Below are 56420 nucleotides of genomic sequence, written 5' to 3' on the forward strand. Positions count from 1 at the left end.
GACGGCGGCCGCAACCACGTGTGGGTGGTGCGCCCCTGCCACACCCAGGCCAGCCCCGCTGTAGAGCTGTTTGCCGTGACGCCCAACGGCTGCGAGCCCACCGGCATGACCTTCTCACCCGACGAGAAATTCATGTTTATCTCCATGCAAAACCCCGCCTCCACCAACACGCTGGCTACCACGGATGCCGCCGGCCAATCGGTAGTTTTCAACAAGTCTTCGGCCCTGGTTATCAGCCGCAAAGGTATTCTGGGCACCACGCTGGCCACGGAGAAAGCCAAGACCGAGCTGGCCCGCGCCGACGTGTACCCCAACCCCACCGCCGGCACTGAGCTGACCGTGGAGCTGACCAGCACCAGCCGCGAAGCCGCCACCCTGCAGGTCTTCAACACCCTCGGGGCCCGCGTACTGGAGCAAACAACGGTACTGACCCAGGGCCAGAACCGCCTGAAAGTGCCCGTGAGCAAGCTGCGTAGCGGCCACTATACGCTGGTTATCAAAACGGCTACCACTTCCACTACCCGGCCGTTTATCAAGCAATAGTCCGTGCGCTTACGCCACTGTATCCTTGTTCTATTAGGTGTTGCCCTGCAGGCTCTGCGGGGCAACACTTGTTTGGCCCAGGCCGCGCCGTGCGCCACGCCGGCGGCCTTTACCCTGACCGAAGCCCTGGGCCGCCCGGCCTGCGTGCGGGAGCTGAACCTGCGCGGCCAGGCCCTGGAGCAGCTGCCCGCCAGCGTGGCCACCCTGCCCCGCCTGCACCGCCTCTACGCCCACGAAAACCACCTGCGCCACCTGCCCGACGCCCTCACCCGGCTCGACAGCCTGCGGGTGCTGTTCGTGAACAAGAACGGCCTGCTCGACCTGCCGCCCGCGCTGGGCAACCTGCACCGGCTGCAGCAGCTCCAAATCGACCAGAATGCCCTCAGTGAGCTGCCGCCCAGCATCGGGGGCCTCGACAGCCTGCGGTTTCTGCTGGCCGCCTGGAACAACTTCACCTCGTTTCCCGAGCAGCTGGGCGAATTAAGTGAGCTGGAATACTTCGACGGCTCGCACAACCAGCTCCTGTTTTTGCCGACGTCATTAGGCGGGCTGCGCAACCTGCGCTACGTGTACCTGAATGACAACAAGCTGGAGCGCCTGCCCGACCAGCTCGGGGCTCTGAGCAAGCTGCAGGAGTTGAATCTGGCCAACAACGAGCTGGAAGCCCTGCCCGCCAGCCTGGGCCGCTGCCAGGCTCTGGCCGTGCTGATTCTTTCCGGCAACCAGCTTAAGGAGCTGCCCCGCAGCATGGGCCGGCTGCGCAACCTGGAAATGCTCATTCTCAACGACAACCAGCTTACCGGTCTGCCCCGCTCCCTGCGCCGCCTGCCCAAGCTCAAAACCATCATCGTCCGGGGCAACGCCTTCACGCCCGAGGCCAGCCGCCGCTTGCAGGCCAGCCTGCCCCAAACCAAGATCTACTTTCAATGAACCGTCGGTTTATGCGCCTACGCCCCCTGGGCCGGCCCGTGCTGCTGTTGCTGACCGGGCTGCTGTTCTCGTTTGCGGTGCTCCACAAAACACCCACCGAGCAGGTCCGGGACTATTATGCCAGCCACCTGCGCCAGCTGCACACGAGTCTCACCGAGTTTCAGCAGCGGGCTTACCAGGCTGATACCACCGAACTGCGCCGGCGGTTTGCGGCCTGCCGCACCGAGTACAAGCACCTGGAATTCGCGGTGGAATACTACTATCCGCACGCGGCCCAGCGCCTCAACGGGGCCAACCTGCCCGAAACCGAAGCCGGGGAGCCGGGCGAGGTAATTCCGGCTACGGGCTTTCAGGTGCTGGAAGAATACGTGTACGACGCCCCCACCGACCGCGCCACCCGGGACCTGATCCACCAGGAAACCGACAACTTGCTCTACCAGGTGCGCCACCTCGAGCAGCAGCTGCCCATGCTGGCCTTCTCCGAGGCCGAGCTGTTTGATGCTCTGCGCCTGAACCTCTACCGGTTGGCCGCCAAGGGCCTTTCCGGCTTCGATTCGCCGGTGGCCCACGCCTCCCTGCCCGAAGCCGCTGCCACCCTGCAGGCCACTGAGCAGCTCTTGGCATTGCTGCAGGCGCCGGCCCCCGTGCGCACCCAGCTAGCCCGCAGCCGGGCTGCCGTGCTGGCTCCCGGCGTCACGTTCGAGAGCTTCGACCGGGCCCGGTTTTTCGTCCGATATTTCAACCCGACCCTGGCCGCCCTGCAGCAAGCCCAGCAGCAGCTCGGAGTGCCGTACGTGGGTGCGCGCCGGGCCGTACGGCCCCAGTCTGTTTCCTTTTTCGCCGCTGCTGCCTTTGAGCCCGCCTTTTTTGCTCCTGCTGATGCCGCCGCGCCCACCCCGGCCGTGCTGGCCTTGGGCGAGGCCTTGTTTCAAGAGCCGCTGCTGTCGGGCCGCTCGGGGCGCTCCTGCGCCAGCTGCCACGTGCCCGGCCGCGCCTATACGGATGGACTGCGCGTGAACCGCGCTCTGCAACCCGGCACCGAGCTGGCCCGCAACACCCCAACCTTGCTCAATGCGGCCCTCCAGCCCGAGCAGTTCGCCGACGGCCGGGTGCGTTTTCTGGAGGATCAGGTGCACGCGGTGGTGTCCAACAAGGCCGAAATGGGTGGGCAGCTTAGTCAGGCCCCGGCGCTGTTGCGGAAGAAAAAGGGCTACAACCAGCTCTTTGCCCGGGCCTTTGCTCAAGAGCCGCAGCCCGTTACCGAGCGTAACATTCGCCGGGCGGTGGCAGCTTACGTGCGCAGCCTGGTGGGCCTCAACAGCCGCTTCGACCAGTACATGCGCGGCGACACCGCCGTGCTTACGGCGCAGGAAGTACTGGGCTTCAACCTGTTTGTGGGCAAGGCCCAGTGCGGCACCTGCCACTACACGCCTCTGTTCAACGGCAGCGTGCCCCCACTCTACGACAAAGCCGAAAGCGAAGTGCTGGGCGTGCCCGCTACCCCCGACCCGGCCCACCCCACCCCGGACGCCGACCAGGGCAAGTTCGGACTCTACGGCATTGCGCACCAGCGCCAGTCCTTCAAAACCCCGACCGTGCGCAACGCCGCCCAAACCGCACCCTACATGCACAACGGCGTGTACCAAACTCTGGAGCAGGTGCTCGACTTCTACAACCGCGGCGGCGGCGCGGGCCTGGGCCTGGCCGTGCCCACCCAAACGCTGGGCGCCGACCCGCTCAACCTGAGTGACGCCGAACAGCAGGCCATTATTGCTTTCATCCGGGCGCTGGACGACAGGCCGGCTGCGGCTTACTAGCCGCTCAGTACCATACAGACAAAGCCCCGCCGCAGCCCAAATGAGGATGCGGCGGGGCTTTTCTTTTTTGAGGAGCAACGGTTACTTTTCCAGCTGCTCGGCGCGCTCGGCCAGCTTTTCCCACTGGTCGTTAGTACGGTTCAACTCCTTTTTCACCTGCTCAAACTTCATGGTGGCGTCTTTCAGCTGGGCGGCATTGTTGTAGATATTGGGGTCGGCCAGCTGCTTTTCGTAGAGGCCCAGCTCCTTTTCCAGGGTCGTGATTTTGCCTTCCACTTCCTTCAACTCCTTGTTCACCTTTTTCAGCTCGTGCTGGTTGGCTTCACGCTCGGAGCTGGAGACTACCTTCTTTTCCTCCTTCACCGGCTTGGGCGCGGAAGGCGACGCCAGACCGGCTTTCTTGGCGGCCTTTTCGCGGTCTTCCTGCCACTGCTCGTACTCGGCGTAGGTGCCGGGGTACTCCTTCAGCTGATAGTCCTCGATGTACCAGATCTTGTTGGCCACGTTTTCCACGAAGAACCGGTCGTGGCTAATCACGATGTAGGTACCCTGGTACTGGTCGAGGGCCTGAATCAGGATGTTCACCGACTGCATGTCCAGGTGGTTGGTCGGTTCGTCGAGCAGCAGGAAGTTGGCCTCCGAAATCAGGGTCTTGGCCAGGGCCACGCGGCTTTTCTCACCCCCTGACAGCACCTTGATTTTCTTGTAGACCTCGTCGCCGGTGAACAGGAAGGAACCCAGCACCGAGCGCAATTCCATTTCGGAGCGCTTCGAGCCGGCCTCTACCATCTCCTGCAGAATCTCGTTGTCGATGCGCAGGCTTTCGAGCTGGTGCTGGGCGTAGAACGACATGATGACGTTGTGGCCCAGCTGGTGGTTGCCGGTGGTGGGCGCTTCCTGGCCCGCCACGAGGCGCATCAGCGTTGATTTGCCCTTGCCGTTGGCCCCGATGAGGGCAATTTTGTCGCCCCGCTCGATGTGGACGTGGGTGTCGCGGAAAATGATTTTCTCGCCGTACTTCTTGCCCACGTGCTCCATGCGCAGAATGTGGCGGCCGGGCGTCACGGTGAAGTTGAACTTGATGTTCACCTTCGCGTCGTCGGCGGCCACGTCCTCGATGCGCTCCAGCTTATCCAGGGCCTTGACGCGGCTCTGGGCCTGCTTGGCTTTCGAGGCTTTGGCCTTAAAACGCTCGATAAACCGCTCGGCCTGCTTGATCTGGGCCTGCTGGTTTTCGAAAGCGCCCTTCTGAATGGCGTTGCGCTCCTCTTTTTCTTCGAGATAGAACGAGTAGTTGCCGGCGTAGGGCACCAGCTTGCCGCCGGTTACTTCCACGGTGGTATTGGTGGTGCGGTCCAGGAATTCCCGGTCGTGACTCACGATAATAACCGCACCTTCGTAGCCGGCCAGGTAGTTCTCAATCCACTTGATGGAGGGCAAGTCCAAGTGGTTGGTAGGTTCGTCGAGCAGCAGCAACGAAGGTTGCTGGAGCAGGATTTTGGCCAGCATCACGCGCATGCGCCAGCCACCCGAAAACAGCTTCAGAGGGCGCTGCAGCTCCTCGGTGGTGAAGCCCAGGCCTTCCAGGATTTCCTCGGCACGGGCCTGCATCGTGTAGCCGCCCAGCGACTCGAACCGGTCCTGCAAAGCGGCCAGCTTGTCGACCAGGTCGTCGGTGTAGTTGGTTTCGAACTCCAGCAGCACCTCATCGATTTTTTTCTGAATCTCCAGGGCCTCGGCAAAGGCCTGCATGGCCACAATCAGGATGGGCTCGTGGGAGTCGTAGCTGAGCAAATCCTGGTTCAGGAAACCCAGGCTCACGTCCTTGCTCATGGAGATGCTGCCCCCGTCGGGCTTGTACTCGCCCACCAGAATGCGCAGCAGCGTGGATTTACCCCGGCCATTGAGGCCGATGAGGCCAATCTTATCCTTGGGCTTGATATGGAGGCTGGCCTTGTCGTAGAGGGTACGCGAGCCGAAATGGAAATCGAGGTCAGTAATGGAAATCATCCTACTTTGCGGGCTATGAAGCCGCAAAGGTACGGGTTTGGGAGGATGGTATAGCAACCTGCTCTGTTCTGACAACTCTCCGATATCATCTCAACCTCAATCCCGACTGACTATGGGCTGGAAAGCTTCACTCGTCATAATAAATAGGACAATTGAAATGACGGTTCCCGAACTGATTAAAAAGCTAGGCGGAAGTCAAGTAACATATACACTGGCATCTACTTTAGAGAAAGCCATATATCCAGAAGAAAACAAACTTTACGTAGGCTTCTATCAGGGAAATACTATAATCTGTGATGCAGATTTACCTCTTATATTTTATGACGAAGGGTTATCTGAAGTCGAGAAAAATTTCATAAAAATCTTTCCTGAAGCAGAAATCGCAGCACTAAGCCTTGATAGTTTTGACAATTTTTACGGTTACGCTTTACTTGAGAAAGGTAAAAAGACACGCGTAAAGGTCGGTGACTGCCAGGTTTCGCTCAGACTAGAGGTAGGCAAACCACTACCAGAAGAGCGAGAAATATACGAAAACTCTATTTTTCGCGATGATAAAACTAGGCTATTCAGAATTGGAGATGATATAGGAACCAAATATACTGAGGACGCGGTAGGCGAAGAATTTGTCTTTGAAATTGCAAAACGTTTTTTGGGCGACCGGCTTGATTCAAGAGAATTGGATAAGTTGTTTTTTGAAGTCCCGTTCCAATGCTACGTCAAGTAATATAGAATCACTTATTACTACCCACAAACTGGAACCTCTACGCTACCAGCAGCTCAACAACGATTGGAACGCCGACCCGAATGCTCCGCAGCCAAGCCTGACAGTTACAGGACAAACGTTACACCTTGAATTCTATCTGAATTCCTTCCAGTTCGGGCAATTTCAAGAAGGGAAGCGGGCTTATTTGACTTTTCAGAATTGTTACAAATTTTCTTTTGACACGTTAAACGATGAAGGATATTACAATGGGCAGCACCGCTACGACTATCAGAAATTGCCCTGGGGAGAATTTATGAACTATTCACTAACTGGCAAACGGATTTTCCGCACGATGTGGTGTTTATCAGTCCAGACTTCCATTTACCTTAATTTCGTTATTTCCTCTTCTTTATGAGGTATTCTATATTAGAATATGTCGCAGAAATTGGCATTTTCAATTTATTAAATAGGTCTGAATCCATGAAGGCACAAGCTTCTGGGCGCTACTATATCGTATGAGCTTACAATCAGTTACCATAAGTGACCAAGTCGATTGGCTGGCAATACCAACACCTGGCCCTGACTCGTCTCTGAAGGAATACTTACCGCGTGGTTTTGCCGCCTATCTCAAAATTCTGACGCCTTTGGGCATTGATCGGCGCATTCCGCTGAACAACTATTCTTTCTCGAGCCGGTCAATTGACGCCTTAAACAACCGGGTAAACTTCTGGAACACCTACCGGATTGTCGGTGGCCGCCCCGCCCCTGAGAATCTGGAGCCAATCAGCTACCGGGAATTAGCCGCCAGCCTTGGAGTTGCTTACGATGCTTCCTTTGATGCCGCCGCTATCAGCCGCCAGTATAACGGCTACTGGCCGCCAAACCTAGGGGGCAGTGACACTTTAGAAGCCGCTTTCAGTCAGAAACTGGTAGCCGCACTGGGGGCTGCCACGCCAACCTATTTTTACGGTTCGCTGGATGATGGCAACTACCACTTTACTGCCGACAACGACCTAACGGACTGGCTTGAGTTGGGCGTAGCGGCAGATTTAGGCCCTGTTTTTCAGCGTGACCGGGACTATCCCAGCTACGCATTTGCCGCCGACCACTCATGGTGCCTGCGGCATCCGGAAGATGCCGGCTGGTTGTTGCTGGGCTGCTCAACACAATTGCGGGAAAGCTTGCACACTTGTGCTGCTTTAGAGCTTTTTGACCTCACATAATTTACAAGCATCGACTCGCTTGTATCAGCTGAATGCCAACGCTTCATCCACAAAACATTCAACAAAACCTATTTAGCCGCGAAACTTTCTGCTACGTAGAAATCCGTATTGCATTCTACGTACTTCCCACAATATGTCTTTTTCCCGGTCTTCTCTTATTCCTCATAATGATGAGGACCGGCTCCTGGCACTCAGCCGCTACCGAGTAGCGGGCACGGCCCCCGAGCACCTATTCGACGGAATAGCCGCTCTCACGGCCAAGCTTTTTGGGGCGCCCATTGCTCTGGTTTCGCTGGTGGCGGAAGATAGCGTCTGGTTTAAAGCCCACTTCGGCCTGCCCGACGCGACGCGGGTAAACCGCGCCCAAAGCCTGTGCTCGGTGGCCATTCTGCACGACGAGGCCACCATCTTCGAAAACCTGCGCCAGCAGCCCTGCACCCTGATTGAGTCCGACGTGCTGGAGCAGCTGAACCTGGCATTCTACGCCAGCCAGCCCCTGCAAACCACCGACGGCTTCAACATCGGGGCCCTCTGTGTCATCGACCACCAGGCCCGTACGTTCACGCCCGATGAGCAGAAACTTCTCAAGCAGCTGGCTATTAGCGTAATGCTCTTCCTGGAATTACGCCGGGAGGGCATCACGCTGCCCGTGCCCGGTGCGCCTGCCCACCTGACCGTCCCGGCCCTGTTGCACAGCCTCACCCTACTGGCCGAAATCGGCAGCAGCGGGGCCGCCATTGATATCGATGGCAATCCGGTGGGCACCCCGGCTATTCATCAGGAGGCCGGGCACATTATGCTGCTCATCAACCGCCGGCTTCAAGAGGTACTGGCCGCGTAGCTACTACCCTACTGTACACTCTCATCATCTGGTAGCCGCCAACGCTACCAAGGGTTCAGCCCACAAACGGCGACCGGAACTCCGGCGCCACGCGCTTTTTCGACGTCTGCTCATACGCGTAGGCCAACGTCAGCAAGGGCCCTTCCTGGTAGGCACCGCCCACAAACGACAAGCCCACCGGCAGGCCGTGCGCCTGTCCCATCGGGACGGTAATGTGGGGGTAGCCAGCCATTGCCGCCGGCGAGGAAAAGCCCGGACCTTTCCAGGAGTCCCCGTTGATCAGGTCGAGGCAGGGCGCCGGGCCGTTGGTAACGGCCACGATACCGTCGAGGCGGTTGTCATGCAGTGCCGCGTCGAGGGCCTGACGGGCTCCCTGGTGCGACTTTTTCAGGGCCGCCTGGTACTTGGTGCTGCTCAGGCCGTCGGTTTTGTCGGCGGCTTCCAGAATTTCCTGCTGGAAGAAAGGCATGGCCTTCGCCTTGTTCTGGGCATTAAAGCGCATAACGTCGGCCACGGTTTTCACCGGCGCGCCGGCCGTGCTCAGGTACTTGTTCACCCCGTCCTTGAATTCGTAAAGCAGCACGTCATATTCGGCCTCGCCCAGCGGGTCGGTGTGCTTTTCCAGCTCAATTTCCACGATGGTGGCGCCCTGGCTTTTGAGCAGCTCCACGGCCGCCAGCAGCAGCGGCACTGCATCGGAGCTGCCCTTCAGGTGGTTTTTCTCGACGCCCAGGCGCTTGCCTTTCAGTCCGTCGGGCTTAAGAAACGCAGTATAATCCGGGGCGGCTTTGCCGGTGCTTTCCCGGGTTACGGCGTCGGCGGCATCTACGCCGGCCAGGGCCCCCAGCAGCAGGGCCGCGTCGCGCACGGTGCGGGCCATGGGGCCGGCCGTGTCCTGGGTGGCCGAAATCGGGATGATGCCCGCCCGGCTCAGCAGCCCCACCGTCGGCTTGATGCCTACGATGCCCGAGCACGAGGCCGGCGACACCACCGAGCCGTCGGTTTCGGTGCCGATGGCTACGGCGCACAGGTTGGCGGCCACGGCCACACCCGAGCCCGAGCTGGAGCCGCTGGGCGTGCGGTCCAGAATGTAGGCGTTGCGGGTCTGGCCGCCGCGGCTGCTCCAGCCGCTGGTAGAGCGGGTAGAGCGGAAATTGGCCCACTCGCTCAGGTTGGTTTTGCCCAACAGCACGGCCCCGGCGGCCCGCAGCCGCTGCACGATAAAGGCGTCCTGCTGCGCCTTGTGCCCGGCCAGGGCCAGAGAGCCGGCGGTAGTTTGCATCCGGTCGGCCGTGTCGATGTTGTCTTTGATGAGCACCGGAATGCCGTGCAGGGGGCCGCGCACCTTGCCGCTTTTTCGCTCCTTGTCCAGTGCATCGGCCAAACTCAGCGCGTCGGGGTTCACCTCAATCACCGAGTTGAGCTTGGGCCCGTTCTTGTCGATGGCCTCGATGCGCTGCAGGTAAAGCTCCGTCAGGCTGCGGGCCGTGTGCTGGCCGCTGGTCATCTTCTGCTGCAGCTCAGTTATGGTCGCCTCCTGTAGCTCGAAGGTATCGGTAGCTGGGGCGCTGCCCTGCGCAGCGGCGGCCTGGCGGGTGTCGTTGGCCTCCGTGGAGCAGCTGCTCAGCGTCCAGGTGGAAAGGGCCACACTGGCCAGGCTGCTGTTGCGCAGAAAAAGACGTCGGTTCATTCGCGGTTTTTGGGGGTCAAGATACGGATGGCGGACTGGCTTCGGCAACCCGCTGCCCGGCTACGACTGGCCAGGGCGCGGGTTCTTATTACGCTGGCATTTTTCGCCGCAGTATTTCACCTCGTCCCAACAGTTGCGCCACTTTTTGCGGTACTCAAACGGCCGGCCGCAGGTAGCGCAGAGTTTCGTGGGCAGATTACCTTTGACCAGCTTGGCCGGCACGATGGAAGAAGACATATGCTGCTAACTCCAAAGCTCGGCGCTTGTTTGGGCAGTTGTTGCCTAAGCCTACCCAGCGGGCCTCTGTACTGGATAGTATTCCCTTCCTATCTTTCCGCTCTAACTTCCACTAACCGCGTATTGTGATGCCCTTATCGAATTTGGCCGCTTATCGTTTTGTGTTGCCCAAAGGCGCGGCCCTGCTACTCGGCATCTGCGGGCTGTCGGGCTGCCTGGATACGGCTCCGCCCGTACCGAACAAGGCTGTACCGAAGAAGGATGTAGGGCCCTTGCTGATCAGCTTTTCCAAAGACAACTTGTATCCGGAAGGCGTGGAATACGGCACCGACAGCAAGTACTTCTATGTGAGTTCGCTCACGAGCAGCACCATCGGGAAGGTGTCGCAAGGCGGGACCTACTCGGCATTTATCACCGACACCTGCCTGGTATCGTCGTACGGCCTGCAAATTGATGCTAGCGGCAACCGCCTGCTGGTCGCCATTGCTGACCCCGGCCACAACAAGGCCCGAACTTCGGCGGCCACCAAAAACAAGCTGGCGGCGCTGGCCAGCTTCGACATATATGGCAGGCGCGTGGGCTACGTCAACCTGGGTAAGCTGCGGCCGGGCCTCAATCATTTTGCCAACGACGTGGCCATCGACCTGTCGGGCAACACGTACGTTACCGACAGCTTCGCGCCTATTATTTATAAAGTAGATAAGGTTGGCGTAGCCACTGTGCTGGTGGAAGATGCCCGGTTAGGCGCGCCAGCCGGCCAGGTGGGGCTCAATGGTATTGTATTTCACTCCGGCGGCTATCTGTTGGTAGCCAAAACCGATGACGGAAGTCTGTTCAAAATTCCGCTCAGCAACCCCGGCAGCTTTACCCAGGTTGCCACTACGCAGGACCTAAAAGGCATCGACGGCCTTTCGCTCGATGATCCTACTCGGCTCTACGCGGTTTCGGGCACCCAGGCCAAAGTATTCAACCTCACCACAAGCAATAACTGGACAACGGCTTTAAGCCAGGGCTCCTTTGCCACCTCACCTGAGCATCCTACCACCCTGGCCCGCCTCAGTCTTACCGAAACTTACGTACTGTCTTCGCGTCTTACCGAACTGCAGAACCCGCCACCTAGTCCTTCTTCTTTATTTAGCCTGAACAAAGTACGCTTCTAGCTACCCTCTTTTTTCAATTATGACCTCTCTAGTTTTCTTTCTGCGCACACCGCGCGTTGCGGTCAGCACGCTGGGCTTGCTGGTAGGCACCCTGAGCTTCTCAGGCTGCACGGGCAACGAATCGTTCCAGGAAACGCCACTGCCGGCCGGCCCGGATCTGGTGACGTTCACCAAGGAAAACCTCTACCCGGAAGGCGTTGAGTACGATACCAACGGCCGCCGCTTCCTGGTCAGCTCCCTGACCACGGGCAGCATCGGCCAGATAGCCGAGAATGGCACCTATGCGCCCTTTATTACTGATGGCAGCCTGGTATCGTCGACGGGCCTGCAGATTGATGCGCTGCGCAACCGCCTGCTAGTGGCCGTAGCCGACCCGGGCTACAACACGGCCAAAACCTCGGCAGCCACCAGGGGCAAGCTCGCGGGTGTGGCCAGCTTCGACGGCCTGGGCAAGTTTCTGGGCTACGTAGATCTGGGCAAGCTGCGTCCCGACCTGAGCCACTTCGCCAACGACATGGCCGTCGACCAGGCGGGCAACGTGTACGTGACCGACAGCTTTGCGCCCATCATCTACAAGATAGACGCACTGGGCGCAGCTTCGGTGTTTGTGGAAGATGCCCGCCTGGGCGCCCCAGCCGGGCAGTTTGGCCTGAACGGCATCGAGCTGCACCCCGACGGCTACCTGCTGGTGGCCAAGAGCGACGACGGCAGCCTGTTCAAGGTACCGATTGCCAACCCCAGCAGCCTCACCAAAGTCACGACCACCCAGGATTTGAAGGGTATCGACGGGCTTGTACTGGTGGAAACCAACCGGCTGTACGCCGTTACCAATGCCCAGTCCAAGGTGTATAACCTGACCACGGCCACCAACTGGAGCGAGGCCACCGTGGCTGGCACCTTCACCACCGAGGCGCAGTACCCGACCACGCTCACGCGCCGCAGTGCCACCGAAACCTACGTGCTGTACTCCCGCATCAACGAGCTGCAAACCCCGACCACGCCGCCGGCCAGCCAGTTCAGCATCGCCAAGCTGAAATTCTAGCCCAACGCCACTTTTTCGGCTGGCCCAGAGCAGCAGCAGTAGCCTAAGGCTGCTCGCTGATGCTCTGGGCCATTTTTTGGGGTGCCCCAATGCTGTGCAACAGCCCGCTAACCAAGCCCTGGCGCCACAACGAAAAGACGGATACGCGCACGTCGCGGCGGCTGTCCATTACTCCCACTTTCAGCCGGTCGGGCCCCAGCCCCCGCGGATTCTCATCCCGGATAACGATGCCGTTGAGCAGCTTGGAGCTGACTTTGGACAGCAGGGTTTTTTGGTCGGGCCCGCCGTTTTTGCTGAGCAGCGTGAGCTTCAGGTCGGAGTACTCGGCCCGCATGGTGCCGGTAATCTGCTGGCGGCTGCCCCGGAACCGCACCGTGGCCCGGTGCACGTTGCCGCTCTCGAAGCGCACCAGGCGGGTCGGCTCGGTCATCGTGTTGAGCAGCGTGATGGAAGCCGGCCCAAACGTGCCTTCGCCGCTGTGGCGCCCGGCCGGGTCGAGCACGGGAATGCGGAAATTGGCCGAAGCATACCAGCTGTTCTGCAGCCAGCCGCTGGCCCGGGCCACCAGCGGGGTAGCCGCCGTCATCAGCCGGGGGTCATTCGTCACGTTCTGCAGCGTCACGTTGATGCGGCTGAAGAGTATGTTGCCGGTTTGGCCGGTCGTGGGGCCCACGTAGGAGGTGGCCACGTAGGCATTGCGCAGCTGCATCCGGCGCACGTTCAGGCGCACCGGCAGCTTGGCCAACGACTCCTGAGTTACCAACGAAGTCTTCGGGTTCAGCGCAAACCGTCCGTCGCCGGCAATAAGCACCCGCAGGCCCTGCAGCTGCAGCGTTTGGGCCAGCAAAGAGCTCTGCCGGGCAAAAGCGGCGTAGTCGAAGCCCGCCACATCAAACTGCGTGGCCTGCACCGTGATGTGCGGGGTCTGGTGGCCTTTGTAGCGGGCCAGGGCAGCGGGCGTCATTGTGGGCCGGATGGTGATGCCGCGGGCCTGCATCTTGCCGGTGCGCGTCAGCAGCTCGGTGCTACGAATGCCGAGCCAGTATACCGGGGCCGAAACCGCCGTTTGCACTCGTCCGGTACGCAGCTCCCAGGCCTTGGCGTACCAGATTCGGGTGGGGTCCTGGGCGCCGGCGGCCGTCAGCAGCACCGCTTCGGCTTGCAGCCGGATATCCTGAATACGGGGCCGGGGCGTGGTGGCCGGCAGGTGCAGCGTGCCGCCCCGCACCCGCAGCTGCCCCAGGCTAGCCCGCGTGAAGTAAGGCGCCAGCACCGTATGCAGCGCGGGTGGCGGCTGGCTGGGCAGGGCCAGGGCCAGCCACGGCCGCGTCAGCACCACTGAGTCGGGCAGCAGGCGGCGGGCCCGCAGGTCGGTAGCGCTCAGGCCACCGACCTGCAGCCGGGGCAGCAACAGCCGCACGCGCACGGTTTGGCCCTGCTGCCGAATGTCGTCTACTGAGCGAATGCGCAGGGAATCGACGGTGAGCTGCTGCTGAGCAGAGGAAAACCGCGCGTTGCCCACCAGGAGTCGGTGTCGCGCCATTGTGGCCACGCCCCGGCGCAGCTGGCCCGCAAAGGCGGCGGCGTAGCCCACGCGCTGCGAATCGGCGGCGCCGGCTTTGCTGAGCAGGATATCCTGGGCCGTAAAGCTGGCCTGCCGCACGCTGGCGACGGGCACCCGGCCGGGACCATAAGCCGCCTGCACGTTCAGCAGCCCCAGGTAGCCGACTCGGATGCCATCGAGAAACTTGGGCAGCTGCTCGTGCAAGGGCCGGGCCGCCGAGTCCGGGGCGGGCAGCTGCAGCACCCGCAGCTGCGTGCCGGCTACCAGCACCGTATCGATAGGTACCTCGGCCCCGCGCACCAAGGCCAGCAGGCCGATGCCGGTAAGGCGCACTTCCCGCACGTCGGCCAGCAGGCGGGGCAGCTTGGCTTGCTGCCACAACCCGCTATCCGCAGCGGGCCGCAGGCGAATGTTTTGCAGCCGCAGCGTGCCGGTCAGCAAGCTGGTGTGCAGGTCGCCGATGCGCAACTGGTAGCGGCCCTGGCTCTTACGGGCCACTTGCTGTTCCAGTGTGCGGCGCAGCCAGGGGTCGAGCAGCAGGGCAGATAGCCCCAGCAAGACCAGCAGCAGCAGCACAGCGCCACCTACCCAGTATGGCCACCGGGCTTTTTTCTTTCCGGCAGAAACCAACGGCTCACTGGTAGCCGGGGCAGACGAGAGTAGATTCACGGGAAAGACAAAACGACGAGAGATACCCTAAACGCAGAAGTTCGCCTCGGGGATTATACTAACAGCGTTGCTGCTCTTTGTTTTACGCTTGAGCTTGCGGCAGGGCCGGCGCAGGGGCAGCCGGAAACAAAAAAGGCCTTCCGGTAGGGAAAGCCTTTTTCAAAAAACGATGGGTGGCGCGGTGCTATTCGCCCAGGCGCTGGCGCAGCTCCTGCACCTGCCGCTCCAGCTCCAGGGTGCGGAATGTCACCTTCACTTCCAGGTCGGCATAGGCCCGCTCCAGGTCCTGCTCCCGCTTGCGCAGGGCAAATTCCGTGAGCTTCTGGTCGTGAATATCGGTGCAGGTGCCAAACCACTGCCGGATCTGGCCGGCCTCGTCGAACTGGGGCTGGGCCTGCCCCAGAAACCAGCGATAGTCACCGTTTTTGGCCTTGAAGCGGTACTCGATTTCGTAAAACTCGCCGGTAGCCAGCGAATGGCCCCATACCTGACGGGCCCGCGTCTGGTCGTCGGGATGCAGCAGGTTGTTCCACATATCGGGGCCTACGCTGTCGGCCAGCGAGTAGCCGGTAAAGTCAATCCAGCGCTGGTTGAAGTAGGTGTGGAAGCCCGTCGGATCGGTAAACCAGACCAGCTGGGGAATGAAATCAGCGAAAAAATGGAAATTTTCCTCGGCCTGGCGACGGATATGTTCTTCGCTGGAAACAGATTCAGAATGTAGCATGACAGAAAAATCAACAGGGCTGGGCGAGCTGCAGCTCCATGCCCGACTGAAAATATAGGTTAAGCTGGCTTTGCAGCCCATCAGCGGAGCGCCGCAGCCGCGTAATCAGGGCCTTGGTTTCCTCCTGCAGCAGCTGCAACTCCAGGTAGGGGCGGTTCAGCAGCGCATCGCGCTGCACAGACCACTGGCCCTGATCATCCTGCGCGGGCGCATGCACCTGCAGCGTACCGGGCTGCAACGACAGCTTGGTGGCCTGAGCCAGGGCACTGTCGGGGTTGCCCCGGTTTAGCACCCGCTCGGCTACGCACCACACGCCGGTCAGATACTCGTCGGGGAGCTGCTGCAGATTTACGTCAAATAGAGTTTCTTCCATAGTTCAACCGCTGGATAATAACTGTAAGTCAAACGGTTAGTGACTGCCACCGGAGTACCGGCGGGCTACAGCAGGAAAATTGCGTTGTGCAAATATACCAGAGGCAGCAACGTCCTAAAATGGCAAAAGTTCACTCAACTGTTGAGCCGTAGCATCAGTTGCTGTTTTTGGCTGAGTATCACGGAAATAATTTTTAATGCACATAATCAGCCGTTAAATCCTACCAATGATCCGGTGGCCCTGACTTGGGGCACAGCCTGACTTCTAATAATTATACAACAAGGCTGGTCTGCCCTCCTACCTTTCCGACGCCTGTGACGTGGCTCTTACAAGCTTCCTGGGCGGCCTGATACGCGAAACAAATATTCCGGCAAGAAATTGTGAGCCCACTAAGCAACCTCCATGATATAGCATAAGTCTTTTATCGGCTTCTCATCCTTCTAAGACTTATTGGAATAATATACATACGAATAATATCGTAAGTATTCTTTCTAAATACGAATCATTTCGTATATGTTTGCTGTACGAAACAATTCGTATCACTCCCAGCTGCCAGCCCCATGCCCTACTTTACCCTTCCCGCCGGTTTGCCTCGTGCCATTGTCTCTATTGTTCAGCCCTGGCAGTGCGTGGGCCGGGGCGCGGGCAGCCTCTCCAGCCGCGTTTTGCCCGTCGTGCTGCTGCTGGGCAGCCTGGCCGGGGCCGCCCAGGCGCAGAGTCTGAAGGGGCCAGCCGGCGCAGACAGTCCCGCCGCCGTGAGCAGCAAGGGGAAGCTGAGCGGCAGTGTAGTGCACGAAAAAACCGGGCTGCCGGTCGAATTTGCCACCGTGGCCCTGCTGGAGCAAACCACCGGCAAAACCGTGGATGGCGCAATCTGTGACGATAAGGGCCGGTTTCTGCTCACCAAAATCGGGGCGGGCCTGTATAAGGTGACAGTCACCTTTGTGGGGTTTCAGCCCCGCACGGTGGAGAATGTGGCTTTTATAACCGAGGAAACCGTCGTGGACCTGGGCGCGGTGAAGCTGACGCCCACCGTGCAGCAGCTAGGCGAGGTGAAGGTGACCGGGGAGCGGGAGCTGGTGGAGAATAAGGTGGACCGCATCGTCTACAATGCTGAAAAGGACATTACCAACACCGGCGGCACGGCCACCGACGTGCTGCAGAAAGTGCCCCTGCTCTCGGTAGACCTCAACGGCAACCTGCAGCTGCGGGGCTCCGCCAATATCCGGGTGCTGGTGAACAACAAGCCCTCGGCCATCCTGGCCAGCAACCTGGCCGATGCCCTGCGCCAGATTCCGGCCGACCAGATCAAGAGCGTGGAAGTTATTACCTCGCCCTCGGCCAAGTACGACGCCGAAGGCTCGGCGGGCATCGTGAACATCATCCTGAAAAAGAACACCCTGGAAGGCGTGAACGGCTCGGTGAACGCGTCGGTGGGTACCCGCGGGGCCTCTAACAGCATCACGCTGAACAGCCGCCGCGGCAAGCTGGGCCTGAACCTGAATGCGGGCAGCAACCTGTTTCTCAACATTGCCCGCAACGAGAGTCTGCGTACCGACTTTCTGCCCGAAAACCGGCAAAGCACGCTCGAGCAGCGCGGCAACTTCACCAACGTAGGCGGCGGCGGCTTCGGGCAGCTGGGCCTCGACTACGACCCGACGCCCAAGGACGCGCTGAACCTGAGCGTGCGCGGCAATATTTTTGGCTATACCAATGAGCGGCAGCAGTTTACGCGCTACGCCCAGCCCGAGGCCCTGGACGTGTACAACCGCGACATTGATACCCACAGTGACAGCCGTAACCTGGACCTGAACTTTGGCTATACCCGCACCCTGCCCCGCAAGCGGCAGGAGCTGAGCTTTCTGACCCTCTACACCGTGAACCAGGGCCAGACCGACTACGACCTCTCGCAGCAGCGCTACGCCGACGCCCGCAGCTACGAGGACTACCGCGAGAACAGCTTCAACAACAACCGCAACCGCGAAGCCACCTTCCAGACCGACTACGTGCACCCGCTCGACAGCACCCGGACGGTGGAAGTCGGGGTGAAAGGCATTCTGCGTAACGTGGGCAGCAATTACCGCATCGAAGCCGACAGCCTCGACGGACGGGGCCGGGTGCTGGTGCCGGCCCGCTCCAACGAGTTTCGCTACGACCAGAACGTGTATGCCGGCTACCTGGCCTACGGCTTTGCGGTGGGCAAAACCCTGACCTTCAAGCTGGGTGGCCGGGTAGAGCACACCCGCATCGACGGCGACTTTGTGGGAGAGCAGGTGACGCTGCAGACGGCCTATACCAACGTGGTACCCAGCCTGCAGGCCGCCTGGGACGTAGCTAAGGACCAGAAGCTCAAGCTCAGCTACACCCGCCGGATTCAGCGGCCCAGCATCTTCTATCTGAACCCCTACATCAACACCAGCAACCCGCGCAATATTCTGGTGGGCAACCCCGGCATTGACGCCGAGCTGACGGACTCCTACGAGCTGGGCTACAACACCTATATCAACAAAAGCTCGATTACCTTTTCCGGCTACTGGCGCCAGACCAACAACTCCATCGAGGCCGTGTCGCGCACGGTGCCGGCCCGCAGCATTCTGCCCACCTCCGACTCGACCCTGGTGCTGCTCACCACGTTTCAGAACGTGGCCCGCAACGCTACGTCCGGCCTGAGCATTTCGGGCTCGACCAAGCTTACACCCAAGTGGAACCTGACGGCCAACGTGAATATCTGGTACGTGTGGGTGAAAAGCGCGGCCCTGAACCTGGAAAACGGCGGCTCCATGCACAACGCCAACATCACCTCGGCCTGGCAGTTCGACAATGGCTGGACGGCGCAGTTTACGGGCCTGTTTAACTCCCGCGCCGTCGAATTGCAGGGCCGCTCCTCGGGCTACCGCAGCTACAACCTGGCCGTGAAAAAGGAGCTGTTCCAGAAAAAAGGCAGCCTCACGCTGGCCGTGGTCAACCCCTTCAACCGGCAGCTCATCTTCCGCAACCGCCTGGACACCGACCAGTTTACCTACACCGACAACTCCTACTTCCTGAACCGCAACGTGCGCCTGAGCTTCAACTACCAGTTTGGCAAGCTCGAAAACCGGCCCGCCCGGCCCAAGAAAAGCATCCGCAACGACGACCAGAAACAGGGCGGCAATGGCTGATAACCAGCCTATAAACAACACCGAAAAAAGGCCTGGTTCCGCGTGGGAACAGGCCTTTTTTGTCTAGAAGATGGTTAGTTACGCCACCACAGCGACATCCGCGGCGTTGCCTTTTTTAAGGCGGATAATGGCGAGCTTGTCCAGAAGCCAGATGACGGGGTAGGTGGGGTCCAGCTCCCACCACTTCACGCCGAAGTTGACGCGGCTGGGCAGCTTGTGGTGGTTATTCTGAAACAGCTCCCCGCCGGTCAGGAAGTCGAAAAACAGTGAGTTGCGCGACTTGTCGTGGTTGTCGAAGTTCTGGTAGCCGTACTTGTGCCCGCTCCAGTTGACGATGGCCCCGTGCACGGCCCCCATCGAGAAGTGAATGGGCAGCAGCAGGTATTGCCACCAGCCCGTGGCAAACTGCACGTAGAACAGAATGTAGAAAATGCCCCAGCCCACGCGCGAGTACCACTTGTTGCCGAACTCATCCAGGGCCGTCCACTCGGGGTAGTCGCCCTGCGCAAACCGTTCGGCAGCCGCGGAGCGGCCATACAGCACATCGTGGTACACCGTACGCGTCTTCCACATCATCAGGAAGGCATTCGACGAGAAGTGCGGGGAATGCGGGTCCCGTTCCGTGTCGGAGTAGGCGTGGTGCATGCGGTGCAGCAGGGCGTAGCTGCGCGGCGAGAGAAACGAGGAGCCCTGCCAGAGGTAGGTCAGCACGAAGAAGATTCGCTCCCAGCGCCGGCTCATGGTGAACATCCGGTGGGCGGCGTAGCGGTGCTGGAAAAACGACTGCATGAACAGCGACAAATACCAGTGCGCCAGAAAGAAGACAAGAATAGCCATAGAGCAGATCAGCTAAAAGACGACAAAGCAAACCCCGATGCTCCCTAAGGTATCGGAAGATACCGAATAAGCCGGGTGACGACAGCCGGCGAGTTGATTTTCGCGGCAGAAATGCTGGTTTTTGCTTTTCTTGGTTTCCGTTGCTTCTCCCCGTTATTCCTATTGCTATGGCTACTCCCAATTTGCTGGCCCTGACGGTGCTGGCCACGCTGCGCCACAACTTCAGCAGCTACAAAACCCTCACCGACCGGGCCCTGGCTCAGCTCTCGGCCGAGGAATGGCTGGTCGTGCCGGCGCCCGGCGCCAATAGCGTGGCCGTCATCATCCAGCACATGTGCGGCAACCTCCGCTCCCGCTTCACCGATTTTCTGACCGCCGACGGCGAAAAGCCCGACCGGCAGCGTGACCAGGAATTCGCTCAGCCCGCCACCGTGGCCGAAGTAGCAGCCCTGCAGCAGCGCTGGCACGCCACCTGGCCCATCCTGTTCGAGCTGCTCGACACGCTGGCGCCCACCGATTTGCTGCGTACCGTCCAGATTCGGGGTGAGGCCCACACGGTGCTGGCGGCCCTGGAGCGGCAGGCCACGCACTATGCCTACCACAGCGGTCAGATCGTGCTGCTGGCCAAGCACCTGCGCGGCGAGGCCTGGCAGAGCCTGAGCATTCCGCGCGGACAGAGCGAGCAGTTCAACCAACAAATGCGGGCCCGCCTCAACCCCACGGCCGGTTCCGGAGTTTAGCAGGTATGCTCGCCATCACCACTTTGCTTACGCCGCAGTACGCGGCCCGCATCAACCGCATCATCAAAGGGTTGGAAACGGAATTTGGCCTCGACGACGTGCAGGCCACCCCCGACCCGCACATCACCTACCAGCTGGCCGGCGTCAAGAAGCTGTCGGCGCTGAAAAGCGTGCTGAGCGACGTGGCTGCCACCACCGTGCCGTTTGAGGTGCACACCACCGGCCTGGGCGTGTTTCCGGGGCCCAATCCGGTTATCTACATCCCCGTGCTGCGCACCGACGAGCTGAACCGGCTGCACCAGCGCATCATCAAGGCCACGGCGCCGCTGTGTTTGCGCACCGACAAGTTCAGCGGGCCCGACTGCTGGCTGCCCCACATTTCCCTGGCCCTGCACGACACCACGCCCGAGCTGCTGGGCCCGGTGCTACAGTACCTGAACCAGCAGACGTTCAACCTCAAGCTCATGCTTGACAACCTGGCTATTCTGCGGCAGGAAGGCGACTTATTCCTGTGTGAGGAGCTGTTTCCCTTCGAAGGAGAAACGCTGGCCCCACCCCGGCCCGAGCCGGCCGATGCGGCCGCCTGCCCCCTGCCCGCCACCCTGCTGACCCAGCCCCGCGAATAGGTAGCCGCCGGGCTGAACGGCCGCCGCAAGACCCACTGCCCCGGCTGGCGGGCACTTTTTGCCCTTGCGGCGCGGCAATCTGGTTTCCGCATCCGACCTTTACCCCTTCACCCTTTCTTTCTGCTTATGTACAACGCCGTACTCACTCTGCACTCCTGGAGCCGCTGGCTGGTTCTGATTTTTGGCCTGATTGCCATTTTCCGCGCCTTGGGCGGCTGGCAGGGCCGCAAGGCCTACGTAGGGGCCGACAACGGCATGGGCGCCGCTTTTGTGGGCTCCATGCACCTGCAGCTGCTGCTGGGTCTGATTCTGTATTTCGGCCTGAGCCCCTTTGGCCTGAAGGCCTTCGAAACGGCGGGCAGCGCCGTCATGAAAGACCCAATTGGCCGTTTCTGGGGCGTCGAGCACATTGCCACCATGATTCTGGCCGTCATTGCTGCGCAGGTGGGCCGCAGCCTGTCGAAGAAAGCTACCGACCCGGTACTCAAGCACAAGCGCGCCTTCGTGTGGTTCACCATTGCCCTGCTGCTGGTGCTGCTCATGATTCCGTGGGGCATCTGGAACCCGGCCCGCCCCCTGTTCCGCTTCTAGTACAGCGAATTGGCGCAACTAATTTGCTAGTATTTCAACGGCTTCCGAATTTATCCGGGAGCCGTTGACGTTTAACGTCTTGATTGCTAGCTCCGGCGTCTTTTCTGGGAAAGAAGTAGTTCGCCTCAATTCTTCTTGCAATCTTGCGTAGTATAGGTGCTCGTTTTGCACTCTGCCCACTTCTTTATTTTGCCGCTTTTCTTTATCTATTTGTCTTGTGCAAAAACCAGCTTCTAACTCCCGGTTCTCGCGGGATGAGTTTTGCAACTTAATCGACAATCATCTGCAGCAGCTCGAATCGAGCCAGGATGCCACGCGCAAGTATGCCGCCCTGCTGGCTGCCGTACGCAGTAGCTTCGAAGCCTATCAGAAGCAGCGCCTGCGCAAAGCCTGAGTCATCCCCTTGCCCAACACACAGTAGCGGCCAGTCCTATCCAGGGCTGGCCGCTACTTTTTTAATCAGCAGGCAAACAGTATTTCCGAACCGCTAGAGGCGCCGGAGCACAACTGCTACTACTCTATCCAGGTTCGGCGGGGCGGCCTACAGCGAGTAGCCGCCCGAGGCTTCCAGGCGCTGGGCATTCACCCAGCGGGCCGCGTCGGAACACAGAAACGCCACTACCCCGCCAATATCGTCGGGCTCGCCGATGCGGCCCAGGGCCGTACTGGCCGACATGTATTCTTCCAGCTGCGGAAAGGCGGCGCGGGCCGCGGCCGTAAAATCGGTTTTGATGATGCCCGGCGCCACCACGTTGGCCCGAATGCCGCGGCCGCCCAGTTCTTTGGCCATGTACTTGGTCAGGGTTTCGACGGCGCCCTTCATGGCGGCGTAGGCCGCGTAGCCGGGCGTGGTGAAGCGGGCCAGCCCGGTGGAGAAGTTCACGATGCCGCCGCCGTCGGCCAGCAGGGGCAGCAGCTTCTGGGTCAGAAAGTAGACGCCCTTGAAATGCACGTTCAGCAGATTGTCGAAGTCCTCCTCGGTGGTTTCGGCAAAGGGCGAGCGGGCATCAATACCGGCGTTGTTGATCAGAAAATCGAAGGAGGTGCGCTGCCAGTGCTGCTCCAGCTGCTGGGTTACGGCCAGCACAAAGGCCGGAAAGGTGGCCGTCTGGCTGGTATCCAGCGGCAGGGCCACGGCTTTGCGGCCGAGGGCTTCTATCTGCGCTACTGTGTCCTGGGCTTCGGCCTGCTGGCTGCGGTAGGTCAGAATCAGGTCGTGGCCGGCCTGGGCCAGGTGCAGGGCGCTGTTGCGGCCCAGGCCGCGGCTGCCGCCCGTTACGAGGGCTATTTTGGTGGTGCTCATCGTGTTGGTAGTTGTGGTGAACGAACAACACAAAGGTGGGGCTGCGGCCTGGGCTCGGTATGGTGAGAGCTTCAGTTTAAATGGTGACAGTTTCCGATTCGGCCCGCCGCGCCGCCCACACCTGCTCGCGGTAGTGCTTGGGCGTGCTGCCCTCGAAGCGCTTGAAGAACTTGGTGAAGTTCGACGGGTCGTAAGTCAGGCTCCCGGCAATGTCGGCCACTGATCGGGTGGAGTCGCGCAGCAGCAGCCGGGCCAGATCCATGATGCGGGCCTCGAAAAAGTAGCAGGGCGAGTGGCCGGTAGCAAGCTTGATGGTGTTGCTCAGGTGCGTAGGATGAATGCAGAGCTGGGCGGCAAAGTCCCGGATTTCGAGCATTTCGGTAACCCGTCCCGCGGCAATGTCGGCCAGGTGGGCGTCAATCAGGCGCAGGAAGTCGGCCGTTATTTCGTGCTGCCGGGCCAGCAGCTTCTTGGGAATGGGTGTGGTGGGCATAAAGCAGAAAAATTAACCGTCGATGCAAAGCTGACGAGGAGTAACTCCTTGCAGCATGATGGTAAACGTATGATTCTTATCGTGTACCGTTTCAAACGCCAGCTCCCATTCCATGCTCTCCACCTCGGATGTAATGGTAGGAATAGAAATATGGACTGGCCAGAATTCAGCTATAAAATCCCGAATTCCCGCTGGACGCAGCCAGTGCCGGGCTTCGTTCTCAATCAATTGCTGCACGGCTGGCACAAGTTCGGTATAACGGGCCTCGACCTGCTCGTAAAAAGCGTACTGTGCAGCGCCAGGGCCGGGCAGCTCCCCATCTACGGCCAGGTCCAGTAGGTGGCCGGTAGGGCGAAACAGCCGCCTCCCTTCAAAATAGCTGTGCCCTGGTTGTTTGCATTCTACAAACAACAAGCTGCCAAAGAAGTCGTCTTCCACCCAAGTTGGCTTACCAAACAGAAAATTCCAAAGGCCCATTTTGTGTCTATCTGCTTTCGGCCGGCAAGCTACCGGATTGCGGGAATTTGCCCACCGCTGCCCGCCCGCCTATATTATATTCCCTATTCTAAAGATTTAACCCCTCTTTTGCAGTATCGTATGGCAAGAGCCGGCTGCATCCCGTATGCAGGGCTTTTCCCGTATGTTTACCCGCAGCATAAGCGGTGGCCGGCCCTGGCTTACCTACTGCGCTGCCAGTTCCCCGTGCCTTTGCGAATCGCTACCCTTTTTCTGCTGTGCTGCCTGCTCTCCGCGCAGGCCTTTGCCCAAGCTGCCTACCGGCGCGTGAAAGCCCGCAACGGCGACGGGGTCGAAACGTTGCTGCTGCGCCACGGCCTGAGTCCGGGCCGGTACGGGGCCGCCTTCCGGCAGCTCAACAAGAAAAACCTGACCCGCCGCAACGGCCTGATTACCGGCCGCACCTACCTGCTGCCCCGGCCCGTGGCCGCCCGAAAAGCTCCGACCCGCGCCCGTACGGCCCGCACCGCCACCGCGGCCACCGCGGCCCCGGAAGTACTCGGGAAGAACCCTATCAGCAAAGCCGTATTGTTTGGGCCGCGCTACGGGGCGCCGGCCGCCCGCTACGGCACGCTGCGGGGCGCGGTGTACTACCTTTCCTCGGGCCACGGCGGCCCCGACCCAGGCGCCATCGGCAAGTACGGCTCCTTTCAGCTGGCCGAGGATGAGTACGCCTACGACGTGACCGTGCGCCTGGCCCGGGTGCTGCTGGAGCACGGCGCCACCGTGTACGTGATGGTGCAGGACCCCAACGACGGTATCCGCGACGCCAACGTGCTGCCCATGGACTACGACGAGGTGCAGCACCCCAACAAGCGTATTCCGCTGAGCCAGGTGCAGCGCCTGCGCCAGCGTATTGCGGAAGTGAACCGCCTGCACGGCCGCCACAAAGGTGCTTACCAGCGCCTGCTGGCCCTGCACGTAGACAGCCGCAGCGAGGGTCAGAACATCGACGTATTCTTCTACCACCACGCCAACAGCCCCACCGGCGAGCGGCTGGCCCGTAGCATTCACCAGGTGTTCACGACCCGCTACAAGCGCGCTCAGCCCAACCGCCCCTACTCGGGCAACGTGTCGGAGCGCAGCAATCTGTACGAGGTACGCAACAGCCACGCCCCGGCCGTATTCATGGAGCTGGGCAACATCCGCAACCAGAAAGACCAGCGCCGCTTCGTGGTACCCGACAACCGCCAAGCCCTGGCCAACTGGATCTGCGAGGGGCTGATTGCCGACTATAGGAGCAAAAAGTAGGTATAGCCCGCCTTACTCTCATCCTCTACCCCGCTGCTCATGCGCGCTTATATCAATCAGGATGCCGCCGGCGAGTGGGCCAGTACGAATTGCTTTGCCGCCGCCGATGGTTTCCGGCAAATGGGCTGGGAAATCGTGCCCTTTCACCGTTTCCGGGAGCTGCCCAACAAGGAGCCCGAGGATATCGTCGTCAGCCACATCGACCACGTAGAGGGCGCACTCCGGGCCCTGGGCTGCCCCGTGCCGCCCGCCTTGGATTATCCGGCCGAGCTGGCCCCGTTTCTGGGGCGCCGCCTGTGGCAGTCCACCATCAACGAAGTGGCTGCCGACCCTACGCAGTGGCCCGTGTTTGTGAAGCCCCGGCTGGCCCGCAAGAAGTTTACCGGCGTACTCGTGCGCCACTTCCGCGACCTGGCCGGCTGCGGCGACCAGGCTGAAAATACGCCCGTGTGGTGCGCCGAGCCGGTACAGTTCGTGGCCGAGTGGCGCTGCTTCGTGCGCTACGGCGAGGTGTTGGCCGCCCAGCCCTACCGGGGCGACTGGCGTGCCCATTTCGACCCGCGCGTGGTGGAAGCCGCCGTGGCTGCCTTTGCCCCCGCCGCGCCCCGCGCCTACGCTCTGGATATTGGCCTTACTACCGCTGGGGCCACATTGGTTATTGAAATCAATGAGGGCTACTCGGTGGGCAGCTACGGCCTGCCGCCGCTGCGCTACGCTAAGTTTCTGATTGCCCGCTGGGCCGAGCTGACGGGTATTGAGGACGCCTGCAATTTCTAGCGTTGTAGAGGCACTAATACGCTTCCCTACCTTGGGCAGGCCGCTTTAGGGCCAGATGATGTAGCTTCTTACCGGCGAGTTGACGGTACCGGTCCAGGCCTTTGCCTCGGTGGCCTGCTTGCTGCTTTCGATGGAGTAAATTGCCCGCACCCGGCAGCTCACTCCGTGGTCATAACTTTCCTTACTACGCGGTGAATTTTGCCATACGTCACCCTCTTTAGGATCTGTATTGAAGGTTACATTGAAGACGTAGAAGCCGTGGGGCGCAATGGTAACCGTGGAGGGAAAGTTCTTATCCCAGATTAGTTTTGCTCTTACCGACCGTGTTTTCTGGCCATTAGGATATATTATTTCGAATGACAGGGCAGAATGCCCCCACATGTTCCATTCCTCGAACAGATTAACTGGCTGCTCAGAAGTATTGGTGAGCAGGACGTGAAAGCAGCCGGTATGGCTAAAGCTGATAACAGGGCTCACAGAGTAGTTGGTTGAATACGTAGTCGGGATAATTGTGAGCGTGAGGCAGGGCTTGGTCTGGGCAAGCGCCTCGGGGCTACCATCAGCAGCAGGAGTACAAGAAGGAGAGTAAGTTTTTGCATACGGGCCGGCAGAAGTCAAAAAAGCAGGTAGCTACTCCTCTTACACCTGCCAAGGTACGACGCAGTTGATACCACGCGGCAGCTCAGCCGTATCCTACTTCCTCAGAAAAGCTACCTTCGCAAAACCCAATCTTCCCTCCCACCCAACAATTTCCCATGACTAACCCCCATGACCACGCCCACATCGGCGGCCAGCAGCTGCGCCCCGAAAGTCTGATGATGAGCTACGGCTACACGCCCGCCTGGAGCGAGGGCGCCATCAAGCCGCCAATTTTCCAGACCTCCACTTTCGTGTTTAAGAACGCCGAGGAAGGCAAGGCTTTCTTCGAGCTGGCCTACGGTTTGCGCCAGGCCAATCCCGACGAGGAAATGGGCCTGATTTACTCCCGCCTCAACAATCCCAGCCTCGAAATCCTGGAGCATCGCCTCACCCTCTGGGATGGAGCCGAAGAAGCTGCCTCCTTCGCCTCCGGCATGGCCGCCATCAGCACCACCCTGCTGGCCCTGCTGCAGCCCGGCGACGTGGTGCTGCACTCCGAGCCCGTGTACGGTGGCTCCGACTTCTTCCTCAAGAACGTGCTGCGCAAGTTCGGCATCGAGGCCCAGGGCTTTCTGCCCACCGCCACGCCCGAGCAGCTCGAAGCCCAGGCCGCGGCCATTGCCCCCGGCCGCCTGGCCATGATTTTCGTAGAAACGCCCGCCAACCCCACCAACCACCTCGTAGACCTGGAAGCCTGCGCCGCCCTGGCCCGCCAGTACGGCTCGGCCGACAAGCCCGTGCGCCTCGTGGTCGACAATACCTTCCTGGGCCCCGTATTTCAGCACCCCCTGAAGCACGGCGCCGACGTGGTGCTGTACTCGGCCACTAAGTTTCTGGGCGGCCACTCCGATTTGATTGCCGGCGCGGCCCTGGCCAGCAAGCCGCTGATGAAGGAAATTAAGGCCATGCGTACCTTCATGGGCACCATGTGCGACCCAAATACCGGCTGGATGCTGATGCGCAGCCTCGAAACCCTGAAGCTGCGCATGGAGCGCGCCGCCACCTCGGCTCAGGTCATTGCCGACTGGCTACGGCAGCATCCGCTGGTGGCCCGCACCTACTACCTCACTCACCTGGAGCACTGCCCCGTGCAGCAGGATATCTATCAGCGCCATTGCCTCTCGCCGGGCTCCATGATTTCGTTTGATATAAAAGGTGGTGAGGCCGAAGCATTCCGCTTCCTCAATGCCCTGAAGCTCATCAAGCTGGCCGTGAGTCTGGGCGGCACCGAAAGCCTGGCCGAGCACCCGGCCACCATGACTCACTCCGACATCACGCCCGCCGACCAGCTCGAAATGGGCATTACGTCGCAGATGATTCGCCTCAGCATCGGGGTGGAAGACCCGCAGGATCTGATGCTGGACCTGAGCCAGGCGTTTGAGGCCGTGGGCATGCCCAAAGAAGTGCGCGTGGCGGAGCTGGCGTAGTTGAGGGAGCTCGGTGTAGGTATGCCGGATATCTTCTAGTATACTTAAGCACACTTAACCTTCTTCATTACGTTATATGGGCTTTTTTTCCGCATTGGTGGGCAACGCTGGTGTTGCTCAGGCTTCTGAGTTAAATACCGAGTACGGCATTCTTCTGGCAGATGGCGAGGCCATCGAAATAGGCTTCAAACTCGTCCGGGACGTATTCATTTTCACCAACAAGCGCCTTATTCTGGTTGACAAGCAAGGGCTGACCGGTAAGAAGATAGACTACCTGTCCATTGCCTATAAAAGCATTTCGCGCTTCGGGATTGAAACTGCTGGTCATCTGGATTTGGACGCGGAGCTGAAGATCTGGGTATCCGGGGAGGTGCAGCCCAGCGTGATGCGCAAATTCAACAAGCAGGTCAACATCTATGATTTGCAGAAAGTGCTGGCTCAACACGTTCTGGGCTAGAGCTTAGCGCTTGTCCGCACCATACCAAAAAGCCCGCCGCTGAGTTCAGCGGCGGGCTTTTTGGTGACTACCCCAGCCCCATTGCCCGCAAGCAGCAGCAGGCCCGCATACCGTGTAAAGGCCAATTAGCAGCTATTAATATACAAACATTCATATACTATATACCTCGACAGGATTCCTGCGTATGTGGCTCTATCCCTTAACCCTTTCATGCCCAAACCCTATGAGCCAGAACATCTTAGAGCTTGCCCAGAACTATTTTGGTGGCGACACGGTACGCCAGACCAGCACCGCGCTGGGCGAGAATGAAAGCAGCATCGGTACTGCCCTGCGTAGCATTGTACCGCTGGTTTTGGGTGGGCTCTTTGCCCGTTCCCAGCAGCCCGGCGGCTCATCCGAGTTATTCGGCATGGCCAACCAGGCGCATAGCAGCGGTATTCTGGGCAACCTGAGCAGCCTGCTGGGGGGTATGAACGTGAATAACTCGGCTCCTGCTGCCGATGGCGGCCTGCTGAATAAAGGCGCCGAACTGCTGCGCTCCGTGTTCGGAACGCACTATACCTCGGCCGTGGAAGGCATCAGCCAGCAGGCGGGGGTGCGTACCTCCACTACCAGCAGCCTGATGAATATGGCCGTGCCGGTCGTGCTGGGCCTGCTGGGCAAGCACTCGGCCGACAACAACCTCGATGCCAACGGCTTCGGCAGCTACCTCAACTCGCAGCGCGGCAACATCACGGGCGCGCTGGGCAGCCTGCCGGGTGGTCTGGGCACTATTCTTTCCGGTTTGGGCCTGGGCGCGGCGGCCTCGGGCCTGGGCAATGCGGCCAGCGCCACGGCCAACACCCTGGGCAATACGGTGTCAGCGGCGGCCGGCCGCACCGCCGACGCGGCCCGCTCCACCGTGCGCGAGGTAGAGCCCGTGGCTTCTTCGCCCAGCCGCTGGCCCTGGCTGCTGCTCCTGCTGGCGGCCCTAGCGGCGCTGTTCTTCTTTATGCGGGGCTGCAACGACGAACCGGACCCCGCGGCAACGACCACCGAAACCACCCCAACTGACACGACCATGACGGCCGCGGCTCCGGCCGCCGCCACCGCCGTGGCGGGCCGCTACGACGAGGCCACCGGCAATTATATCTACGACACCGGGGCCAACACCACCGTAACGCTGCCCGACGGCACCGCCCTGAACGTGGGCAGCAACTCGTTTGAGGCACGCCTGTTCAACTTCCTCAACGACCCGGGCCAGACCGTGAGCGACGACAAAACCCAGGGCTGGATGAGCCTCGACCGGGTGTACTTCAACACCGCCAAATCGACGCTGACAGCCGAGTCGCAGGCGCAGCTGAAAAACCTGGCGGCTATTCTGAAAGCCTTCCCCAACGCGGCCGTGAAACTGGGCGGCTACACCGATAACCAGGGCAAAGCCGATATGAACCTGCTGCTCAGCGCCGACCGCGCCAACATGGCCCGCAAAGCCGTGGTAGACAGCGGCATCGACGCGGGCCGCGTGACGGCCGAGGGCTACGGCCAGGAGCACCCCATTGCTGCGAACGACACGCCCGAGGGCCGGGCCCAGAACCGCCGCGTGGATGTGCGCGTGACGAAGAAGTAAGCCCGCTTTTACCGCCTGAAAGCCTGCCGCTGAAATCCAGCGGCAGGCTTTTTTGCTTGCTATTTTTGGAATAAGTGGCTTTCTTTCAAAAATATCTGCTTCTATCTATATGGACACCACTTCTGCTTCCACCTTTGCTATCGACCTTGGCCTGGCCCAACCCGAGCACAATGCAGGAGCGGCCCACGGCCCCAAGCATGGCCCCTCCACCTGCCTGAACTGCGGCACGCCGGTGCCCGAGCGGTTCTGCGGGCACTGCGGGCAGGACGCCCACCACACCCACCGTCTCAATCTGGCCCATATGCTGCACGAGATTCCGCATAGCATCTGGCACGTAGACAAGGGCATTCAGTACTCGCTCTGGAACGTTCTCACTCGCCCCGGCCCTACCATCCGGAGCTACCTGGCCGGGCAGCGCAAGTACCACTTCCCGCCCCTGTCCTTGCTGCTGATCGTGACCGGTACCTTCGCCTTTATTTCCGCCGTGCTGCACATCGACATGGTGCCGCCCCGCGACCCGGCCATGCCCGAGGCCGCGTGGCAGGCGCAAAAGGAGATAACCAGCTTTATGGCCAAGTACATGAGCTGGGTCTATGTGGCGCTGGTGCCCGTAATAGCTGCCTTTGCCCGCCTATTTCTGCGCCGAGGCGGCTACAACTACGCCGAGTGCCTGGTGATAGCGGCTTTCATCACGGCAGCCTGCAATTTTCTGACGCTACTCGCTCTGCCCGTAATGTATTTTTTCTCCGGCACCCCCCAAATTCAACAAGCGAGTTTCGCCGTGTCGGTCGTCAGCCTGGGCTTTGCTACCTGGGCCTACAGCACCATGCTGGCCCATACCGGCCTGAGCCTGGCGGGTCGGCTGCTGCGAGGTTTTTTCCCCTTCGTGTTGGGTATTATAGTGCCTTCCATGCTGGTCGGCTTTATGGGGGTGGCGCTCAATTGGGATAACTTCAAAAAGAGCGTACAGGAACAGCAGCGGCTTCAGCAACAGCAGGCCCAGTCGATGCCCGCGCCGGTGCGCCCGGCAGGGCCCGCGCACTAAAGTCTTCCCTGCGAATCAACTACAAAAAAAGCCCGCCGCTGAACGTCAGCGGCGGGCTTTTTCTATTATTCAGTGGCAGACTAGTAGCGCGAACTGTGTAGTTCGCGTGCCAGAACGACCTAGCGACGCGGGCCACGCGAACTACACAGTTCGCGCTACTACGCAACGGGCAATTACTGGCCCAGCACCATAGCAAACACCAGCGGGGCGACGATGGTAGCGTCCGACTCGATGATGTACTTGGGCGTGTCTTGGCCCAGCTTGCCCCAGGTGATTTTCTCGTTGGGCACGGCGCCGGAGTACGAGCCATACGAGGTGGTCGAGTCCGAAATCTGGCAGAAGTAGCCCCACAGCGGCACGCTGGTGCGGCCCAAATCCTGGTGCAGCATGGGTACCACGCAGATGGGGAAGTCGCCGGCAATGCCGCCGCCAATCTGGAAGAAGCCTACTTTGCTTTCCTCGGTAGCCTGCTCGGTGTACCAGCCAGCCAGGTAAATCATGTACTCGATGCCGGTGCGCACGGTGTGGACATTCTTGATGTCGCCGCTGATAACGTGGCCGGCGAAGATGTTACCCAGCGTGCTGTCTTCCCAACCGGGGCAGATGATGGGCAAGTTTTTCTCGGCGGCGGCCAGCATCCAGCTGTCCTTGGGGTCGATCTGGTAGTACTGCTCCAGCTCACCCGACTTGAGGATCTGGTAGAAGAACTCGTGAGGAAAGTACCGCTCCCCAGCTTTGTCGGCCTGCTCCCAGAACTTCAGTACCGAGTGCTCGAGGCGGCGCATGGCTTCCTCTTCGGGAATGCAGGTGTCGGTTACGCGGTTCATGTGACGCTCGAGCAGAGCCTGCTCGTCGGCGGCCGTCAGGTCGCGGTAGTTGGGCACCCGCTCGTAGAAGTCGTGGGCGACCAGGTTGAAGATATCCTCTTCCAGGTTGGCACCGGTGCAGCTGATGATTTGCACCTTGTCCTGGCGGATCAGTTCGGCCAGCTGGATGCCCATTTCGGCGGTGCTCATGGCGCCAGCCAGGGTAATCATCATCTTGCCACCATCGGCCAGGTGCTTGTTGTAGCCTTCGGCGGCATCAATCAGGGCAGCGGCGTTGAAGTGGCGGTAGTGGTGCTTGAGGAAGTTCGTTACGTTCATCGAATCGGGGGTTCTGTATGTGGGTATGCGGTGTACAATCAAATGGCAACCGGGAATCGTTCAATACGAAGCTCGTATATCGAAGATTCTGAACAGCGCACAATTGCGGCTGGGTTGCTTGCAAAAACAGCCTTACGAGGGCTGCTCAATCATCAGGTTGTGGTTGGTGTAGATGCAGATGTCGGCGGCAATGTGCAGGGCCTCTTCCACCATCTGCCGGGCCGTGAGGTGGGGCGCGTGCTTCTTCAGGGCCAGAGCGGCGGCCTGGGCGTACATGGCCCCCGAGCCGATGGCGGCCACGTCGGAATCGGGCTCCAGCACGTCGCCGGTGCCGGCAATGACGAGCAGCTCGTCCTTGTCGGCTACTACCATCATGGCTTCGAGCTTGCGCAGGTACTGGTCTTTGCGCCATTCCTTGGCCAGCTCGATGGCGGCCCGGCGCAGCTGCCCGCCGTAGCCGTTGAGCTTTTCCTCAAACTTGTCGAGCAGCATAAAGGCATCGGCCGTGGAGCCGGCAAAGCCCGTCACGACTTTGCCATCCTGCAGCTTACGGACCTTGCGCACGTTGCTTTTGGCTACGTGCTTATCCATGGTGGCCTGGCCGTCGGCGCCGAGGGCAATTTCGCCGTTGTGGCGCACGCCGAGCACGGTAGTGGAACGGATTCTCATGTATTCGTTGATTGCAGATTGTTGATTGTTGATTGTTGCGGGGGTAAGGCCATAAACAAGGCAGCTGGCTGTCAGTTCGACCCGAACCGACAGCCAGCTGCCAACAATCAGCCTTCAACAATCAACAAGTGACTTAGAAACGGGCCTGCAATTTAGCAAAGTAAAACCGACCGTTGGCCCCCATCTGTACCGGGTCCCAGGCGCCGCCGGTTTCCGTCAGCTGCGGGTTGAACATGGTTGGGTACACATTGCCCAGGTTGGAGCTGCCCACGGAGAGCTGCAAATGGTTGGTCAGCGCGTAGCTGAGCGTCAGGTCGGTGGTGATGCGCGCTTCGTAGTTCATCGGTGCCCCGTCCCAATCGATGAGCTGCACCTTATCGAAGCGCACGAAGCGCAGCAGCGCCCCGAAGCGGCCCACGGTGTAGTCGAAGGTCAGGTTGACTTTGGACTGGGGGGCCGACGCCTTCACGAAGGCCTGTTCGCGCTTGCCAAAAAACTCTTCTTCCCGCCCGGCCAGCCGGCCGGAAGTCCGCACCCGGTCAATTTTCAGGTTGTTGACGTTGGCCGCCAGCGTGGAGTTGAGCCGGCTTTTGCCCAGACCCAGGCTGTGGCTCAGCACCACGTCCAGGCCCAGGGAGCGGGTGTCGGCGGCGTTGGCAAAAAACTGAGCCTGCCCGACCCGCAACGCCACCAAATCGGGGCCAATGACGGGGTCATCATCCGCAAACTGGCTGGTGAGCACCACCCGGTCTTTCACCTTGATGTAGTAGCCATCCAGGGTAACGCTGAATCCCGAGCCCAGGCGGCTGGTCAGGCCCACGTTGGCACTAACGGACCGTTCCTGCTTGAGGCTAGGGATGCCCAGCTTTTGCGTCACGGCGCTGTTGTTACGAGCCAGCAGCACCTCCACCGGCTCGCCCTGAATGAAGTTGGTGAAAGTGGAGTTAAAGTTGATTTGAGCCAGCGATGGTGCCCGGAAGCCGGTGCTGAACGTACCGCGCAGGGTCACAAACTCGTTCAGGTTGTAGCGGGTCGCCAGCTTGTAGTTCAGGGTGCTGCCAAAGTCGCTGTAGCGCTCGAAGCGCAAAGCCGCCGCCACCAGCCACTGCTGCGACACGCTCAGTTCGGCATCAGCATAAGCCCCGAAATTGTCGCGCTCGGCCTCGATGGCGTCGCCGGGCTGGAAACCTGGAAAGCCCTGCGAGCCGCCGGTTACCTCCACATCGGGGTCGGTATTATAGTTGAAGTAAGAGGCTTTTTCGCCGGCAAACAGCCGGTACCACTCCCGCCGCCCCTCCACGCCGAAGGCCAGGTTCAGCCCCGACAGTACGGTGGTGTAGTTGCGCGTGGCACTCAGGCCAATGACATTTTGCTGCAACTGGAAGCCACCGGCATCAAACGAGGTGGGCGAACTGGCGCCCAGGGAGGCATTCAGGCTGTTGCGCACCCCGTACTCGAAGCGGTTGGAGCCGAAGTTATTGCTCAGATCAAAGTCCCAGCCGCCTGCTTTGGCCTGCACGCCCACCACGGCCGAGCCGTCGTCGATGTCGCTGGTGATGATGGGGTCGAAGCCGTTGGGGTAAATAGCCGGCACGTTGCGGTCATCATCGGCGAAGCGCGTCCAGGCGTAGGCGTCGCCCTTGCGCTTGTTGTAGCCGCCAAACACGTACACCAGCGCGTTGTCGCTGAGCGGAAACTTGGAGTTCAGGTACACCGAGGCATTGTTCACCTGGGGGTCGCCGTACTCGCGGCGGGCCAGCCCGTCGGAGGCCGGCACATTGGCCCGCTGGGTATGCTCGCGCTGGTTGTAGTCCAGGGTTACGTTCACAAAGCCACCTTTTGTGCCCACCCCAATGCCGTAATTGATGTTGGCATTGAGGTTTTCGCCGTCGTACTTCTTATCGTCGTTCCGGTAGCTGGCTTCGTAGGCCCCGTAGTTGATGCTGGTCGTTATTTCTTCCTCCTGCGAGCTTTTCAGCACGATGTTAATCACGCCGGCAATGGCATCGGAGCCGTACTGGGCCGCGGCCCCGTCGCGCAGAATCTCAATGCGGGCAATGGAGGCGGCCGGAATGACGTTCAGATCGGTGCCGGTGTTGCCACGGCCGCGCGAGCCGAACAGGTTTACCAGCGCCGACTGGTGCTGGCGCTTGCCGTTCACGAGCACCAGCGTCTGGTCGGGCCCCAGGCCGCGCAGGGTGGCGGGGTCCACGTGGTCGGCCCCGTCGGAACCGGTCTGGCGGTTGGAGTTGAAGGAGGGTGCCACAAACTGCAGCAGCTGGTTCACGTCGAGCTGCCCGGTTTTGGTGGTCACTTCCCGCAGGTCAATAATATCCACCGGCGAGGGCGAATCGGTGACAGAGCGGTTCTGGCTGCGCGAGCCCACCACCTGCACCGTCCCCAGGCTGGTAGTAGCTTCGGCCAGACTCACGCTGATTTCACCGCCTTCGGCCGTCACTTCCTGCGCAGCAAAGCCGATGGAGGTTACCACCAAACGCGGGCTGCTGGTGCGCGACGAAAGCGTAAAGCGGCCCGCGTTGTCGGTAGCGGTACCGTTGTTGGTGCCTTTTTCCACCACGGTGGCTCCTATTACGGGCCGGCCGGCGGCGTCCACTACGCGCCCACTGAGCGTCTGACTCTGGCCCCAGGCCGTGGCACTGACCAGGCACAGGGCGACAACTGCTATATTTTTCCGCATACTCCAATTGGGTTAGTGAATATCCGGGCAGCCATAAGCTCTCGACTGCCCTTATCGGCAAGTATAGAGGTTTTACAATGAAACAGGGCCATTCATAAAAAAACCAGCCGTTGCGGGCTGGTTTTTTTATTCTTCTCAACAAACAGTGTTTGCCGTTATCAGATCAGCATGCGCATGGGGTCTTCGAGCAGGCTTTTCAGCGTTTGCAGGAAAGCGGCTCCCGTGGCGCCGTCCACCACGCGGTGGTCGCACGAGAGAGTCACTTTCATGACGTTGCCGATGGCCAGCGCGCCGTCTTTTACCACGGCCGTCTGCTTGATGCCGCCCACGGCTAGGATGCAGGCATCCGGCGGGTTGATGATGGCGGTGAATTCCTCGATGCCAAACATGCCCAGGTTGGAGATGGTGAAGGTACTGCCCTCCCACTCGGCGGGCTGCAGCTTCTTCGACTTGGCTTTGCCGGCTAGCTCTTTCACTTCCGTGGCAATAGCCGACAGGCCCTTGCCGTCGGCATTGCGCACCACGGGCACCAGCAGGCCTTCGTCCACGGCTACGGCCACGCCGATGTTTACCACCTTGTTCTGACGGATCTTGTCGCCGAGCCACGAGGAGTTGACGGCCGGATGCTGCTTCAGGGCTACGGCAGCAGCCTTGATAACCAGGTCGTTGAAGCTGAGCTTGATGGGCGACAGAGCGTTGAGCTGGGTGCGAACCTCCATGGCGCGGTCCATCATGATTTCCATCGTCAGATAGAAATGCGGGGCCGTAAACAGGCTTTCTGACAGACGACGGGCAATAACCTTGCGCATCTGCGACACGGGCGTGTCGGTGTAGGTGCCTTCGGCGGGCGTAGCAGCCGGAGCAGCGGCCGGGGCCGGAGCGGCCGCCTGCGGAGCAGCCGCGGGAGCCGGGGCTGCCTGTGGAGCAGCGGCCGGGGCTGGTGCAGCAGCGGGCTGCGGAGCCGGGGCGGTGCCGGGCTGGGCGCTTTCCAGGTCGCGCGACACGATACGGCCGTTTTCGCCCGAGCCTTTGATGGTGTTCAGGTCGATGCCTTTCTCGCGGGCAATGCTCTTGGCCAGCGGCGAGGCAAACAGGCGCCCGCCTGTGGTAGTAGCAGCCTGGGGAGCAGCGGCAATGGCGGGAGCAGCAGCGGGGGCCGCCGCAGGTGCAGGAGCGGGAGCCGCTTCCGCAGCCGGGGCGGCCTCAGGAGCCGGAGCCGCCGGCGCGGCCGCACCACCCGACTGGCCGCCGAGCAGCGACTGAATGTCGGCGCCTTCTTCGCCGATGATGGCCAGAATACCATCTACAGCTACTGCTTCGCCTTCTTTAGGACCAATATAGAGCAGGGTACCATCGTCGTAGTTCTCCAGCTCCATCGTGGCCTTGTCGGTTTCGACCTCGGCCAGCACGTCGCCGGACTTCACCTTGTCGCCCACTTTTTTCTGCCAGGAAGCAATGGTGCCTTCTGTCATCGTGTCGCTCATCTTAGGCATGCGGATGACCGTGGCTTTTTTGCCGTTGCCAGCCGGGGCCGCCGCAGCGGGAGCAGGAGCAGGTGCTGGGGCCGGCGCTGCTGGAGCCGGGGCTGGAGCAGCAGCCGGAGCTTCTTCGGCTTTTGGCGCCGGAGCTGCGGCCGGGGCACCGCCACCCTGAATCTGGCTGAGCAGGGCGGAAATATCTTCGCCTTCCTTGCCGACGATGGCCAACACGCCATCCACGGGCACCGATTCGGTTTCTTTGGGACCAATGTAGAGCAGGGTGCCGTCTTCGTAGTTTTCCAGCTCCATGGTGGCCTTGTCGGTTTCTACTTCGGCCAGGACGTCCCCGGATTTGACTTTATCACCCACCTTTTTGAGCCACGCCGCAATGACCCCTTCGGTCATGGTGTCGCTCATTTTGGGCATTTTTATGATTTCGGCCATCTGCGTCTTCGATTGTGTTGTGTAGGGTCAAAATTAGCCCGAAAAACTTGGGGTGCAAACTATAACGCTTCAGCAAAGCGGCCCGGTACGGCAGCGAATTTTCGCGCTTGTAAATACCTAACCCAGTATCAGCCAATTGCTACTCCCGGGCCTTTTGCTTCGGGCAGTACGTCACCAGCTTTAAACCAGGGAATTTTGCCGGTGATGCCGTTAGCCTTTCCCGGCTGCTACCGGCTTAAACGGTACCAGCAGCAATCAGGTGCCCCCTCATAGTTAGCTACCTGGCTTGCCACGCCGGCCCCTGGCTCCGTCGCACCCGGTGAATAGCGCGGTATTCTCCACTAATTTCCGCCAAAGGCCGGCCCGTTGCTTTCCGGCTGGGGCAGCGCTGGGCTCAGTGCGCCTGCAGTAGCCAGGCGCAGGCCGTAGCCAAGTCATCGAAGGAAGCCACGAACGGCTGGGCGGCAAAGCCCAGGGTACTGTCCAGGGAGTAGCGAGCCGGCCAGTACACCGAATAGACGCAGGCCATGTAGCGGATTCCGTGCTGGGCCAGCAGGGGAAACAGGGTTTCGCCTGCCCACTGTTCTTGCCCGTGCCAGCTGCTGGTAACGCGCAGGGTGCTGTTCAGCAGCTTGTGGCACGGATACTCCCGCAGGCACTCTACCAGCAGCTGGGCGCTCTGGCGCGCGGTAGTCAGCTCGAAGGAGCCTTGCCAGTCGGTATAGAGCCACCGGTTCGCCGTGTCGTAGTATACCGTGAGGGCCGATGTGGTACCCAGGACCCATAGGGCCGGATTATCTGTTTCCGTATCCATATATGCTGCCGAACACCACCGCGGGAATTGCGAGGCGAAGTTCGCAGAATAACTTCCGCCCCCAAGCTGTGCCGCCAGCAAATTACCCGGGAGCTACGCTGCACCGACCAGTCCGCAGTTGGCAGGTCGCTTAAAACACAGCACCGGCGTGGCGCCACCGTCTGGCCCGGCGGCCGCCCCTAGGCTGGGCAATCCTGCAGGTGCGTCACATCCAGAAAGCTATTCACGGAAAACATGCTGCCGGTGTAGTGCAGCTTATAGAGGCACAGGTTGCGGTGCTCGAAGGCGTCCATGGCGCTGAGCGGATAGTTGAGCAGCTGGCAGAGCAGTACGCGCATAGCCCGCCCGTGCATGCACACCAGCACGGTTTCTTCCTCGGGGCGGCTGCGCAGCAACTCGATAAAAGGGCGCTGCCGGGCCGCTACCTCATCCGGACTTTCGCCCCCGAGCATGCGGGCGTGGGTTTCGCCCCGCTGCCACTGCTGCAGCACGCCGGTATACTCTTCGTCTTCTTCGGGGGTGATGCGCTGGCCTTCGCGCACGCCCCAGCTAATCTCGTTGAGGCCGCTATGCTCCTCGTGGGTCAGCGGCAATTCCAGAAACCCCCGCACCGACTGATGGGTGCGCTTCAGCGTAGAGGTGTACACCTTATCGATGGGCAGGTGCTGGTAGGCCGCAAAAAAGCGGGCCGCCTGCCGGTAGCCGGCCTCGTTCAGGTCGGAGTCGACGCCGCTACCCTGCACGATGCCGGCCACGTTGAAGTCGGTTTGCCCGTGTCGGATGAGGTATATTTTTTTGACGCTCACTTTCCCGCTAGCTTTGTTGTTTAGGCCCAAAACTACTGTTTTCCGGCCCCTGAATCCGTTTTCACTCGTACTTACCGCATGGCACACCCTACCACCGACCTGGTCCAGCTCAACGCCTGGTGCCGCAATACGCTGGGCGAACACCTTGGTATTGAAATCACTGAAGTCGGCGACCAGCTGCTAGTAGGCCGCATGCCAGTCGACCACCGCACGCACCAGCCCATGGGCCTGCTGCACGGCGGCGCCTCGGTGGCCCTAGCCGAAACCCTGGGCAGTATTGGGGCTGCGCTGCAGGTAGACGTACGCAAAAAGGCCTGCGTAGGGCTGGAAATCAACGCGAATCATCTCAAAGGCGTACGCTCGGGCTGGGTCGTGGGCCGGGCCGTAGCTTTGCACGTGGGCCGCAGCACCCAGGTCTGGGAAATCCGCATCACCCACGAGGAAACCGGCGTGCTGGTCTGCATCAGCCGCATCACCATGGCCGTCATCGACCTGCCTAGCGGTAAGGAGAGCCACGCATGAGCCAGCCGCAACCGCGGATAGTACCCTGGCCGGGCCCCGTGCCGGAGCCCCGCGAGCAGCTGCGGCTGCTGCTGGCCTTTGCCCTGCAGCTCCAGCTGCCGGTGGCGGCCTGGCGCCTGCCCGGCACCGAGCACGCGCAGCTGTGTTTGAGTTTTTCGGCGGAGTCGGCCCTGACCGGCCTGCCCCCGGCTCTCACGCCCGAGGCCCCGGCGGGCTTTGCCTTTTTCCCCTTCCGCGACTCCGACCACAACCCGGCGCTGTTTCTGCCCGCCGACATCTACTGGACCGCCGAAGCGCCCGACCAGCTCCTGCTCGACTCGACTGACAGCCGGGCCAGTCAGCTGCTGGCGTTTCTGGCCACCGAGCATGCCGAGCTGCCCGAGCCCCTGCCCTGGCACCAGAGCACCCAGCCCCTGCCCCATACCACTTCCCAAAGCGAATATTACCACTTGGTTGAAACGGGGGTAGAAGCCATCCGAAGCGGGGAGGTGGTGAAGGTCGTGTCGTCGCGGGCGGCGCGCCGGCCCCTGCCGGCCGGCTTCGACGCGCTACGGGCTTTCGGGGAGCTGTGCTCCCGCTACCAGCGGGCGTTTGTGTCGCTTATCAGCGCGCCGGGGGCGGGCACCTGGCTGGGCGCTTCGCCGGAAGTGCTGGCCGAAATCGACGAGCAGGGCATTTTCCGGACCATGGCCCTGGCCGGCACCCAGCCCCTGGCGCCGGGCTCCCTGCCCCACCACGCCATCTGGCGGCAAAAGGAAATCGAGGAGCAGGCCCTGGTGGCGCGCTACATCGTGAGCTGCTTCAAGCAGCTGCGCCTGCGCGAATACGACGAAACCGGGCCCCGCACGGTGGTGGCCGGCCAGCTGCTGCACCTGCGCACCGACTTCGCTGTGAATCTGCGCCAGGTACCCTTCCCGACCCTGGGCACCGACATGCTGCGCCTGCTGCACCCTACTTCGGCCGTGGGCGGCATGCCCCGGCAGGCCGCCCTGAACTTTCTGCTGGCGCACGAGGGCTACGACCGGGCTTACTACAGCGGCTTTCTGGGCCCCGTAAACCTACCCCACGCCGGGGTTTCGCGGCTATTTGTGAACCTGCGCTGCCTGCAACTCCGCCCCCAGGAAGCCGTTCTGTATGCGGGCACCGGCCTCACCGCCGACTCCGACCCGGCGCGCGAATGGCAGGAAACCGAAATGAAACTAAGCACGATTGGCGCCATCTTGCGGTGATTTAGCGACTTAGTGAGTTGTTGTTCGAACCTCGCAGATGGCGCCTGCGGAACGACAACTCGCCAAATCACTAACTCACTGAGTCGCCAACTCACTAACTCACACCGATGCAGGCTGTTTATAACATCGCGGAAATCTGCGCGCAGATGGGCATTACGGATGTGGTGTTGTCGCCGGGCTCCCGGTGCGCGCCCCTCACGATTTCCTTCGCGCGCCACCCCGCCCTTACGGTGCGCACCGTGCCCGACGAGCGGGCCGCCGCCTTTATCGGGCTGGGCCTGGCCCAAAGCCAGCGGCGGGCCGTGGCTTTGGTCTGCACTTCGGGCACGGCGGGCCTAAACTACGCGCCGGCCGTGGCCGAGGCCTATTTCCAGCAGATTCCGCTAGTGGTTTTCACCGCCGACCGGCCCCCGGAGTGGATAGACCAACTCGACGGGCAGACCATCCGGCAGGCCGATTTGTACGGGGCCCACGCCAAGGGCACGTTTACTTTTCCGGCCGATACCAGCCACGCCGACGCCAAGTGGCACTCGGCCCGCCTTGTGTCGGAGGCCATCAACCTGGCCCAGCAGTTTCCGGCCGGCCCCGTGCAGGTGAACGTGCCGCTGCGGGAGCCGTTTTATCCCAAAGCCGGCGAAGAACTGCGGTTTGAGCCCGTGCGCGTGATTCGCGAAACACCCAGCCTGCCTACATTGCCCGGCCCCGAGCTGCTGGCCCTGCAGCAGGCGCTGCGCCAGGCAGGCCGGGTGCTGGTAGTAGCCGGCCAGCACCGCCACGACGACGCCCTGCTGCTGGCGCTGCGCCAGTTTTCAGCTGCCTACCAGGTGCCGGTGGTAGGCGATGTTATTGCCAACCTGCACCAGCCCGTGGGCGCTACCTACGATTTGCGCACGGCCCCGCTCAGCAAGCAGGACGTGTTTTTGGCCGTGCCGGAACCGGGGCTGAAGCAAGCCCTGCGGCCCGAACTGCTGATTACCTTCGGCCAGTCCCTGATTTCCAAGGCCCTGAAGCTCTACCTGCGCGACGCCCAGCCGGCTCAGCACTGGCACGTGCAGGCCGCCGGGCCGGTAGCCGACACGTTTAAGTCCCTGACGCGCATTATTCGGCTGGAGCCTACCACGTTTTTCGAGCAGCTGGTGGCTACTGGCCGCTCCTCTGCTGGCCGCGTGGCCGGGGCGTCGGGCAGCACAGATGGTTCTGAAGCTGCGAATCCGGGCTCGACTCCTAGCGTGACCACGCCGCGCCTGGAGTGGCCGGCCAGCGGCTGGGGGCTATCGGAGCAGGAGGCAGAGACCACAGCCGCCTACGCCACACCCTGGTACAAGGCCGAAAGCTGGGCCAAGGAGTTTCTGCAGCGCTTTCTGAGCCAGGCCGAGCAGCCATTCAACGAATTCACGGCCTTCCACCACACCCTACGCCACCTCCCCGAGGGCGCGGCGCTGCACCTAGCCAACAGCATGGCCGTGCGCTACGCCAACATTCTGGGGGTGCCCGACAACCGCGCGGTGGAGGTGTTTGCCAACCGCGGCACCAGCGGCATCGACGGCTGCACCAGCACGGCCGTGGGCGCGGCCCTGGCCCAGCCCGAGCGGCCCGTGGTGCTGCTCACCGGCGACGTGGCTTTTTTCTACGACCGCAACGCCTTCTGGCAGAACTACCCCACACCCAACCTGCGCGTGGTGCTGTTCAACAACCACGCGGGCGGCATTTTCCGGTTGATAGACGGCCCACGGCAGCAGCCCGAGCTGGAAGAGTTCTTCGAAACCCACCAGCCCCTGACGGCCGAAAACACCGCCCGCGACTTTGGCCTGCGCTATTTCACGGCCACCACCTTTGCCGAGCTGAAGTTGGCGCTATCCGCTTTCTTTGCACCCGTAAGCGGCGCGGCCCTGCTGGAAATTACCACCGACAGTGCCACCAACGCCGCTTTTTTTGAAGAATACCGCCAGGCGGTAAAAACAGCTTTTGTTTAACCGTTGTTATTCCGGAATGCCAGGCTGAGCAGTGCCAAGCCTGGTTTCCTTACCCGCTTACCTCTCTCTTATGGCCGAACAAATCACCTGGACTCCGATTAAGGAGTTCCGCGAAATCCTCTTCACCTTTCACGAGGGTATCGCCAAAATCAGCATCAACCGTCCGCAGGTTCACAATGCCTTCACCCCGCTCACGGTGCAGGAAATGATTGAGGCCATGGACATCTGCCGCAACCGCACCGACATCGGGGTGGTGGTGCTCACGGGCGAAGGCGGCAAGGCCTTCTGCTCGGGCGGCGACCAGAGCGTGCGGGGCCACGGCGGCTACGTGGGCGAAGACACCATTCCGCGCCTGAACGTGCTGGATTTGCAGAAAATGATCCGCTCGATTCCCAAGCCCGTGGTGGCTATGGTGGCTGGCTGGGCCATCGGGGGCGGCCACGTGCTGCACGTGGTCTGCGACCTGAGCATTGCCGCTGACAATGCCCGTTTCGGGCAGACCGGCCCCAACGTCGGCTCATTCGACGGCGGCTTCGGCGCTTCCTACCTGGCCCGCGTGGTGGGGCAGAAAAAAGCCCGCGAAATCTGGTTTCTTTGCGACCAGTACGACGCCCAGGAAGCCCTCAACATGGGCCTCGTGAACAAAGTGGTGCCGCTCGACAAGCTCGAAGAAACCACCGTGGCCTGGTGCAAGAAGATTCTGGAGAAAAGCCCCCTGGCCCTGCGCATGCTCAAGTCCTCGTTCAACGCGGAACTCGACGGGCAGGCCGGTATTCAGGAGCTGGCCGGCAACGCCACGCTGCTGTACTACCTCTCGGAAGAAGCCAAGGAAGGCAAAAACGCCTTTATCGAGAAGCGCAAGCCCGATTTCTCGAAGTTTCCCAAGTTTCCGTAAAGACTCGACGGATGCTACTATAGAGGCCTGCCCTTAGCTGGGCAGGCCTCTTTTATACTACCCCCATAAGTCGTTTACCCGTGCTTTTATATGTCCACATCCCGGAATTCTTTGGAGTAAGTCTTGAAGTTTACTTGCTTGTCATCCTCCTTGGCATAGCCTCGTTCATTTTCTGGCGCTGGGTGCTACGAAAGTTCATCAGCAACCCCAGCAAACGAAAAGTCTTTATCTGGATAGCCACGCTCGTAACTACGCCCGTGGCTTGGGCTGCCGTAATGGCCGTGTTTATATGGGCGATACTCCACGAACCCAGCAGTGATTTTGATAAGACAGAATGGAAAAAAGCGAAAGTCAATCAGTACGAAATGGCCGACGATTTAATTGAAAGCAACAGGTGTATCGGCCAGGATACAGCCCAACTCAAACAGCTTATTGGCGAACCGACCTGGCGGGATACGAAAGCCAACCGCTGGGTATATCACATCGGCTCCGGTGGCGGCGGGCTGGGCTTTCTGCACCACAATCTGCTGGTTACGTTCAAAAACAACCGGGTACTTTCTGTTGTACATGAAAGGCTGCCCAATTAACTGGCCTTGTGTGCAAGGAAGCACTTTCTGCCGTATCGTATTGCGCCCTTTTAACCACTACTGCCATTTTACTTCTCCCCTTATGAAATCCTTCCTGTTCCTGCTGATACTGGGTTTTTCAGCGGGCTCCGCCGCGCAGGCGCAGTCGGTTGCTACTACTGCCGCCGCCGCCCCGGGCCCTGATACCACCAAAGAAGTGTTGCTGGTGGAAGCCTCCTGCGGCCAATGCAAGCTGGGCCTGCCGGGCAAAAGCTGCGACCTGGCTATCCGGCTCAATGGTAAGGCCTATTTTGTGGATGGCACCACCATCGACTCCCACGGCGACGCCCACGCCAAGGACGGTTTCTGCCAGGCCATCCGGAAGGCCCAGGTGCAGGGCGAAATTGTCGAGAACCGCTTCAAGGCTACCTACTTTCAGCTGATGCCTGAGCCGGCGGCCACCGGGAAGTAACCGGCGCCTGCTCATCAAACCACTACTCTCACGCACCTGCTTACTGGCTCATGGCTGAATACGTACTCAAATCGACCGATGCCCGCACCTTTACCCTAGCCGCCAACGACGCGCTGCTGGGCGAATTGAAGTACCCCGAGTGGTATTCGTACAAAGCCCTGCTGGCCCTGCCCGACGGTACTGCGCTGCGGGTAGAGCCCCGCGGCTTCTGGGGCACCACCATCGAGCTGAAAGACGAGCAGGATGCGGTGCTGCTGAGCTTCAAAATGCACTGGAACGGCAGCATTATCCTCAAATCGAGCCTGGGCGGCGTAAACCGGGCTTTTGTGCTGAAAGGCAAAGACCTGCTGGAAAGGGAGTACGTCCTGCTCGACCGGCAAGGCCAGGAGCTGCTCACCATTCGGCCCAAGATAAATTGGAGCAAGGTGAATTACGATTACACGGTCGTCAGCTCGGAGGCTTTCGAGGCCCTTGAGCAACAGGCCATTCTGGTATTGATGGCCATTCACTGCACCAACCATTACATAAGCACGAGTTCCGCGCTGCTAGCCACGGCAGTGGCCGTCAGCATATAGTCAGGAGCAACTTGTGCGTAGCGCAAGCCCTGCCTTGGCCACCGAAAACCGCTCTGGCCCCATGAAATACTACGCTACTGCTCTGCTACTGCTGCTGTGGGCGACTCCCGGCCGGGCCCAGCGCCCGATGCACCTGCAGGTTCAGCCCCTGTCTCTGCCCACGGAGCTGGCCCACCCCGAAAACCAGTTTTCGGGCCTGTATATCGGGCGGGAAAGCCTGTTTCTGCTGTCGGAAAGCCGGCTGCAGGAACAGCGGCCCGGCCTGCTCTACAGCATCCGTTTGGCCGACCTGCAGCGCAAGCTTACCGATACTACCTACGTGCTGCCGTTTCAGCGCTACCCATTGCACAATCTGGAAGTGCTCCGCCAGAAAATAAACGCCCGCGACCAGGTGTATGAGGGCCTGGAGGCGTTGGTGATACAAGGAGGCGAGGTGTATCTGTCGGTGGAAACCAGTACGCCCTCGGCCAACTGCTACCTGCTCAAAGGCCGGCTTGAGGACAACGGCGTTCAGCTCGATACCACCTATCTGCTTTCCCTGCCCAAGCCCCTGCGGGCCGATAACTCGGGTATCTACAATGCCGGCTTTGAGGCCCTGACACCGTGGAAAAAGCGGCTGCTAGGCTTTTTTGAATTCAATTATTTCGAGCGGGAAAACTACGCCTACCCGCTAACCCAGGCCGCCGGGGCGGAAACGAGCCAGCCGGTGCGCCTGCAGAAGCTGCCTTTCCGCCTCACGGACGCTACCCGTACCAGGGGCCGCCACCTGACGGCCCTGAACTATTTTTACAAAGGCGGCGGGCAGGATACCGTGTACCGCACATCCGCCTCCGACCCGGCCTCCACCTCCCTCATCAAACACCCCGACGGCTACCGCAGCTACTGCCGCCTGATTGACCTGCAGCTGCGCAAAGACCGAATTACGTGGCAGCCGCTCTGGGAATTTCCGGCGGCGTACCGGGCCTACAACTGGGAAGGAATAGCGGCTTATAAGGGCGGCTACTTTGTCATCAATGACAAGTACACGCCCGGCAAGCCTGCTTCGGTGCTGCTGTATCTGGGCCGGAAACGGTAGCACTGCCGGGAGTAATGCCCTTAAAGCAGAACGCGGCGCCTGGGTTCAGGCGCCGCGTTCTGCTTGGTTACAGTTTGTTCTCTCAGAATATTGACCCGTAGGCCGCGCAGCCTTCCCACCAGCCGAAGAAATTGCGCAGCCGCTCGTGCTTCGCCGCTTTCTTGCGCTGCTTGCGGGCTTTGCGCGCCGCTGCTACGGCCGGGTCCGGGGCGGCGGCGGCTACCACATTGCGGAACGTGACGTAGCGCCGGAACACGAAAGTGCGCGCCAGGGCAAACGAAGGCAGGCTGGAAGTAGGCATGGGGCAGGCGGTTGGTAGGCTACCTAAGATACGACTTTATGCCCCTCAATGTCAAGCGCAAGCAGCCGGGCCGAGCTTTCTGGCGGGAGCTTCGTATGCAGTTGTGGTTGTATTAAGTGAATCTTTGCGCCTCTGCTACTTCGTTGCCTATGTCTGCCACCTCCTCCCCGCTCCTGCCCGACTCCCTGCTGCTCAACGGCCGCGAATTCCGCTACGCCGACATCCGGCAGTATCCCGCCAACAGCCCCGTCGATTTGAACGGCTACGAGGCCAAGGTGCTGGACTTCTGCCGGCAATGGCTGAACGGGGGCCTGGAATTCGGGCTGCGCACCTCCGGCTCCACGGGCAAGCCGCAGTCGGTGACGATGCGGCGGCGGCAGCTGGCGGCCTCGGCCCGCCGCACCGGCGACTACTTCGACCTGGGCCCCGGCGACCGGATGCTGGTGTGCCTCAACTGCGAGTTTGTGGGTGGCATGATGATGCTGGTGCGCGGCCTGGAGCTGAACCTGCACATGACCATCGTGGAGCCCCACGCCGACCCGCTGGCCCTGGTGCCCGCCACGGCCGAGTTCGACTTTGCCTCCTTCGTGCCCCTGCAGATGCGCGAAGTGCTGACTCCCGCTAATGTGCCGCGCCTGAACCGCCTGAAGGCCATTCTGGTGGGCGGCGCCACCGTAGAAAGCAGCCTGGAAACCGCTATTCAGCAGCTCAAGGTGCCGACGTACCTCACCTATGGCATGACCGAAACGGCTTCCCACATTGCCCTGCGTCGCCTCAATGGCCCCGATGCTACCTCGACCTACCGCGCCCTGCCCGGCATTCACATTGCCCAAGACGCGCGCGGCTGCCTCACCGTGCGCGCCGACGTTACCGACGACCTGCTGATTACCACCAACGACCGGATAAACCTGCTCGACGAGCACACCTTTGAGTGGCTGGGCCGCGCCGACTTCGTCATCAACTCCGGGGGCGTGAAGGTGCAGGCCGAAAAGGTGGAAAAAGTGCTGGAAGTGGCCCTGGTGGAGCTGAACCTGCCGGGCCGCCGTACCTTCGTGGCCGGCCGCCCCGATGCCCGGCTGGGCGAGCAGGTCACGGCCTTCCTGGAAGGCGCCCCCCTGCCCGAAGCCCAGGCCCAGGCGCTGCTGGCCCTGCTGGCCGAGCGCCTGGAACGCTACGAGCGGCCCCGGGAACTGGTCTACGTGCCCCAGTTCCGCACCACGGCCTCGGGTAAGCTTGACCGGCTGAACACGCTGCGCGCCACCACCGCACCACCGCGCCCCGACGCACCTCACCAGTAGCACACCTAATTAAGGCCCTTACATTCTTATCAGCAAAGTCATGCTCAGCGAAGTCGAAGCATCTCTACCACCAAAGTAATTCTGGTTACTACTGCGGGAGAGATGCTTAGACTCCGCGGACACTAGATCAAGCATGACAATACTATTGCGGTCAGTTGAGCGGTACCCTGATTTCCCATTCTCAGAAAATAGCCGCTCTGCTCAGAAACTCGGCAGAATAAAGCACTTCACCCTCCTGCGGCGTCTTAACTATGTGAAAAAAGACGTTGATTTGTACAACTTTCCATCCGCAATTTTCGCAATGAAGCGTACCCATATTTCGGTCGCAGCCCTGCTGCTGGCCGCTCAGTTGGGTGGTGGCTGCGCCAGCACGACGGCCACTACCGCCTCCACTACCCCTGCTGCCGAGTCGACCTCGGACCTGACCAAAGCCACTACCCGTACCCTGGCCGGCTCCACGGCCAGCGCCGTCAGCACTTCCGACGCGCTGCTTGACAAGCCAATATCCTCTTTTCAGGTGGTGAGCGAGCAGTTTGCCGACCTGCGCGTATTGCGCTACCAGGTGCCGGGCTTCGAGGAGCTGGAGCCCCAGCAGAAGGAGCTGCTGTACTACCTCTACGAAGCAGCCCTGTGCGGGCGCGACATTTCCTACGACCAGAACCACAAGCACAACCTGCGCGTGCGCCGCACGCTGGAGGCCATCTGGCCCGCCAACCAGCAGCAGATTTCGGCCACCACCAACACCCAGCGCGTGGACGAGGCCAACAAGCTGAACGTATACACCAAGCGGGTATGGTTCAGCAACGGCATTCACCACCACTACTCTACCCGCAAGTTTGTGCCCGAATGCTCGCCGGCCTACTTCGCGCAGCTGGTGAAAAGCGTGGACGCCGGCACGCTGCCGCTGGAGAAGGGCGAAACCGTGGACCAGTTTCTGGCCGCCATTACCCCCGTTATCTTCGATGCCAACCTGAACGCCAAGCGCGTGAACCAGGAAAAGGACGCCGACCTGCTGGTGACTTCTGCCAATAACTTCTACGAGGGCGTGACCCAGAAGGAAGCCGAGGATTTTTACGCCAAAAAAATCGACAAGAAGGACCAGCGCCCCGTTTCCTACGGTCTGAACTCCAAGCTGATGAAGGACGAGAAGGGCAATATCGTGGAGCGTACCTGGAAGGTGGGCGGCATGTATGGCGAGGCTCTCACGCAGGTGGTATACTGGCTGGGCAAAGCCGTGGACGTGGCCGAAAACCCCGAGCAGAAGCTGGCCCTGCAGCGCCTAGTGCAGTACTACACCACCGGCGACCTAAAAACCTGGGACGACTACAACATTGCCTGGGTGCGCGACACGAAGAGCCGCACCGACGTGGTGAATGGCTTTATCGAGGTGTACGGCGACCCGCTGGGCTACCGCGCTTCCTACGAGTCGGTGGTGTCGTTCAAGGATCTGGAGGCCACCAAGCGCATCAAGGCCATCGGCGACCAGGCGCAGTGGTTTGAGGATAACTCGCCGATTCTGCCCAAGCACAAGAAAAAGAACGTGGTAGGCATCACGGCCAAGGTAATTACCACCGTGGTGGAAAGCGGCGACGCGGCCCCGGCCACGCCCATCGGCATCAACCTGCCCAACGCCACCTGGATTCGTAAGGAGCACGGCTCGAAGTCGGTGAACCTGGGCAACATCGTGGACGCCTACGGCATGGCCGACGCCGGCGGCTCGCTCGACGAGTTTGCCTACAACGACGAGGAAAAAGCCCGGGCCCGCAAGTTTGCCGGTCTGGCCGGTAAGCTCCACACCGACATGCACGAGGTTATCGGCCACGCCTCAGGCCAGATAAACCCCGGCGTGGGCACGCCCAAGGAAACCCTGAAAAGCTACGCCTCGGCCATCGAGGAAGGCCGCGCCGACCTGGTAGCCCTGTATTACCTGATGGACCCCAAGCTGGTGCAGCTGGGCGTGGTGCCGAGCCTGGAAGTGGGCAAGGCCGAGTACGACAACTACATCCGCAACGGCCTGATGGGCCAGCTGGTGCGCCTGCCCCTGGGCGAAACCGTGGAGGAAGCCCACATGCGCAACCGCCAGATGGTGGCCAAATGGGCCTACGAGAAGGGTAAAAAAGCCAACGTCATCGAGAAGGTGACCAAGGACGGCAAGACCTACTTTAAAGTCAACGACTACCAGAAGCTGCGGGGCCTGTTTGGCCAGCTGCTGCGCGAGTTGCAGCGCCTGACCAGTGAGGGTGACTACGCCGCGGCCAAAAACCTGATTGAAACCTACGGCGTGAAGGTGGACCCCGTGCTGCACAAGGAAGTGCTGGCTCGTTACGCGAAGCTCAACATCGCGCCCTACGCCGGCTTTATTCAGCCCAAGCTGGTGCCGGTGGAGCAGGGCGGTAAAATTGTGGACGTGAAGGTGGAATATCCTTCCGATTTTGCCCAGCAAATGCTTGATTACGGCCGCAAGTACAAGTTTCTGCCTAACTACAACTAAGGCCTCCGCATAGCCCTTCCGACTGCCATGAAAAAACTACTCTTCCCGGCCCTGCTGCTCTCGTTGCTGGCCGGCCGCGCTACCACCTCCCTGGCGCAAACCACCAACCTGAACGCAGCCCGCTACGAGTACTGCGAGCTGCTGAAAACCGAGTTTCTGAACGAGCCCACCAAAACCAAGGGCAGCGACATTTTCGTGGACTTCGGCTACGGCTACGAAAAGCTCGGCGACAGTGACATGGCCAAGCGGGAAGTGGGCGAAATGAAGGTCTTTTCGACCCCCCTGAGCACGCTCAACTACATGGGCAAGCTGGGCTGGGAAGTGGTGCAGGTATACTCGCTGCCCAACGGCGTGAAAAACCAGCAGGCCACCCACATTCTGCTGCGCCGCATGACGACTTCCTCGGGCCCGAAATAAGCCGGCCGGCTGATTGACGAAATAGAAAAAGCCTGCTTTCCTTTATCGGGGGGCAGGCTTTTTGTGCCTTAAAAGGAACGATCATGCCGAGCCTCGGCGAGACATCTTGCGTGCAGCAGCAACTGTCTATTCAGGCACCTTCACCCCGGCCGCCTAGCCTTCGTAGCGGAAGTGCTGCTGGGAAAACAGCTTGCGCTTGAAACGGGCCGTCTTGTACAAGTCCCCCAGAAACAGCTTGACGCGGCCGTAGAAGATGGGGCCGTCCAGGGCTTCGTCGAGGGTGCGCTCCACGAACACCGTTTCGCGCCAGCCGGCCCCTACCCCGATGCCAAACCAGGGAAACACCCGGAAGTGGCTCGACACCGAAGGCTCCAGCAGCCACACCGTCGACTTGGCATCCTTGCTTTTAGCACCGTTGGGCTGCTCGAAGCTGGTGAAAAAGCGGCCTACCCCGAACTGCAGCGGGGCACTCAGCTCCCAGCGGTTGGAGCGGATAAATAGGTATTCGGCGTAGCCGGCCACGTAGCGGAAGCGCAGCTCGGCCGTGGTGCCGACGGGCAGCTCAGCGGGCACTGCTTCCTGGGAGGGAATTCCATTGCTGAGCAGGTACACTCCGGCCCCGGCACGCAGGCGCCCGCGCCACTCCACGGCCAGCTTCAGCCCGTTAATGCCCACTAGTTTGCCATCAATGACGGAGTAGCGGTTGTCGAACTGAAACACAATGCGCCGGTGGGCCTGCCGCACGCGCGAGGAGTCGTCGTCCGCGGTGCCGGCCTGGGCCAGCAGCGGCAGTCCGGTAGCCAGCAGGCTCAGGCCAAGCCATTTTCTTACTAGTCGATTCACTTGCCCAAAGGTACGAGCGGCGGCGCGGGGAGTTTACTATCGGGCCGGAAAGTCGCTCCCCTCGGCTCACCAGATTGATTCGGGCGGTTCACCCCGGCTTTGGGCGGGTTCACCCATTTTGCAGCTACACAACCGCTTCGTTTTCCAGAAGTTTGAGCTATACCCCACTTCCCCGCCATGCCTGTGTCACCCGACTTTCTTTTTCAGCTGGCCTCCAACCTCGTGCTGCCCGGCTGGCTGCTGCTGATTTTTGCCCCGCGCTGGCGCGTCACGCGCTGGGTGGTAGGCAGCGGCGCCCTGCCTCTGCTGCTGGCCGTGTTCTACGCCGCCTGCATCGGGTGGCACTACTTCGTTACGGGCAATGCCCGGGGCGGCTTCGGCTCCCTGGCCGAAGTTGCAGCCCTGTTTCAGGATCCGTGGGCGCTGCTGGCCGGCTGGGTGCACTACCTCTGCTTCGATCTGGCCGTGGGCGCCTGGGTGAGCCGCGACGCCCAACGCCGGGGGGTGCCGCACGCGCTGCTGGTGCCGGTGCTGCTCTTCACGTTTCTGCTGGGCCCGGTGGGCTTTCTGCTCTACCACCTGCTGCGCCGCTTCTACCCGGCAAGAGTGCCAGAGCCAATGCCAGTGGCCGCGGCCCTGGCCTGATTTCTTCGCTGCCAGTCCCATTTCCCGTCCTTCACTTTTCGCGCTATGAAAACCCTCGCTCTTGCGGGCCGCACGCTGGCCCAGCCTGCTTCCTTCGCCGCGGCGCCCGAACCCACGGGCTCGGTGCGGCAGTTTCTGCGGGTGCTGCACCGCTGCAACCCCGCCCTGTCGGGGGCCGGTTGGCTGCACGCGGCCCTGGCCCTGGTGGCCCTGGTGCTGCTGCCCCTCGACGACCGGCTGGTGCTGGGCCTGCACGCGTGGTTTAAGCCCCTGAAATTTGCGCTTTCGGGCCTGATTTACCTCTGGACGCTGGGCTGGCTGCTGGCCGATTTGCCCGCACCGGCCCAGCGCGCCGTGCGCCGCATCAGCCGGGGCGTGGCCCTGAGCATGGTGGTCGAAATCCTCGTAATCTTTGCCCAGGCCGCGCGCGGCACCAAATCCCACTTCAACGTCGGCTCGCCGCTCGATAGCCTGCTGTTCAGCCTCATGGGCGTGTTCATTATGCTGAACACGGCTTTGCTGATCTGGGCCCTGGTCCTGACGCTGCGCTACCGGCCGTTTGGCCCCACGGCCTACGTGTGGGGCCTGCGTCTGGGCCTGGTGGTCTTTCTGGTGGGCAGCGCCATTGGCGGCAGCATGATCAGCCACCTGGGCCACACCATCGGCGGGGCCGATGGCGGACCGGGGCTGCCGGGCCTGGGCTGGAGCACCCGCTACGGCGACCTACGCACGGCTCACTTCCTGGGCTTGCACGCCCTGCAGGCCCTGCCCCTGTTTGGCTGGCTGCTGGCCCGCTACGTGCCCCGGCTGCAAGCCAGCGGGCAGGGCGTGGGCATTGCCGCCTTCACCGTGCTGTACGTGGGCGCCGTGGGCTGGCTCTACTGGCACGCGCTGCAGGGTCTGCCGTTCTGGAAGCTAAGCTAAGCCGTTCTTAGCTTGCGCTGGCCCGCAACACTGGCGGCCGTAGCTTTTGGGCCGGCGGCCCGCATCTTTACCGTATGAATGATCGTCGACTGCGCCTGCTGGGCATTCCCGTGCTGGCCGTGCTCATTGCCCTGCTCACCATGGACGAGCTGCCCACGCGCGTAGACCTGGGCTTGCTGGCCGTGCACGTGGCGGTGTCCCTGCTGTTTACGGCCACGCTGTGGCTGGGCACGAGCACTATCTGGAAGTGGCTGCGGCGGCGCTACCCGGCCGTGGAGCAAACGCGGCGGCGCCTGTGGCTGCTCACGGCCACCTGCCTGCTGTATAGCGCCGTGGCCACGGTGGCCGTAGTGGCGGTTCTGCACCTGCTACTGCCGCCGTATTTTTCCCTGGCGCCGGGGGCCCTGCTCACCCAGATTACGTTCAACCTGATTCCGGGCACGCTGGTGCTGATGCTCTACGAAAGCATCCATTTCTTTGAGCAGTGGGAGCACAACGTGCGCCGGGCCGAGCAGCTCAGCCGCGTGGGAGTGCAAAGTCAGCTCGAAGCCCTGCAGAACCAGCTCGACCCGCACTTTCTTTTCAACAGCCTCAACACCCTGGCCGCCCTCATTGACGAGGTCAATACCCCGGCCCAGAACTTCGTGGAGCAGCTCGCCGACGTGTACCGCTACGTGCTGCTCAGCCGCGACAAAGCCACGGTACCCCTGCGCGAGGAGCTGGCCTTTGTGGAAGCCTATATTGCCCTGCAAAAGACCCGTTTCCGCGACAATCTGCGAGTGCAGCAGCATATTCCGGTGGCCGTGCTGGACCGGCGCGTAGCGCCCCTGAGCGTGCAGCTGCTGGTAGAAAACGCGCTGAAGCATAACGTGGTGAGCCGGGAGCACCCCCTAGACCTGACCATTACGGCCGACGAGGCAACGGGCTACCTGCGGGTACAAAACTCGTTTCGGCCCCGGGCGGCGGGGCTGCGGCCCGGCACCGGCGTGGGGCTGCACAATACCGTGCACCGCTACGAGCTGCTGCAGGCCCCGCTGCCGGTGTGCATCGAGGCCACCGATGCGCAGTTTACCGTGGCCTTGCCCCTGCTGCCCGGCCCCGAAAAGCAGCAACTCCCGGCCGATGCGTAACTTCCACGCATGAACGTACTGCTGCTCGAAGACGAGTACCCGGCCGCCGAACGCCTGCAGCGCCTGCTGCTGCAGGCCGCCCCGCAGGCCCGCGTAGCCGCCGTGCTCGACAGCGTGGCCGGGGCCGTGGCCTGGCTGACGGCCCACCCCGCCCCCGACCTGATTATCTCCGACATTCAGCTGGCCGACGGGCTGAGCCTGGACGTGTTCGACCAGATTATCGTGCACAGCCCGGTTATTTTTGCCACCGCCTACGATGCCTACGCCCTGCGGGCCTTCAAGGCCAACAGCGTCGATTATCTGCTCAAGCCCATCAAGCTGGCCGAGCTACAGGCGGCCCTGCTAAAGCTGCGGGAATGGGGCACGCCCCACGGCCCGGCCCGGCAGCTGGAAAACCTGCGCGACAGTCTGACCCGGCCCGGACAGCCCTACAAAACCCGCTTTCTGGTGCGCAGCGGCGAGCAGCTACTGCCCCTGCCGGTAAGCGCGGTGGCCTGGTTTCAGAGCCGCCACGAGGTAACCACCCTGGCAGCCACCGACGGCCGCCGCTTCGTGGTCGACTACACCCTGGAGCAGCTGGAGAGCCTGCTGGAGCCGGGGCAGTTTTTCCGCCTCAACCGGCAGTTTATTGCCCATCTGCAGGCCGTGCAGCGCCTGCACCCCCACTTCAACGGCAAGCTCAAGCTGGATTTAACCCCCGCCCCGGCGGACGAGGTGATGGTCAGCAAGGAAAAAGCCACTGCGCTAAAAGCCTGGCTGGAAGGATGAGGTGCTAATGTGTTGGAATGCGGGGAATATGCTAATGCCAAATCTGTGTCCTTGCGAGGCGCAGCCGTGGCAATTTGTCCTCTCAAATGTGCTAAGCTTTCTAAAGTAAAAAGCCCTTTCCTGCTCGTGCGGGCAAGGGCTTTCTGTAAAAGAACGAGTCGTACTGCGCAGAGGACGGATGGCCGCGCTTTGCTCGCAAGGACAGATGATTAGCACATTCAACCACATTCTTCCCTTTCCCCACATTAAATCCTCACCGCTCCAGCCAGGCGCGGAAGGCGGGGACTCTTTCGCGGCTGATGAGCACGTCGCCTTCGGGGGCGGCGGGCTGCAGCACGGTTTTCAGACGGCTGTTGGTGTAGTGAATAATGTCCTGGATGGCGTCGTGCTGCACGAAGTAGGCCCGGTTCAGGCGGAAAAACTGGCGCGGGTCGAGGAGCTTCTCCAGCTGCTCCAGGGTCTGGTCGATAACGAAGCGGCGGTTTTCGCGGGTTTGCAGGAAGGTGGCTTTCTCCAGGCTGAAAAAGTAGCTGATGTTTTCCACCGGAATCACCTTCAAATGCTCGCCCACCTTCACCACGAACTGCTTCTTGTACTGATTTTGGGGCTGCAGCTGCTGCAGCACCTGCGTGAGTAGCGCCGAGTCGAAGGACGGCGCGGGCGCGGCCGAGGCGCCCCGCAGCGTGTGCAGCTTGTGCAAGGCGGCCTGCAGCTCCTCCTCGTCGATGGGCTTGAGCAGGTAGTCGATGCTGTTGACCTTAAAGGCCCGCAGGGCGTAGGCATCGTAGGCGGTGGTGAAGATGACCGGGCAGCGCACGTCAGCCTTCTCAAACAGCTCGAAGCTCAGGCCGTCTGAGAGGTGAATATCTAGAAACAGCACGTCGGGCGGTGTGGCGGCGGTTTGCAGCAGCACCACGGCGGCCTCGACCGAATCGGCGGTGGCGCGCACCTCCACGGGCGGCATCTGGCGGCGCAGCAGCTCAGTCAGGCGCCGGGCCGCCAGGGGCTCATCTTCAATTACAAAGGCATTCATTTTTTACTGTGCGAATGTGGAAAGTGTGCTGATGTGCTAATTCTTCAGTGAAGCATGTGTCATTGCGAGACGTAAGCCGAAGCACCCGCAGGACAGCGCAGCTAAGCCGTCCGCTGCGAAGGTAGTCACGCTTTTTACCCAGAAAGCCCTTTATCGAACCACCGATAAAAGGCTTTCTGGTAAAAGGCGACCCGGCCCATTTCAGCAGACGGAT

Annotated in this window: 54 protein-coding genes (1 of these 54 running past the window's edge); 34 read left to right on the forward strand and 20 right to left on the reverse strand. The window is 61.0% G+C overall.

From position 1 onward, the window contains the following. The 3 genes in view from LGH70_RS07725 to LGH70_RS07735 are tightly spaced (at most 11 nt apart) and all read left to right on the forward strand, a layout consistent with a single transcriptional unit that may run on beyond the window. A protein-coding gene (locus LGH70_RS07725) for an alkaline phosphatase PhoX (RefSeq protein ID WP_226184424.1) crosses the window boundary here: on the forward strand, nucleotides 1–543 show its 3' end. Its footprint begins 1128 nt before the window's first position; 543 of the gene's 1671 nt are visible here — the last part of the coding sequence; the start codon falls outside the window, past its left edge; it ends in the stop codon at nucleotides 541–543. A gap of 3 nt (nucleotides 544–546) precedes the next feature. Beyond that, nucleotides 547–1473, forward strand: a complete 927-nt coding sequence (locus LGH70_RS23800; RefSeq protein WP_226184433.1) for a leucine-rich repeat domain-containing protein — start codon at nucleotides 547–549, stop codon at nucleotides 1471–1473. 11 nt (nucleotides 1474–1484) lie between these two features. Continuing rightward, nucleotides 1485–3290 (forward strand): cytochrome c peroxidase, encoded by a 1806-nt coding sequence (locus tag LGH70_RS07735; protein ID WP_226184435.1) that lies wholly within the window; start codon nucleotides 1485–1487, stop codon nucleotides 3288–3290. Between the two features lie 81 nt (nucleotides 3291–3371). Here the strand turns inward: LGH70_RS07735 and abc-f are convergent, their stop codons facing one another. Further along, complete coding sequence (gene abc-f / locus LGH70_RS07740) at nucleotides 3372–5300, reverse strand: ribosomal protection-like ABC-F family protein (protein WP_226184436.1); 1929 nt, start codon at nucleotides 5298–5300, stop codon at nucleotides 3372–3374. A 112-nt stretch (nucleotides 5301–5412) separates the two neighbouring features. Between abc-f and LGH70_RS07745 the strand changes: the two genes are divergently transcribed. From LGH70_RS07745 to LGH70_RS07755, 3 genes are all read left to right on the forward strand, one after another. Further along, the gene (locus LGH70_RS07745) at nucleotides 5413–6024 is read left to right on the forward strand and encodes a DUF6928 family protein (RefSeq protein WP_226184438.1); all 612 of its coding nucleotides are present in this window, start codon (nucleotides 5413–5415) and stop codon (nucleotides 6022–6024) included. Nucleotides 6025–6518: 494 nt separating this feature from the next. Then, on the forward strand, nucleotides 6519–7226 hold the full coding sequence (locus LGH70_RS07750) for a hypothetical protein (protein WP_226184440.1): 708 nt from the start codon (nucleotides 6519–6521) through the stop codon (nucleotides 7224–7226). A 133-nt stretch (nucleotides 7227–7359) separates the two neighbouring features. Beyond that, nucleotides 7360–8067, forward strand: a complete 708-nt coding sequence (locus tag LGH70_RS07755) for a GAF domain-containing protein (RefSeq protein WP_226184441.1) — start codon at nucleotides 7360–7362, stop codon at nucleotides 8065–8067. A gap of 55 nt (nucleotides 8068–8122) precedes the next feature. Here the strand turns inward: LGH70_RS07755 and LGH70_RS07760 are convergent, their stop codons facing one another. Next, nucleotides 8123–9757 carry an amidase gene (locus tag LGH70_RS07760; RefSeq protein ID WP_226184447.1) on the reverse strand — a complete coding sequence of 545 codons (1635 nt, stop codon included), beginning with the start codon at nucleotides 9755–9757 and terminating at the stop codon, nucleotides 8123–8125. Between the two features lie 60 nt (nucleotides 9758–9817). Further along, the gene (locus LGH70_RS07765) at nucleotides 9818–9994 is read right to left on the reverse strand and encodes a DUF2256 domain-containing protein (protein WP_226184449.1); all 177 of its coding nucleotides are present in this window, start codon (nucleotides 9992–9994) and stop codon (nucleotides 9818–9820) included. A gap of 128 nt (nucleotides 9995–10122) precedes the next feature. Between LGH70_RS07765 and LGH70_RS07770 the strand changes: the two genes are divergently transcribed. Then, nucleotides 10123–11154 (forward strand): hypothetical protein, encoded by a 1032-nt coding sequence (locus LGH70_RS07770; RefSeq protein ID WP_226184451.1) that lies wholly within the window; start codon nucleotides 10123–10125, stop codon nucleotides 11152–11154. 19 nt (nucleotides 11155–11173) lie between these two features. Then, complete coding sequence (locus LGH70_RS07775; RefSeq protein ID WP_226184453.1) at nucleotides 11174–12196, forward strand: hypothetical protein; 1023 nt, start codon at nucleotides 11174–11176, stop codon at nucleotides 12194–12196. Between the two features lie 43 nt (nucleotides 12197–12239). Here the strand turns inward: LGH70_RS07775 and LGH70_RS07780 are convergent, their stop codons facing one another. The 3 genes from LGH70_RS07780 to LGH70_RS07790 form a co-directional block, all read right to left on the reverse strand. Then, on the reverse strand, nucleotides 12240–14336 hold the full coding sequence (locus LGH70_RS07780; RefSeq protein ID WP_226184455.1) for a hypothetical protein: 2097 nt from the start codon (nucleotides 14334–14336) through the stop codon (nucleotides 12240–12242). 277 nt (nucleotides 14337–14613) lie between these two features. After that, nucleotides 14614–15153 carry a PAS domain-containing protein gene (locus tag LGH70_RS07785; RefSeq protein ID WP_226184457.1) on the reverse strand — a complete coding sequence of 180 codons (540 nt, stop codon included), beginning with the start codon at nucleotides 15151–15153 and terminating at the stop codon, nucleotides 14614–14616. 10 nt (nucleotides 15154–15163) lie between these two features. Next, a complete protein-coding gene (locus LGH70_RS07790) occupies nucleotides 15164–15526 on the reverse strand; it encodes a hypothetical protein (protein WP_226184459.1) in 363 nt (120 codons plus the stop codon). 560 nt (nucleotides 15527–16086) lie between these two features. Between LGH70_RS07790 and LGH70_RS07795 the strand changes: the two genes are divergently transcribed. Next, the gene (locus LGH70_RS07795) at nucleotides 16087–18684 is read left to right on the forward strand and encodes a TonB-dependent receptor (RefSeq protein WP_226184461.1); all 2598 of its coding nucleotides are present in this window, start codon (nucleotides 16087–16089) and stop codon (nucleotides 18682–18684) included. Between the two features lie 78 nt (nucleotides 18685–18762). On the opposite strand, the gene LGH70_RS07800 is transcribed toward LGH70_RS07795, so the two are convergent. Next, nucleotides 18763–19521 carry an acyl-CoA desaturase gene (locus LGH70_RS07800; RefSeq protein ID WP_226184463.1) on the reverse strand — a complete coding sequence of 253 codons (759 nt, stop codon included), beginning with the start codon at nucleotides 19519–19521 and terminating at the stop codon, nucleotides 18763–18765. Between the two features lie 167 nt (nucleotides 19522–19688). Between LGH70_RS07800 and LGH70_RS07805 the strand changes: the two genes are divergently transcribed. The 4 genes from LGH70_RS07805 to LGH70_RS07820 all read left to right on the forward strand — a co-directional run bounded on the left by LGH70_RS07805 (nucleotide 19689) and on the right by LGH70_RS07820 (nucleotide 21872). After that, nucleotides 19689–20261 (forward strand): DUF1572 family protein, encoded by a 573-nt coding sequence (locus LGH70_RS07805; protein ID WP_226184465.1) that lies wholly within the window; start codon nucleotides 19689–19691, stop codon nucleotides 20259–20261. Nucleotides 20262–20266: 5 nt separating this feature from the next. Next, a complete protein-coding gene (locus LGH70_RS07810; protein WP_226184467.1) occupies nucleotides 20267–20887 on the forward strand; it encodes a 2'-5' RNA ligase family protein in 621 nt (206 codons plus the stop codon). A 126-nt stretch (nucleotides 20888–21013) separates the two neighbouring features. Continuing rightward, nucleotides 21014–21478 (forward strand): hypothetical protein, encoded by a 465-nt coding sequence (locus LGH70_RS07815; RefSeq protein ID WP_226184476.1) that lies wholly within the window; start codon nucleotides 21014–21016, stop codon nucleotides 21476–21478. A 217-nt stretch (nucleotides 21479–21695) separates the two neighbouring features. Further along, complete coding sequence (locus LGH70_RS07820; protein WP_226184478.1) at nucleotides 21696–21872, forward strand: hypothetical protein; 177 nt, start codon at nucleotides 21696–21698, stop codon at nucleotides 21870–21872. Between the two features lie 147 nt (nucleotides 21873–22019). Here the strand turns inward: LGH70_RS07820 and LGH70_RS07825 are convergent, their stop codons facing one another. The 3 genes from LGH70_RS07825 to LGH70_RS07835 form a co-directional block, all read right to left on the reverse strand. After that, a complete protein-coding gene (locus LGH70_RS07825; RefSeq protein WP_226184480.1) occupies nucleotides 22020–22781 on the reverse strand; it encodes an SDR family NAD(P)-dependent oxidoreductase in 762 nt (253 codons plus the stop codon). Nucleotides 22782–22857: 76 nt separating this feature from the next. Further along, nucleotides 22858–23274 (reverse strand): helix-turn-helix domain-containing protein, encoded by a 417-nt coding sequence (locus LGH70_RS07830; protein WP_226184482.1) that lies wholly within the window; start codon nucleotides 23272–23274, stop codon nucleotides 22858–22860. 12 nt (nucleotides 23275–23286) lie between these two features. Further along, a complete protein-coding gene (locus tag LGH70_RS07835) occupies nucleotides 23287–23712 on the reverse strand; it encodes a hypothetical protein (RefSeq protein WP_226184484.1) in 426 nt (141 codons plus the stop codon). Between the two features lie 264 nt (nucleotides 23713–23976). Here LGH70_RS07835 and LGH70_RS07840 point away from each other — a divergent pair, with 264 nt between their 5' ends. Further along, on the forward strand, nucleotides 23977–25041 hold the full coding sequence (locus tag LGH70_RS07840; RefSeq protein WP_431357418.1) for an N-acetylmuramoyl-L-alanine amidase family protein: 1065 nt from the start codon (nucleotides 23977–23979) through the stop codon (nucleotides 25039–25041). A 39-nt stretch (nucleotides 25042–25080) separates the two neighbouring features. Continuing rightward, nucleotides 25081–25818 (forward strand): ATP-grasp domain-containing protein, encoded by a 738-nt coding sequence (locus LGH70_RS07845; protein WP_226184488.1) that lies wholly within the window; start codon nucleotides 25081–25083, stop codon nucleotides 25816–25818. 45 nt (nucleotides 25819–25863) lie between these two features. Here LGH70_RS07845 and LGH70_RS07850 read toward each other — a convergent pair whose 3' ends face one another. Next, on the reverse strand, nucleotides 25864–26436 hold the full coding sequence (locus LGH70_RS07850; RefSeq protein WP_226184489.1) for a hypothetical protein: 573 nt from the start codon (nucleotides 26434–26436) through the stop codon (nucleotides 25864–25866). Nucleotides 26437–26573: 137 nt separating this feature from the next. Here LGH70_RS07850 and LGH70_RS07855 point away from each other — a divergent pair, with 137 nt between their 5' ends. The 4 genes from LGH70_RS07855 (at nucleotide 26574) to LGH70_RS07870 (ending at nucleotide 30995) form a co-directional block, all read left to right on the forward strand. Continuing rightward, nucleotides 26574–27884 carry a cystathionine gamma-synthase family protein gene (locus LGH70_RS07855; RefSeq protein ID WP_226184490.1) on the forward strand — a complete coding sequence of 437 codons (1311 nt, stop codon included), beginning with the start codon at nucleotides 26574–26576 and terminating at the stop codon, nucleotides 27882–27884. 76 nt (nucleotides 27885–27960) lie between these two features. Then, complete coding sequence (locus LGH70_RS07860; RefSeq protein WP_226184492.1) at nucleotides 27961–28341, forward strand: PH domain-containing protein; 381 nt, start codon at nucleotides 27961–27963, stop codon at nucleotides 28339–28341. 223 nt (nucleotides 28342–28564) lie between these two features. Next, the gene (locus LGH70_RS07865; protein WP_226184499.1) at nucleotides 28565–29950 is read left to right on the forward strand and encodes an OmpA family protein; all 1386 of its coding nucleotides are present in this window, start codon (nucleotides 28565–28567) and stop codon (nucleotides 29948–29950) included. Between the two features lie 109 nt (nucleotides 29951–30059). Next, a complete protein-coding gene (locus LGH70_RS07870; protein ID WP_226184501.1) occupies nucleotides 30060–30995 on the forward strand; it encodes a DUF3667 domain-containing protein in 936 nt (311 codons plus the stop codon). Nucleotides 30996–31168: 173 nt separating this feature from the next. Here LGH70_RS07870 and LGH70_RS07875 read toward each other — a convergent pair whose 3' ends face one another. The 6 genes from LGH70_RS07875 to LGH70_RS07900 all read right to left on the reverse strand — a co-directional run bounded on the left by LGH70_RS07875 (nucleotide 31169) and on the right by LGH70_RS07900 (nucleotide 39049). Further along, a complete protein-coding gene (locus tag LGH70_RS07875) occupies nucleotides 31169–32140 on the reverse strand; it encodes a deoxyhypusine synthase family protein (protein WP_226184508.1) in 972 nt (323 codons plus the stop codon). A 132-nt stretch (nucleotides 32141–32272) separates the two neighbouring features. Beyond that, nucleotides 32273–32809: an ATP-dependent protease subunit HslV gene (gene hslV / locus LGH70_RS07880; RefSeq protein ID WP_226184510.1), complete on the reverse strand. Its 537-nt coding sequence runs from the start codon at nucleotides 32807–32809 to the stop codon at nucleotides 32273–32275. Nucleotides 32810–32942: 133 nt separating this feature from the next. Next, complete coding sequence (locus tag LGH70_RS07885) at nucleotides 32943–35507, reverse strand: TonB-dependent receptor (RefSeq protein WP_226184512.1); 2565 nt, start codon at nucleotides 35505–35507, stop codon at nucleotides 32943–32945. A gap of 158 nt (nucleotides 35508–35665) precedes the next feature. Next, a complete protein-coding gene (locus tag LGH70_RS07890) occupies nucleotides 35666–37429 on the reverse strand; it encodes a pyruvate dehydrogenase complex dihydrolipoamide acetyltransferase (RefSeq protein ID WP_226184514.1) in 1764 nt (587 codons plus the stop codon). A 394-nt stretch (nucleotides 37430–37823) separates the two neighbouring features. Beyond that, entirely contained in the window at nucleotides 37824–38243 is a 420-nt protein-coding gene (locus LGH70_RS07895) for a hypothetical protein (RefSeq protein WP_226184516.1), read from the reverse strand. A gap of 179 nt (nucleotides 38244–38422) precedes the next feature. Then, nucleotides 38423–39049: a histidine phosphatase family protein gene (locus tag LGH70_RS07900; protein ID WP_226184518.1), complete on the reverse strand. Its 627-nt coding sequence runs from the start codon at nucleotides 39047–39049 to the stop codon at nucleotides 38423–38425. A 78-nt stretch (nucleotides 39050–39127) separates the two neighbouring features. Here LGH70_RS07900 and LGH70_RS07905 point away from each other — a divergent pair, with 78 nt between their 5' ends. The 8 genes from LGH70_RS07905 to LGH70_RS07940 all read left to right on the forward strand — a co-directional run bounded on the left by LGH70_RS07905 (nucleotide 39128) and on the right by LGH70_RS07940 (nucleotide 46356). Then, nucleotides 39128–39571, forward strand: coding sequence for a hotdog fold thioesterase (locus LGH70_RS07905; protein WP_226184520.1), 444 nt, complete (start codon nucleotides 39128–39130; stop codon nucleotides 39569–39571). A gap of 38 nt (nucleotides 39572–39609) precedes the next feature. Next, on the forward strand, nucleotides 39610–40800 hold the full coding sequence (locus tag LGH70_RS07910; protein ID WP_226184522.1) for a chorismate-binding protein: 1191 nt from the start codon (nucleotides 39610–39612) through the stop codon (nucleotides 40798–40800). Nucleotides 40801–40907: 107 nt separating this feature from the next. Beyond that, complete coding sequence (gene menD, locus LGH70_RS07915; protein WP_226184529.1) at nucleotides 40908–42773, forward strand: 2-succinyl-5-enolpyruvyl-6-hydroxy-3-cyclohexene-1-carboxylic-acid synthase; 1866 nt, start codon at nucleotides 40908–40910, stop codon at nucleotides 42771–42773. A gap of 70 nt (nucleotides 42774–42843) precedes the next feature. Beyond that, complete coding sequence (menB, locus tag LGH70_RS07920) at nucleotides 42844–43668, forward strand: 1,4-dihydroxy-2-naphthoyl-CoA synthase (RefSeq protein ID WP_226184530.1); 825 nt, start codon at nucleotides 42844–42846, stop codon at nucleotides 43666–43668. A 134-nt stretch (nucleotides 43669–43802) separates the two neighbouring features. Next, nucleotides 43803–44255 (forward strand): hypothetical protein, encoded by a 453-nt coding sequence (locus LGH70_RS07925; protein ID WP_226184532.1) that lies wholly within the window; start codon nucleotides 43803–43805, stop codon nucleotides 44253–44255. An 82-nt stretch (nucleotides 44256–44337) separates the two neighbouring features. After that, nucleotides 44338–44706 (forward strand): DUF6370 family protein, encoded by a 369-nt coding sequence (locus LGH70_RS07930; protein WP_226184534.1) that lies wholly within the window; start codon nucleotides 44338–44340, stop codon nucleotides 44704–44706. A gap of 50 nt (nucleotides 44707–44756) precedes the next feature. Beyond that, entirely contained in the window at nucleotides 44757–45281 is a 525-nt protein-coding gene (locus LGH70_RS07935) for a hypothetical protein (protein WP_226184536.1), read from the forward strand. A gap of 61 nt (nucleotides 45282–45342) precedes the next feature. Next, nucleotides 45343–46356 (forward strand): hypothetical protein, encoded by a 1014-nt coding sequence (locus LGH70_RS07940; protein WP_226184538.1) that lies wholly within the window; start codon nucleotides 45343–45345, stop codon nucleotides 46354–46356. A gap of 82 nt (nucleotides 46357–46438) precedes the next feature. On the opposite strand, the gene LGH70_RS07945 is transcribed toward LGH70_RS07940, so the two are convergent. Next, nucleotides 46439–46657 (reverse strand): hypothetical protein, encoded by a 219-nt coding sequence (locus LGH70_RS07945; RefSeq protein WP_226184544.1) that lies wholly within the window; start codon nucleotides 46655–46657, stop codon nucleotides 46439–46441. Nucleotides 46658–46806: 149 nt separating this feature from the next. Here LGH70_RS07945 and LGH70_RS07950 point away from each other — a divergent pair, with 149 nt between their 5' ends. From LGH70_RS07950 to LGH70_RS07960, 3 genes are all read left to right on the forward strand, one after another. Continuing rightward, nucleotides 46807–47955, forward strand: a complete 1149-nt coding sequence (locus LGH70_RS07950; protein ID WP_226184546.1) for an AMP-binding protein — start codon at nucleotides 46807–46809, stop codon at nucleotides 47953–47955. A gap of 301 nt (nucleotides 47956–48256) precedes the next feature. Beyond that, on the forward strand, nucleotides 48257–50446 hold the full coding sequence (locus LGH70_RS07955) for a dipeptidyl-peptidase 3 family protein (protein WP_226184548.1): 2190 nt from the start codon (nucleotides 48257–48259) through the stop codon (nucleotides 50444–50446). Between the two features lie 27 nt (nucleotides 50447–50473). Then, nucleotides 50474–50863: a hypothetical protein gene (locus LGH70_RS07960; RefSeq protein ID WP_226184550.1), complete on the forward strand. Its 390-nt coding sequence runs from the start codon at nucleotides 50474–50476 to the stop codon at nucleotides 50861–50863. A gap of 153 nt (nucleotides 50864–51016) precedes the next feature. On the opposite strand, the gene LGH70_RS07965 is transcribed toward LGH70_RS07960, so the two are convergent. Continuing rightward, entirely contained in the window at nucleotides 51017–51706 is a 690-nt protein-coding gene (locus LGH70_RS07965) for a hypothetical protein (RefSeq protein WP_226184552.1), read from the reverse strand. A 177-nt stretch (nucleotides 51707–51883) separates the two neighbouring features. On the opposite strand from LGH70_RS07965, the gene LGH70_RS07970 reads away from it, so the two are divergent. The 4 genes from LGH70_RS07970 to LGH70_RS07985 all read left to right on the forward strand — a co-directional run bounded on the left by LGH70_RS07970 (nucleotide 51884) and on the right by LGH70_RS07985 (nucleotide 55173). Further along, nucleotides 51884–52351: an ABA4-like family protein gene (locus LGH70_RS07970; protein WP_226184554.1), complete on the forward strand. Its 468-nt coding sequence runs from the start codon at nucleotides 51884–51886 to the stop codon at nucleotides 52349–52351. A gap of 45 nt (nucleotides 52352–52396) precedes the next feature. Continuing rightward, complete coding sequence (locus tag LGH70_RS07975) at nucleotides 52397–53275, forward strand: hypothetical protein (RefSeq protein WP_226184556.1); 879 nt, start codon at nucleotides 52397–52399, stop codon at nucleotides 53273–53275. A 74-nt stretch (nucleotides 53276–53349) separates the two neighbouring features. Next, nucleotides 53350–54405 carry a sensor histidine kinase gene (locus LGH70_RS07980; protein ID WP_226184558.1) on the forward strand — a complete coding sequence of 352 codons (1056 nt, stop codon included), beginning with the start codon at nucleotides 53350–53352 and terminating at the stop codon, nucleotides 54403–54405. 9 nt (nucleotides 54406–54414) lie between these two features. Then, nucleotides 54415–55173 (forward strand): LytR/AlgR family response regulator transcription factor, encoded by a 759-nt coding sequence (locus LGH70_RS07985; RefSeq protein WP_226184560.1) that lies wholly within the window; start codon nucleotides 54415–54417, stop codon nucleotides 55171–55173. A gap of 253 nt (nucleotides 55174–55426) precedes the next feature. Here LGH70_RS07985 and LGH70_RS07990 read toward each other — a convergent pair whose 3' ends face one another. Beyond that, the gene (locus LGH70_RS07990; protein ID WP_226184562.1) at nucleotides 55427–56206 is read right to left on the reverse strand and encodes a LytR/AlgR family response regulator transcription factor; all 780 of its coding nucleotides are present in this window, start codon (nucleotides 56204–56206) and stop codon (nucleotides 55427–55429) included. Between the last annotated feature and the right edge of the window lie 214 nt (nucleotides 56207–56420).

It is taken from the genome of Hymenobacter nitidus, from assembly GCF_020447315.1.
Taxonomy (GTDB): Bacteria; Bacteroidota; Bacteroidia; order Cytophagales; family Hymenobacteraceae; genus Hymenobacter; species Hymenobacter nitidus.

Coding starts and splice junctions, on each gene's coding strand:
- LGH70_RS07735 (WP_226184435.1), top strand. CDS start 1,485: ATGCGCCTACGCCCCCTGGGCCGGCCCGTGCTGCTGTTGCTGACCGGG.
- abc-f (WP_226184436.1), bottom strand. CDS start 5,300: ATGATTTCCATTACTGACCTCGATTTCCATTTCGGCTCGCGTACCCTC.
- LGH70_RS07745 (WP_226184438.1), top strand. CDS start 5,413: ATGGGCTGGAAAGCTTCACTCGTCATAATAAATAGGACAATTGAAATG.
- LGH70_RS07750 (WP_226184440.1), top strand. CDS start 6,519: ATGAGCTTACAATCAGTTACCATAAGTGACCAAGTCGATTGGCTGGCA.
- LGH70_RS07755 (WP_226184441.1), top strand. CDS start 7,360: ATGTCTTTTTCCCGGTCTTCTCTTATTCCTCATAATGATGAGGACCGG.
- LGH70_RS07760 (WP_226184447.1), bottom strand. CDS start 9,757: ATGAACCGACGTCTTTTTCTGCGCAACAGCAGCCTGGCCAGTGTGGCC.
- LGH70_RS07765 (WP_226184449.1), bottom strand. CDS start 9,994: ATGTCTTCTTCCATCGTGCCGGCCAAGCTGGTCAAAGGTAATCTGCCC.
- LGH70_RS07770 (WP_226184451.1), top strand. CDS start 10,123: ATGCCCTTATCGAATTTGGCCGCTTATCGTTTTGTGTTGCCCAAAGGC.
- LGH70_RS07775 (WP_226184453.1), top strand. CDS start 11,174: ATGACCTCTCTAGTTTTCTTTCTGCGCACACCGCGCGTTGCGGTCAGC.
- LGH70_RS07785 (WP_226184457.1), bottom strand. CDS start 15,153: ATGCTACATTCTGAATCTGTTTCCAGCGAAGAACATATCCGTCGCCAG.
- LGH70_RS07790 (WP_226184459.1), bottom strand. CDS start 15,526: ATGGAAGAAACTCTATTTGACGTAAATCTGCAGCAGCTCCCCGACGAG.
- LGH70_RS07795 (WP_226184461.1), top strand. CDS start 16,087: ATGCCCTACTTTACCCTTCCCGCCGGTTTGCCTCGTGCCATTGTCTCT.
- LGH70_RS07800 (WP_226184463.1), bottom strand. CDS start 19,521: ATGGCTATTCTTGTCTTCTTTCTGGCGCACTGGTATTTGTCGCTGTTC.
- LGH70_RS07805 (WP_226184465.1), top strand. CDS start 19,689: ATGGCTACTCCCAATTTGCTGGCCCTGACGGTGCTGGCCACGCTGCGC.
- LGH70_RS07810 (WP_226184467.1), top strand. CDS start 20,267: ATGCTCGCCATCACCACTTTGCTTACGCCGCAGTACGCGGCCCGCATC.
- LGH70_RS07815 (WP_226184476.1), top strand. CDS start 21,014: ATGTACAACGCCGTACTCACTCTGCACTCCTGGAGCCGCTGGCTGGTT.
- LGH70_RS07825 (WP_226184480.1), bottom strand. CDS start 22,781: ATGAGCACCACCAAAATAGCCCTCGTAACGGGCGGCAGCCGCGGCCTG.
- LGH70_RS07830 (WP_226184482.1), bottom strand. CDS start 23,274: ATGCCCACCACACCCATTCCCAAGAAGCTGCTGGCCCGGCAGCACGAA.
- LGH70_RS07845 (WP_226184488.1), top strand. CDS start 25,081: ATGCGCGCTTATATCAATCAGGATGCCGCCGGCGAGTGGGCCAGTACG.
- LGH70_RS07855 (WP_226184490.1), top strand. CDS start 26,574: ATGACTAACCCCCATGACCACGCCCACATCGGCGGCCAGCAGCTGCGC.
- LGH70_RS07860 (WP_226184492.1), top strand. CDS start 27,961: ATGGGCTTTTTTTCCGCATTGGTGGGCAACGCTGGTGTTGCTCAGGCT.
- LGH70_RS07865 (WP_226184499.1), top strand. CDS start 28,565: ATGAGCCAGAACATCTTAGAGCTTGCCCAGAACTATTTTGGTGGCGAC.
- LGH70_RS07870 (WP_226184501.1), top strand. CDS start 30,060: ATGGACACCACTTCTGCTTCCACCTTTGCTATCGACCTTGGCCTGGCC.
- LGH70_RS07875 (WP_226184508.1), bottom strand. CDS start 32,140: ATGAACGTAACGAACTTCCTCAAGCACCACTACCGCCACTTCAACGCC.
- hslV (WP_226184510.1), bottom strand. CDS start 32,809: ATGAGAATCCGTTCCACTACCGTGCTCGGCGTGCGCCACAACGGCGAA.
- LGH70_RS07885 (WP_226184512.1), bottom strand. CDS start 35,507: ATGCGGAAAAATATAGCAGTTGTCGCCCTGTGCCTGGTCAGTGCCACG.
- LGH70_RS07890 (WP_226184514.1), bottom strand. CDS start 37,429: ATGGCCGAAATCATAAAAATGCCCAAAATGAGCGACACCATGACCGAA.
- LGH70_RS07895 (WP_226184516.1), bottom strand. CDS start 38,243: ATGGATACGGAAACAGATAATCCGGCCCTATGGGTCCTGGGTACCACA.
- LGH70_RS07905 (WP_226184520.1), top strand. CDS start 39,128: ATGGCACACCCTACCACCGACCTGGTCCAGCTCAACGCCTGGTGCCGC.
- menD (WP_226184529.1), top strand. CDS start 40,908: ATGCAGGCTGTTTATAACATCGCGGAAATCTGCGCGCAGATGGGCATT.
- menB (WP_226184530.1), top strand. CDS start 42,844: ATGGCCGAACAAATCACCTGGACTCCGATTAAGGAGTTCCGCGAAATC.
- LGH70_RS07930 (WP_226184534.1), top strand. CDS start 44,338: ATGAAATCCTTCCTGTTCCTGCTGATACTGGGTTTTTCAGCGGGCTCC.
- LGH70_RS07935 (WP_226184536.1), top strand. CDS start 44,757: ATGGCTGAATACGTACTCAAATCGACCGATGCCCGCACCTTTACCCTA.
- LGH70_RS07940 (WP_226184538.1), top strand. CDS start 45,343: ATGAAATACTACGCTACTGCTCTGCTACTGCTGCTGTGGGCGACTCCC.
- LGH70_RS07945 (WP_226184544.1), bottom strand. CDS start 46,657: ATGCCTACTTCCAGCCTGCCTTCGTTTGCCCTGGCGCGCACTTTCGTG.
- LGH70_RS07950 (WP_226184546.1), top strand. CDS start 46,807: ATGTCTGCCACCTCCTCCCCGCTCCTGCCCGACTCCCTGCTGCTCAAC.
- LGH70_RS07955 (WP_226184548.1), top strand. CDS start 48,257: ATGAAGCGTACCCATATTTCGGTCGCAGCCCTGCTGCTGGCCGCTCAG.
- LGH70_RS07960 (WP_226184550.1), top strand. CDS start 50,474: ATGAAAAAACTACTCTTCCCGGCCCTGCTGCTCTCGTTGCTGGCCGGC.
- LGH70_RS07970 (WP_226184554.1), top strand. CDS start 51,884: ATGCCTGTGTCACCCGACTTTCTTTTTCAGCTGGCCTCCAACCTCGTG.
- LGH70_RS07975 (WP_226184556.1), top strand. CDS start 52,397: ATGAAAACCCTCGCTCTTGCGGGCCGCACGCTGGCCCAGCCTGCTTCC.
- LGH70_RS07980 (WP_226184558.1), top strand. CDS start 53,350: ATGAATGATCGTCGACTGCGCCTGCTGGGCATTCCCGTGCTGGCCGTG.
- LGH70_RS07985 (WP_226184560.1), top strand. CDS start 54,415: ATGAACGTACTGCTGCTCGAAGACGAGTACCCGGCCGCCGAACGCCTG.
- LGH70_RS07990 (WP_226184562.1), bottom strand. CDS start 56,206: ATGAATGCCTTTGTAATTGAAGATGAGCCCCTGGCGGCCCGGCGCCTG.